Annotated in this window: 46 protein-coding genes and 1 riboswitch (1 of these 47 running past the window's edge); of the genes, 25 read left to right on the forward strand and 21 right to left on the reverse strand. The window is 72.4% G+C overall.

What is annotated here, in order from left to right; translation table 11 throughout:
* The 4 genes in view from ACFVTF_RS30335 to ACFVTF_RS30350 are tightly spaced (at most 28 nt apart) and all read right to left on the reverse strand, a layout consistent with a single transcriptional unit that may run on beyond the window.
* Window positions 1-788 carry the 5' portion of an amino acid ABC transporter permease gene (locus ACFVTF_RS30335; RefSeq protein WP_387817515.1) on the reverse strand. The gene continues 322 nt to the left of window position 1, outside the view, so 788 of the gene's 1,110 nt are visible here — the first part of the coding sequence; the start codon lies at window positions 786-788; its stop codon lies off the left edge, out of view.
* A gap of 28 nt (window positions 789-816) precedes the next feature.
* Window positions 817-1,767 carry an ABC transporter substrate-binding protein gene (locus tag ACFVTF_RS30340; RefSeq protein ID WP_387817516.1) on the reverse strand — a complete coding sequence of 317 codons (951 nt, stop codon included), beginning with the start codon at window positions 1,765-1,767 and terminating at the stop codon, window positions 817-819.
* A 10-nt stretch (window positions 1,768-1,777) separates the two neighbouring features.
* A complete protein-coding gene (locus tag ACFVTF_RS30345) occupies window positions 1,778-2,290 on the reverse strand; it encodes a GNAT family N-acetyltransferase (RefSeq protein ID WP_371517144.1) in 513 nt (170 codons plus the stop codon).
* Window positions 2,287-3,456 (reverse strand): LLM class flavin-dependent oxidoreductase, encoded by a 1,170-nt coding sequence (locus ACFVTF_RS30350; protein ID WP_387817517.1) that lies wholly within the window; start codon window positions 3,454-3,456, stop codon window positions 2,287-2,289. Before ACFVTF_RS30350 ends, ACFVTF_RS30345 begins: the two co-directional genes overlap by 4 nt.
* Before the next feature lie 660 nt (window positions 3,457-4,116).
* On the opposite strand from ACFVTF_RS30350, the gene ACFVTF_RS30355 reads away from it, so the two are divergent.
* The 3 genes from ACFVTF_RS30355 (at window position 4,117) to ACFVTF_RS30365 (ending at window position 9,622) form a co-directional block, all read left to right on the forward strand.
* The gene (locus ACFVTF_RS30355) at window positions 4,117-5,112 is read left to right on the forward strand and encodes an amino acid ABC transporter permease (RefSeq protein ID WP_387817518.1); all 996 of its coding nucleotides are present in this window, start codon (window positions 4,117-4,119) and stop codon (window positions 5,110-5,112) included.
* Window positions 5,109-7,160 (forward strand): FAD/NAD(P)-binding protein, encoded by a 2,052-nt coding sequence (locus ACFVTF_RS30360; RefSeq protein WP_387817519.1) that lies wholly within the window; start codon window positions 5,109-5,111, stop codon window positions 7,158-7,160. Before ACFVTF_RS30355 ends, ACFVTF_RS30360 begins: the two co-directional genes overlap by 4 nt.
* 176 nt (window positions 7,161-7,336) lie before the next feature.
* A complete protein-coding gene (locus tag ACFVTF_RS30365) occupies window positions 7,337-9,622 on the forward strand; it encodes an FdhF/YdeP family oxidoreductase (protein WP_387817520.1) in 2,286 nt (761 codons plus the stop codon).
* Window positions 9,623-9,675: 53 nt separating this feature from the next.
* Here ACFVTF_RS30365 and ACFVTF_RS30370 read toward each other — a convergent pair whose 3' ends face one another.
* Window positions 9,676-11,295 (reverse strand): NlpC/P60 family protein, encoded by a 1,620-nt coding sequence (locus ACFVTF_RS30370; RefSeq protein ID WP_387817521.1) that lies wholly within the window; start codon window positions 11,293-11,295, stop codon window positions 9,676-9,678.
* Between the two features lie 333 nt (window positions 11,296-11,628).
* Between ACFVTF_RS30370 and ACFVTF_RS30375 the strand changes: the two genes are divergently transcribed.
* Window positions 11,629-12,813 (forward strand): anion permease, encoded by a 1,185-nt coding sequence (locus ACFVTF_RS30375; protein WP_387817522.1) that lies wholly within the window; start codon window positions 11,629-11,631, stop codon window positions 12,811-12,813.
* 26 nt (window positions 12,814-12,839) lie between these two features.
* The gene (locus tag ACFVTF_RS30380) at window positions 12,840-13,091 is read left to right on the forward strand and encodes a hypothetical protein (RefSeq protein WP_387817523.1); all 252 of its coding nucleotides are present in this window, start codon (window positions 12,840-12,842) and stop codon (window positions 13,089-13,091) included.
* A gap of 103 nt (window positions 13,092-13,194) precedes the next feature.
* Here ACFVTF_RS30380 and ACFVTF_RS30385 read toward each other — a convergent pair whose 3' ends face one another.
* Together ACFVTF_RS30385 and ACFVTF_RS30390 are read right to left on the reverse strand one after the other, a co-directional pair.
* Window positions 13,195-14,742: an MDR family MFS transporter gene (locus ACFVTF_RS30385; protein ID WP_371517153.1), complete on the reverse strand. Its 1,548-nt coding sequence runs from the start codon at window positions 14,740-14,742 to the stop codon at window positions 13,195-13,197.
* Window positions 14,743-14,923: 181 nt separating this feature from the next.
* A complete protein-coding gene (locus ACFVTF_RS30390; RefSeq protein WP_387817524.1) occupies window positions 14,924-15,373 on the reverse strand; it encodes a MarR family winged helix-turn-helix transcriptional regulator in 450 nt (149 codons plus the stop codon).
* A 112-nt stretch (window positions 15,374-15,485) separates the two neighbouring features.
* Between ACFVTF_RS30390 and ACFVTF_RS30395 the strand changes: the two genes are divergently transcribed.
* Window positions 15,486-16,538, forward strand: coding sequence for an ABC transporter permease (locus ACFVTF_RS30395; RefSeq protein WP_371517155.1), 1,053 nt, complete (start codon window positions 15,486-15,488; stop codon window positions 16,536-16,538).
* 70 nt (window positions 16,539-16,608) lie between these two features.
* On the opposite strand, the gene ACFVTF_RS30400 is transcribed toward ACFVTF_RS30395, so the two are convergent.
* The 4 genes from ACFVTF_RS30400 to ACFVTF_RS30415 all read right to left on the reverse strand — a co-directional run bounded on the left by ACFVTF_RS30400 (window position 16,609) and on the right by ACFVTF_RS30415 (window position 21,829).
* Window positions 16,609-17,829: an ROK family protein gene (locus tag ACFVTF_RS30400; RefSeq protein WP_371517156.1), complete on the reverse strand. Its 1,221-nt coding sequence runs from the start codon at window positions 17,827-17,829 to the stop codon at window positions 16,609-16,611.
* 18 nt (window positions 17,830-17,847) lie between these two features.
* A complete protein-coding gene (locus tag ACFVTF_RS30405) occupies window positions 17,848-18,390 on the reverse strand; it encodes a GtrA family protein (RefSeq protein WP_371517157.1) in 543 nt (180 codons plus the stop codon).
* Window positions 18,391-18,469: 79 nt separating this feature from the next.
* The gene (gene lon / locus ACFVTF_RS30410; RefSeq protein ID WP_387817525.1) at window positions 18,470-20,866 is read right to left on the reverse strand and encodes an endopeptidase La; all 2,397 of its coding nucleotides are present in this window, start codon (window positions 20,864-20,866) and stop codon (window positions 18,470-18,472) included.
* A 165-nt stretch (window positions 20,867-21,031) separates the two neighbouring features.
* Window positions 21,032-21,829 carry a rhomboid-like protein gene (locus ACFVTF_RS30415; protein ID WP_387817526.1) on the reverse strand — a complete coding sequence of 266 codons (798 nt, stop codon included), beginning with the start codon at window positions 21,827-21,829 and terminating at the stop codon, window positions 21,032-21,034.
* Between the two features lie 563 nt (window positions 21,830-22,392).
* Between ACFVTF_RS30415 and ACFVTF_RS30420 the strand changes: the two genes are divergently transcribed.
* From ACFVTF_RS30420 to ACFVTF_RS30445, 6 genes are all read left to right on the forward strand, one after another.
* Window positions 22,393-23,130 (forward strand): response regulator transcription factor, encoded by a 738-nt coding sequence (locus tag ACFVTF_RS30420; RefSeq protein WP_063351140.1) that lies wholly within the window; start codon window positions 22,393-22,395, stop codon window positions 23,128-23,130.
* A gap of 92 nt (window positions 23,131-23,222) precedes the next feature.
* Window positions 23,223-24,353, forward strand: coding sequence for a cell wall metabolism sensor histidine kinase WalK (locus ACFVTF_RS30425; protein ID WP_063347842.1), 1,131 nt, complete (start codon window positions 23,223-23,225; stop codon window positions 24,351-24,353).
* Between the two features lie 282 nt (window positions 24,354-24,635).
* Window positions 24,636-28,400 (forward strand): multifunctional oxoglutarate decarboxylase/oxoglutarate dehydrogenase thiamine pyrophosphate-binding subunit/dihydrolipoyllysine-residue succinyltransferase subunit, encoded by a 3,765-nt coding sequence (locus ACFVTF_RS30430; protein WP_387817527.1) that lies wholly within the window; start codon window positions 24,636-24,638, stop codon window positions 28,398-28,400.
* Window positions 28,401-28,526: 126 nt separating this feature from the next.
* Entirely contained in the window at window positions 28,527-28,706 is a 180-nt protein-coding gene (locus ACFVTF_RS30435; RefSeq protein ID WP_063347844.1) for a DUF6104 family protein, read from the forward strand.
* A 225-nt stretch (window positions 28,707-28,931) separates the two neighbouring features.
* Window positions 28,932-29,840 carry a DUF4097 domain-containing protein gene (locus tag ACFVTF_RS30440; RefSeq protein WP_387817528.1) on the forward strand — a complete coding sequence of 303 codons (909 nt, stop codon included), beginning with the start codon at window positions 28,932-28,934 and terminating at the stop codon, window positions 29,838-29,840.
* 1 nt (window position 29,841) lies between these two features.
* The gene (locus tag ACFVTF_RS30445) at window positions 29,842-30,873 is read left to right on the forward strand and encodes a PadR family transcriptional regulator (RefSeq protein ID WP_387817529.1); all 1,032 of its coding nucleotides are present in this window, start codon (window positions 29,842-29,844) and stop codon (window positions 30,871-30,873) included.
* A gap of 153 nt (window positions 30,874-31,026) precedes the next feature.
* Here ACFVTF_RS30445 and ACFVTF_RS30450 read toward each other — a convergent pair whose 3' ends face one another.
* Both ACFVTF_RS30450 and ACFVTF_RS30455 read right to left on the reverse strand, forming a co-directional pair.
* Complete coding sequence (locus ACFVTF_RS30450) at window positions 31,027-31,989, reverse strand: zinc-binding dehydrogenase (RefSeq protein ID WP_387817530.1); 963 nt, start codon at window positions 31,987-31,989, stop codon at window positions 31,027-31,029.
* Window positions 31,990-32,112: 123 nt separating this feature from the next.
* Complete coding sequence (locus ACFVTF_RS30455) at window positions 32,113-33,306, reverse strand: NADP-dependent malic enzyme (RefSeq protein WP_363588855.1); 1,194 nt, start codon at window positions 33,304-33,306, stop codon at window positions 32,113-32,115.
* Window positions 33,307-34,315: 1,009 nt separating this feature from the next.
* On the opposite strand from ACFVTF_RS30455, the gene ACFVTF_RS30460 reads away from it, so the two are divergent.
* The 4 genes from ACFVTF_RS30460 to ACFVTF_RS30475 all read left to right on the forward strand — a co-directional run bounded on the left by ACFVTF_RS30460 (window position 34,316) and on the right by ACFVTF_RS30475 (window position 37,755).
* Window positions 34,316-35,245, forward strand: coding sequence for an ABC transporter substrate-binding protein (locus ACFVTF_RS30460; protein WP_387817531.1), 930 nt, complete (start codon window positions 34,316-34,318; stop codon window positions 35,243-35,245).
* A 37-nt stretch (window positions 35,246-35,282) separates the two neighbouring features.
* A complete protein-coding gene (locus tag ACFVTF_RS30465) occupies window positions 35,283-36,257 on the forward strand; it encodes an amino acid ABC transporter permease (protein WP_350879646.1) in 975 nt (324 codons plus the stop codon).
* On the forward strand, window positions 36,254-37,051 hold the full coding sequence (locus tag ACFVTF_RS30470) for an amino acid ABC transporter ATP-binding protein (protein ID WP_363588850.1): 798 nt from the start codon (window positions 36,254-36,256) through the stop codon (window positions 37,049-37,051). The genes ACFVTF_RS30465 and ACFVTF_RS30470 overlap by 4 nt, the downstream gene beginning before the upstream one ends.
* Before the next feature lie 113 nt (window positions 37,052-37,164).
* Window positions 37,165-37,755, forward strand: coding sequence for a CGNR zinc finger domain-containing protein (locus ACFVTF_RS30475; RefSeq protein WP_363588848.1), 591 nt, complete (start codon window positions 37,165-37,167; stop codon window positions 37,753-37,755).
* Between the two features lie 41 nt (window positions 37,756-37,796).
* On the opposite strand, the gene sodX is transcribed toward ACFVTF_RS30475, so the two are convergent.
* On the reverse strand, window positions 37,797-38,231 hold the full coding sequence (sodX, locus tag ACFVTF_RS30480) for a nickel-type superoxide dismutase maturation protease (RefSeq protein WP_363588859.1): 435 nt from the start codon (window positions 38,229-38,231) through the stop codon (window positions 37,797-37,799).
* A gap of 223 nt (window positions 38,232-38,454) precedes the next feature.
* Between sodX and sodN the strand changes: the two genes are divergently transcribed.
* The 7 genes from sodN to ACFVTF_RS30515 all read left to right on the forward strand — a co-directional run bounded on the left by sodN (window position 38,455) and on the right by ACFVTF_RS30515 (window position 44,425).
* The gene (sodN, locus tag ACFVTF_RS30485) at window positions 38,455-38,850 is read left to right on the forward strand and encodes a superoxide dismutase, Ni (protein ID WP_063347853.1); all 396 of its coding nucleotides are present in this window, start codon (window positions 38,455-38,457) and stop codon (window positions 38,848-38,850) included.
* An 88-nt stretch (window positions 38,851-38,938) separates the two neighbouring features.
* Window positions 38,939-39,078, forward strand: a riboswitch (cobalamin riboswitch).
* 89 nt (window positions 39,079-39,167) lie between these two features.
* Complete coding sequence (locus ACFVTF_RS30490) at window positions 39,168-40,250, forward strand: FecCD family ABC transporter permease (protein ID WP_387817532.1); 1,083 nt, start codon at window positions 39,168-39,170, stop codon at window positions 40,248-40,250.
* Window positions 40,250-41,026, forward strand: coding sequence for an ABC transporter ATP-binding protein (locus tag ACFVTF_RS30495; RefSeq protein ID WP_387817533.1), 777 nt, complete (start codon window positions 40,250-40,252; stop codon window positions 41,024-41,026). Before ACFVTF_RS30490 ends, ACFVTF_RS30495 begins: the two co-directional genes overlap by 1 nt.
* Window positions 41,027-41,048: 22 nt before the next feature.
* Window positions 41,049-42,044 carry an ABC transporter substrate-binding protein gene (locus tag ACFVTF_RS30500; RefSeq protein ID WP_387817534.1) on the forward strand — a complete coding sequence of 332 codons (996 nt, stop codon included), beginning with the start codon at window positions 41,049-41,051 and terminating at the stop codon, window positions 42,042-42,044.
* 77 nt (window positions 42,045-42,121) lie between these two features.
* Window positions 42,122-42,601, forward strand: a complete 480-nt coding sequence (locus tag ACFVTF_RS30505) for a GNAT family N-acetyltransferase (protein ID WP_387817535.1) — start codon at window positions 42,122-42,124, stop codon at window positions 42,599-42,601.
* A 249-nt stretch (window positions 42,602-42,850) separates the two neighbouring features.
* A complete protein-coding gene (locus tag ACFVTF_RS30510; RefSeq protein ID WP_350879653.1) occupies window positions 42,851-43,261 on the forward strand; it encodes an anti-sigma regulatory factor in 411 nt (136 codons plus the stop codon).
* 159 nt (window positions 43,262-43,420) lie between these two features.
* A complete protein-coding gene (locus ACFVTF_RS30515; RefSeq protein ID WP_350879654.1) occupies window positions 43,421-44,425 on the forward strand; it encodes an RNA polymerase sigma factor SigF in 1,005 nt (334 codons plus the stop codon).
* A 48-nt stretch (window positions 44,426-44,473) separates the two neighbouring features.
* Here the strand turns inward: ACFVTF_RS30515 and ACFVTF_RS30520 are convergent, their stop codons facing one another.
* Window positions 44,474-44,902 (reverse strand): hypothetical protein, encoded by a 429-nt coding sequence (locus tag ACFVTF_RS30520; protein ID WP_371517171.1) that lies wholly within the window; start codon window positions 44,900-44,902, stop codon window positions 44,474-44,476.
* 50 nt (window positions 44,903-44,952) lie between these two features.
* Here ACFVTF_RS30520 and ACFVTF_RS30525 point away from each other — a divergent pair, with 50 nt between their 5' ends.
* Entirely contained in the window at window positions 44,953-45,924 is a 972-nt protein-coding gene (locus tag ACFVTF_RS30525) for a diacylglycerol kinase family protein (protein WP_363588834.1), read from the forward strand.
* 383 nt (window positions 45,925-46,307) lie between these two features.
* The gene (locus ACFVTF_RS30530) at window positions 46,308-46,559 is read left to right on the forward strand and encodes a WhiB family transcriptional regulator (RefSeq protein ID WP_014138019.1); all 252 of its coding nucleotides are present in this window, start codon (window positions 46,308-46,310) and stop codon (window positions 46,557-46,559) included.
* A 548-nt stretch (window positions 46,560-47,107) separates the two neighbouring features.
* On the opposite strand, the gene ACFVTF_RS30535 is transcribed toward ACFVTF_RS30530, so the two are convergent.
* The 6 genes from ACFVTF_RS30535 to ACFVTF_RS30560 all read right to left on the reverse strand — a co-directional run bounded on the left by ACFVTF_RS30535 (window position 47,108) and on the right by ACFVTF_RS30560 (window position 55,487).
* Complete coding sequence (locus ACFVTF_RS30535; protein ID WP_350879656.1) at window positions 47,108-48,628, reverse strand: PAS domain-containing sensor histidine kinase; 1,521 nt, start codon at window positions 48,626-48,628, stop codon at window positions 47,108-47,110.
* Window positions 48,629-49,097: 469 nt separating this feature from the next.
* Complete coding sequence (locus tag ACFVTF_RS30540; protein ID WP_387817536.1) at window positions 49,098-50,156, reverse strand: SIS domain-containing protein; 1,059 nt, start codon at window positions 50,154-50,156, stop codon at window positions 49,098-49,100.
* A gap of 191 nt (window positions 50,157-50,347) precedes the next feature.
* A complete protein-coding gene (locus tag ACFVTF_RS30545; RefSeq protein WP_387817537.1) occupies window positions 50,348-51,643 on the reverse strand; it encodes an extracellular solute-binding protein in 1,296 nt (431 codons plus the stop codon).
* Window positions 51,644-52,075: 432 nt separating this feature from the next.
* Complete coding sequence (locus ACFVTF_RS30550; RefSeq protein WP_387817538.1) at window positions 52,076-53,629, reverse strand: glycoside hydrolase family 3 protein; 1,554 nt, start codon at window positions 53,627-53,629, stop codon at window positions 52,076-52,078.
* Between the two features lie 5 nt (window positions 53,630-53,634).
* A complete protein-coding gene (locus tag ACFVTF_RS30555) occupies window positions 53,635-54,462 on the reverse strand; it encodes a carbohydrate ABC transporter permease (protein ID WP_363619338.1) in 828 nt (275 codons plus the stop codon).
* Complete coding sequence (locus ACFVTF_RS30560) at window positions 54,459-55,487, reverse strand: carbohydrate ABC transporter permease (protein WP_371517174.1); 1,029 nt, start codon at window positions 55,485-55,487, stop codon at window positions 54,459-54,461. Before ACFVTF_RS30560 ends, ACFVTF_RS30555 begins: the two co-directional genes overlap by 4 nt.
* Window positions 55,488-55,557 lie beyond the last annotated feature (70 nt).

Below are 55,557 nucleotides of genomic sequence, written 5' to 3' on the forward strand. Positions count from 1 at the left end.
GAGATCACCTCGTTGGCGGCGGACGGCAGGATGCCGCGCATCGCCTGCGGCAGCACGATCCGCCAGCTCTGGCGCCAGCGCGGGATGCCGAGCGCGGTGGCGGCCTCCCGCTGGCCGGCGTCCACCGCGATGACGCCGCCGCGGATGATCTCGGCGGCGAACGCGGCCTGGTGCAGCCCGAGGCCGAGCACGGCGGCACCGAGCGCGCTCAGCACGCCGACCGTCTCGAAGTCCCCGAAGGTCGGGCCGAACGGGATGCCGATCCCGAACCGCTTGTAGAGGTACGACAGGTTGAACCAGAACACCAGCTGGACGATCAGCGGGATCGAGCGGAACACCCACACGTACGCCCAGGCGACGGACTGGAGGATCGCGCTGCGGGACAGCCGCATCGCGGCCACCACGGCGCCCAGCAGGAAGCCCAGCCCGGTGCCGTAGACGGTGAGTTCGAGGGTGCGGCCGACCGCCTGGACGATCGTGTCGGCGGTGAAGTAGAGCCGGAAGGTGGCCCAGTCCCAGCCGGGGTTGGTGGCCAGGCCGTGGGCGAACTGGGCGAGCACGACGAGGGCGGCGACCCCGATCCCCCAGCGCCAGGGGTGCCGGGCGGGGACGGCCCGCAGGCCGGCCAGTTCGTCGAGGTCCAAGCCGGGGCCGGGGCCGGGGCCGGTGCCCGGACCGGGATCGGGTCCGGACGCCGGTGCCCGCTCGGCCCGGGCCTTGGCCGAGGCCTGGGCTTGGGCCTGGGCCTGGGCCTGGGCCTGGGAGGTCGCGGTGGTGCTGGCGGTCATCGGGGGGCTCCTTCGGCAGACCCGGGGATCACTGGTGTTCGGGCGGGCTGATCAGGGACTCCTTGATCGCCGATTCGGCGACCCCCCACTTCCTGAGGATCCGCTCGTACGTCCCGTCCTTGATCAGCTGGTTGACCGCCGCCTGGAACGCCGGGGTGAGCTTCGAGCCCTTCTTGAACGCGAAGCCGACGTCCAGCCGGTGGAACTCGCCGAGGAAGCGCGTCCCGGAGGCCTCCTGCGCGGCCTGGTAGCGCAGGCCGTTGATGGTGGACATCAGGACGTCGACCCGGCCCTGCTGGAGGCCGGTGAGCACGGCCCCGGGGTCGCTGAACGCCCTGACCTCGTACGGCTTCTTCCCGGCGTCGGTGCAGGCGGTGCGCTTCGCGTTCAGCGTGGTCTCGAAGGTGGTGCCGGCGCCGGTGCCGATGGTCAGCCCGCAGAGCTGGAGCAGGTCGGTGACCGGCTGGACGGCCTGGTTGTCCTTGCGGACGGCGAAGCCCTGGCCGTCGTCGATGTAGGTGACGAAGTCGATGGTCTTCAACCGGGCCGTGGTGACCCCGAAGTTGCCGGTGCCGACGTCGAACTTGCCGCTGTCCAGGGCGGGCAGGATGGTCTCGAAGGCGGCCTCCTGGCGCTGCACGGTCAGCCCGAGCAGCCTGGCCACCGCGTCGGTGAAGTCCACGTCGATCCCGGCCGGCTTCTTGGTGGCCTGGTCGGCGTAGAAGGCGGTGGGCGGCGAGCCGAAGGACGCGCCGAAGGTCAGCGTGCCGGCCTTGCGGACCTCCTCGGGCAGCAGCGCGGCGGCGGCGTCCGACTTCACGAGGCCGGAGACGACGTCCTGGGAGACGGCGGTGGCGGCGGGCCCGCTCGCCCCCGCCGGGCCCGCGATCTTCGGGTCCGAGCCGCACGCGGCCAGCGCCAGCACCGGCAGCAGGGCGGTGGCCGCGAGCAGGCGGCGGCGGACGGTGGTGCTTCTCACGGGGGGCCTTTCAGGGGGTCGGAGCCAGCACCGGCAGGTGCTTCTCGAAGGGGAGCGGGCCGATCGTCAGGGGATCGGCGGCGACGTCGAACAACGGGGTGTAGCCGGACGCCAGGTAGAGGCCCCTGGCCTCGGGCTGGCGCGGGCCGGTGGTGAGGTAGACCCGGGTGTAACCGGCGGCGGCCGCCGTCCGCTCCAGTTCGGCCAGCACCCGGCGGGCCAGGCCGCGGCGGCGGTGCGCGGAGTGCGTCCACATCCGCTTCAGCTCGGCGGTGCGCTCGTCGTACCGCTTGTACGCGCCGCCGGCGACCGGCTCGCCGTCCTCCAGCAGGAGCAGCAGGACGCCGTGCGGCTCGGCGAAGGCGTCCCGGGGGTAGCGGGTCATCTCCTGGTGCGCCTCGGGGCCGTAGCGGCTGACGTACTCGTGGGTGAGCTCGCGCAGCAGCGGCTCGACCAGCGGGTCGTCGATGGTGACCCGGCGGAACCCGGCCGCCGGGCCGGCCCACCGGTCCGGAGCGCTCACGCCTGCACCGCGATCAGCTGGTGCCGGTCCCGCTCGGTCCGCTCGGCGTGCTCGGCCGCCGCCGCGGCCTTGGCGGCGTCCCGCTTGGCGACCTCCTCGCGGACGATCGGGATGACGTGGCGGCCGAAGTCGATCGCGTCGTCGAGCAGGTGGTAGCCGCGGGCGGAGAGGATGTCCACGCCGAGGTCGTAGTAGTCGAGCAGCGCCTCGGCGACCGTCTCCGGGGTGCCGACCAGGGCGTTGGAGTTGCCGGCCCCGCCGGTGGCCGCGGCGGTCGGGGTCCACAGCGCGCGGTCGTAGCGCTCGCCGGCCTCGGCGATCTCGATCAGCCGCTGGGAGCCGGTGTTCTCGGGTGTCACCGCCCCGAGCGGGCGGCCCCGGCGGACGAGCTCCCCGGACTCCCGGCGGGCCCTGATCGCGGCCACCGTCCGGTGCGCCTTTTCCCACGCCAGCTCCTCGGTCGGCGCGATGATCGGCCGGAACGCCACCTGGATCCGCGGCACGTCGGTGCGCCCGGCGGCCCGGGCCGCCTCCTTCACCCGCTCGATCTGCTCGGCGGTGCGGGCCAGCGGCTCGCCCCACAGGCAGTAGACGTCCGCCTCGGCGCCGCCGGCCGCGTAGGCGGCGTCCGAGGAGCCGCCGAAGGAGACCCCGGGGCGCGGCTGCTGGACGGGGAAGACGTCGGAGACGAAGTCGTTGAAGCGGTAGTGGGCGCCCTCGTGGTCGAAGGGCTCCCGGCTGGTCCACGCCTTCTTGACGATGCCGATGTACTCGCGGGTGCGCTCGTAGCGCTCGTCCTTGGACAGGAAGTCGCCCTCGCGCTGCTGCTCGTGGTCGCTGCCGCCGGTGATGAAGTGGACGGTCAGCCGCCCGTCGCTGATCTGGTCCAGGGTCGCGAAGGTCTTGGCGGCGAAGGTCGGGTAGGAGACGTTCGGCCGGTGCGCCAGCAGGATCTGCAGCCGGTCCAGGTGCGAGGCGAGGAAGGCCGCCGCGGCCGCGGGTTCCGGGGAGCCGGCGCCGTACGCGAAGAGCACCCGGTCCCAGCCGTGGTCCTCGTGGGCCCGGGCCAGCCGCAGGGTGTAGTCGCGGTCGAAGGCTGCGGTGGAGCGGGGGGTGGTCTCCGAGCCGTCGCCGGTGGCGGCGATACCGAGGAATTCGACGGGCATGGCGGAACCTTTCGGGGTGAGCGGAGTCCGGTGGACTGCGGGTGGGCAGGCCGGAGCCGGCCGGGGCGGGGCGGCCGTGGACACGGGTGCGCGGCGGGCGCCGACGGTGGGGTCGGCGCGCGCACGGCGGGAGGAGGTGGGAGGCAGGCGTGGACGAGGGAGTACTGCCGGAGTTCAGTGCGCGGTCGTCGGACGGCAGCGTGCGCCTGGGACGCCGTCAGCTACGGACGGCTGGTCCCGGCCCGCGGCGGGGCAGACCGAGGGAGGGCTCCCCGCGGGAGATCAGGGCCGGACGGGCGGCCCGCTGCCGGGTCAGCCGCGACACGCCGCGGACCACACCCGACCGAAGTCGATGTGGTCGCGGGTGACCAGGGGCTGCTCGGCGTACATGGCCTCAAGTTGAACAGCCTGCCAAGTGGTCCGTCAACCACCCATCATTGCCGCTCTGTTGCGATCTCCTGTCGCCCTGCGACCGGTCCGCGCCGGGCCCCGGTCGGGGCCCGGACCACCCTTGACAGCCGTCGATCGCGCATGCGTACGATCACGGCGGAGTGCAGTGCACAGCGCCGGCCGTGTTGAGGGACACGGGCCGGTGCGACGGCCGTACGTGACCACACCCGTACCTCCCGCCCGCCCGCACCTCCGCCAGGAGCCGCCGCCATGGCCAGCCCGCAGGACCTCCTCCCCGCCCGCTCCACAGCAGCCCCCGCCGGCGCCCCCACGGGCGCCGGCGCCACCGACCGCCCCGGCCCGCCGCCCGACCCCGGCGCCCGGATCGTCGCCCGCCGCCGGCCCGGGCAGTGGGTCTGCGCCGGGATCGCGCTGCTGCTGGCCGCGATGGCCGTCAACTCCGTGGTGCGCAACAAGGCCTTCCAGTGGGACGTGGTCGCCGACTGGTTCACCGCCGGGTCGGTGCTCAACGGCCTCACCCTGACCCTCTGGCTCACCGCCGTCACCCTCGCCCTCGGCTTCGTCCTCGGCACCGGCCTCGCCGTCATGCGGATGTCCGGCAACCCGGTGCTGCGCACGCTGGGTTGGGGCTACATCTGGATCTTCCGCTCCACCCCGCCGCTGGTGCAGCTGCTGTTCTTCTTCAACATCGGCGCGCTCTACCCGACCCTCGGCCTGGGCATCCCGTTCGGCCCCGAGTTCGTCACCGTCAAGACCGTCAACCTGATCGGCCCCACCCTGACCGCCGTGATCGGCCTCACCCTGCTGGAGACCGCGTACGCCGCCGAGGTGATCCGCGGCGGCATCCTGTCCGTCGACCGCGGCCAGCTGGAGGCCGCCTCGGCGCTCGGCCTCGGCCGGTGGCGGGTGCTGCGCCGGATCGTCGTCCCGCAGGCGATGCGCTCGATCGTGCCGACCGCCGGGAACATGCTGATCAGCGCGCTCAAGGGCACCAGCATCGTCAGCGTGCTGGCCGTCTCCGACCTGCTCTACTCGGTGCAGCTGGTCTACCTGCAGTCGTACCGGGTCATCCCGATGCTGGTGGTCGCCACCATCTGGTACCTGGTGGTCACCACCCTGCTGTCCGTCGGCCAGTACTACGTCGAGCGCCACTACGCCAAGGGCGCCACCCGGGACGGCCTGCCGCCCACCCCGCTCCAGCGGGCCCGGGCCGCCCTGCGGCGGCTGCGCGAGGTGGCGGCATGAACACCCTCGTGATCGTCGGCGCGGGCCCGCGGGGCACCGGGCTGCTGGAGCGGATCGCCGCCAACGCGGCCGAACTCCTTCCCGCCGAAAGGCCGTTGCACGTCCACCTGGTCGACCCGCACCCGCCCGGCGCGGGCCGGATCTGGCGCCACGAACAGTCCCCGCTGCTGCGGATGAACTCGATGGCCGAGGACGTCACCATGTTCACCGACGAGCGCTCGACCATCGACGGGCCGGTCCGCCCGGGCCCCTCGCTGGCCGAATGGGCGCTCCGGCGGCGGGAGTTCGCGCCCTACCGGGAGGTCGCCGACCCGGCCGTCCGGGCCGAACTGGACACCCTCGCGCCCACCGACTTCCCCACCCGCCGGGCCCAGAGCGCCTACCTGGACTGGGCGTTCCGCCGCGCCGTCGCCGACCTGCCCCCGCACGTCACGGTCACCGTGCACCGGGACACCGTCCGGCGGATCGACGGCCCGCCCGACGGCCCGCAGACCGTCCACCTCACCGGCCGGACGCTCACCGCCGACCACGTCGCCCTCACCCTCGGCCACCTCGACTCCGCCCCGCACCCCCGGTACTCCGCCGACGCCGACTTCGCCGCCCGGCACGGCCGCTTCCACCTCCCGCCCGCCTACTCCGCCGACGCCGACCTGGACGGCATCGCCCCCGGCGAGCACGTCGTGCTGCGCGGCCTCGGCCTGGCCTCCGTCGACCTGGTCGCCCTGCTCACCGAAGGGCGCGGCGGCCGCTTCGAGCCCACCGGGGGCGGGCTGCGCTACCGCCCGTCCGGCCGCGAACCGGTGCTGTACCTCGGCTCCCGGCGCGGCGTCCCGTACCACTCCAAGACCGGCTACCGCCTCCAGGGGCCGCCCGCCCCGCTCCCCCGGTACTTCGACGCGGCCGCCGTGGACGCCGTCCTCGCCACCGGCGGTCCGCTCGAACTCCGGCGCGACTTCTGGCCGTTGATGGCCAAGGAGACCGCCTTCGGGCACTACCACGAGCTGTTCCACGCCCACCCCGGACGCACCGCGCTGCCCTGGCCGGAGTTCCTGGCCCGGTTCGACCGGCACGACTGGCACTCCCCCGACCTGGCCGCCCTGGTCGCCGAGGCCGTACCCGACCCGGCCGACCGGATCGACTTCGAACGGCTCGACCACCCGCTGGCCGGCCTCGAACTCGGCTCCGCCGAGGAGCTCCAGCAGTACCTGCGCGCCTACGTCACCGCCGACGCCGACCGCCGCGCCGACCCCGCGCACAGCGCCGACCTCGGCGCCTTCCTCGCCCTGCTCTCGCTGTTCGGCCAGCTCCCGCGCATCCTCGCGACCGGCCGGCTCACCGCCCGCTCGGTCGCCGAGGAGGTGGACGGGTGGTTCTTCGGCTACTTCAGCTACCTCGCCTCCGGCCCGCCCGGCTTCCGGCTGCGCCAACTGCTCGCCCTCTCCGAGGCCGGGATCGTGCACTTCCTGGGCGCGGGCGTCCGGGTCGAACGGGACGAGGCCACCGGCACCTGGCGGGCCGGCGGCGACACCGTGCCGGGCCACACCGTCACCGCCACCGCCCTGGTCGAGGCGTACCTGCCCAAGCACCAGCTGACCCGCACCCTCGACCCGGTGCTGCGCGAACTGCACCGCGCCGGGCGGCTGGTGGAGGAGGTGGTCACCGACGAGGAGTACACCCACCGCTCCGGCCTGGTCACCATCGCCCCCGGCGACAGCCGGCTGCTCGACCCGGCCCTGGGCGGCGCCCCGCACCCCCGGCGCACCGCACTCGGCCCGCACACCAGCCTGCGCGCCGCCGCCGCCTTCGCCCGGCCCCGCACCGACTCCCCGGGATTCCGGCAGAACGACGCCGCCGCCCGCGCGCTGCTGCGGGCGCTGGCCGCGCTCCCGGCCGCCGCCCCGGGGCCCGTCGACGATCCCCCGCCCGCCCGCCGCCGCCAGGGCACCCGTCTCGCCGCGCTGTCGGCGGTCGCCGCCCCTGCTCCGCCGTGCGGGCAGCGCACCCCGCCACCGCCGCGCCCGCCCTCCGGCCGGACGAGGGGGGCCTGAAGGCGGGCCCCGGGGTGGCCCGGCAGCGGGTTCGGGGCCCGAAGATCCGTTCGACCCCCCTCCCCCCGTCCGCACCCGGGTGGAAGGATGGGGCCCCGAGCCCCCGTGCCGAAGCGGCGGGCCCGGCGGCCCCGGTGTCGCGGCCGCCGGACGAGCAGAGCCGAGGAGAAGCGGTCATGGCCAAGCAGGCCCCGCAGAGCGACCCGGCGCAGGACGCCCCCGAGGTGTCCGCGCCCCAGCACGCGGCGGCCGGGCTGCCCGCGGTCGGCCACAGCCTGCGGATGGCCGCCGAGCAGATGGGCACCCTCCGCACCCTCGCCACGCTGCGCAAGGTCAACCAGCCGGACGGCTTCGACTGCCCCGGCTGCGCCTGGCCGGAGCCGGGCAGGACGCACACCGCGGAGTTCTGCGAGAACGGCGCCAAGGCCGTCGCCGAGGAGGCCACCGAGCGCCGGATCCGCGCCGAGTTCTTCGCCGCCCACCCGGTCGCCGAGCTGGCCGGGCGCTCCGGCTACTGGCTGGGCCAGCAGGGCCGCCTCACCCAGCCGATGCTGCTCGACGAGGGCGCCACCCACTACACGCCGGTCTCCTGGGACGACGCCTTCGCGCTGATCGCCGAGGAACTGCGCGCCCTGGACACCCCGGACGGCGCCGCCTTCTACACCTCCGGGCGGACCAGCAACGAGGCCGCCTTCGCGTACCAGCTGTTCGCCCGCCGGCTGGGCACCAACAACCTGCCGGACTGCTCCAACATGTGCCACGAGTCGTCCGGTTCGGCGCTCACCGAGACGCTCGGCGTCGGCAAGGGCAGCGTCAGCCTCAAGGACCTCTACCAGGCCGACCTGATCATCGTGGCCGGCCAGAACCCGGGCACCAACCACCCCCGGATGCTCTCCGCGCTGGAGCGCGCCAAGCGGGCCGGCGCCACCATCGTCAGCGTGAACCCGCTGCCGGAGGCCGGCCTGGAGCGCTTCAAGAACCCGCAGCACGCGCGCGGCCTGGTCGGCCACGGCACCAAGCTGACCGACCTGTTCCTGCAGATCCGCCTCGGCGGGGACCTGGCGCTGTTCCGCGCGCTCAACCGGATGATCCTGGAGCAGGACGGCGTCGACCGCGCCTTCGTCGCCGAACACTGCCACGGCTTCGAGGAGTTCGAGGCCCAGGCGGGCGCGACCGACCGCGCCGAGGTGCTCGCCGCGACCGGCCTGCCGTGGGAGCAGATCGAGGAGCTCGGCCGACTGGTGCTGGGCTCCCGGAAGATCATCGTCTGCTGGGCGATGGGCCTCACCCAGCACAAGCACGCCGTCCCGACCATCCGCGAGGTGGTCAACTTCCTGCTGCTGCGCGGCAACGTCGGCCGCCCGGGCGCCGGGGTCTGCCCGGTGCGCGGGCACAGCAACGTCCAGGGCGACCGGACGATGGGCATCTTCGAGCGGCCCTCGACGGCCTTCCTGGACGCGCTCGGCCAGGAGTTCGGCTTCGAGCCGCCGCGCGCGCACGGCCTCGACTCGGTGGACACCATCCGGGCGATGCGCGACGGCCGGGTCGGGGTGTTCTTCGCGATGGGCGGCAACTTCGTCGCGGCCACCCCGGACACCGACGTCACCGAGGCGGCGATGCGCCGCTGCCGGCTGACCGTGCACGTCTCCACCAAGCTCAACCGCTCGCACGTGGTCACCGGCGCCCGCGCGCTGATCCTGCCCACCCTGGGCCGCACCGACCGGGACGTCACCGGCGCCGGCGCCCAGTTCGTCAGCGTCGAGGACTCGATGGGCCAGGTGCACTCCTCGCGCGGCGGCCTGCGCCCGCCCGCCCCCGGCCTGCTCTCCGAGACCGCGATCGTCTGCCGGCTGGCCCGCGCCGTCCTCGGCCTCGGGGACACCGTGCCGTGGGAGGACTTCGCCACCGACTACGACACCCTGCGGGACCGGATCGCCCGGGTCGTCCCCGGCTTCGAGGACTACAACGAGAAGGTCCGCCGCCCCGGCGGCTTCACCCTGCCGCACGGCCCGCGCGACTCCCGGACCTTCCCCACCGCGACCGGGAAGGCCAACTTCACCGTCAACCCGCTCACCGCCCCCGAGGTCCCGCCGGGCCGCCTGCTGTTGCAGACGCTGCGCTCGCACGACCAGTACAACACCACCGTCTACGGCCTGGACGACCGCTACCGGGGCATCAAGGGCGGCCGCCGGGTGGTCCTGGTCAACCCGGCCGACGCCGCCGAACTCGGCCTGGCCGAGGGCGACTTCGTCGACCTGGTGAGCGAGTGGCGGGACGGCGTCGAGCGGCGCGCCCCGCACTTCCGGGTGGTCCACTACCCGGCGGCCCGCGGCGGCGCGGCGGCCTACTACCCGGAGACCAACGTGCTCGTCCCGCTGGACTCCACCGCCGACATCAGCAACACGCCGACCTCCAAGGCCGTGGTCGTCCGCTTCGAGCCGGACACCGGCGCCCCGGCGTGACGCACGCGAAGGCCGCCCGGTGTCCGTGGACGCCGGGCGGCCTTCGCCATGGCTCAGTTGCTGCCGAGCGGCAGTGTCGCGGTGGCGCTGCCCGGGGCCCCGGCGCTCGCCGAGCCGCTGGCGGCGGCGGTGCCGGTGCTGGTGCTGGTGCTGGTGGAACCCGGGGTCCCGGTGCCGGTCGGGGCGGGCGTCGCCGGGCCCGTGCCGGTCGGGGTGGGCGTCGCCGGGGTGCCCGTCCCGGTCGGGGTCGGCGTCGGGGTCGGGGTCGGCGTGGGCGTGCCGGGAGCGGTGGTGCCGGTGCCGGACGGCGTGCCCGGGTCGGCGGGCGTTCCGGTGCCGGACGGCGTGCCGGTGCCGGTGTCCGCGGGCGTGCCCGGGGTGGTGGCCGGCGTGCCCGGGGTGGTGGCCGGCGGGTTGGCGGGCGTGCCGGGGGCCGGGGCGGTCGGGACCTGGTTGGCCGGGCTGGGCGCGATCGGGGTGACGGCGTCCCAGCCGGCGGGCAGGTCGGGCACCTTCCAGCTGCCGCCGGCCTCGTCCGCCGCGCCGGACGGGTCGGGCCGCACCGCACCGAGGATCGGCATCGAGCCGATCGGCGACACCTTGATGACGGCGCCCGGCCTGGGGGCCTGGACGACCAGCCCGCCGCCGATGTACATCGCGACGTGCGTGGCGCCCTCGAAGTAGATGACCAGGTCGCCGGGGCGCAGCTGGTTCAGCGCGATGTGCGGGAGCTGGGCCCACTGCTCCTGGCTGGTGCGCGGGATCGGCAGCCCGGCGTGCAGCCAGGCCTGCGAGGTGAGGCCCGAGCAGTCGTAGGAGTCCGGCCCCGTGCCGCCCCACAGGTACGGCTTGTTGAGCTGGGCGAGCGCGAAGGCGACGGCGGTGCGGCCGGCCGCCGACGGGGTGCGCTCGCCCTTGCCGAGGACGCCGGAGGCGAGGAAGAGGAGCTGGGCCTCGTCGGCCTTGGCCTTCTCCAGCTTCTCCAGCTCGGTGCGCTGGGCGCCGGTGAGCGAGGAGACCAGCTGCTCGACGGAGGCGAGGTCGGTGGCGACCTTGGCCTTGGCGGCGTCCTGCTGGGTGACCAGCGTCTGGGAGGTCTTGAGCGCGTCCTCGGTCTGCTTCGTCAGGCCGGCGAGGGCCTCGCGGTCGGTCTTCAGCCGGTCCAGGAACTCGGACTGCGAGCGACTGGCGGCGGTGAGCAGTTCCGCGATGGTGACGGCCTCGTACGGGTCCTTGGAGAGCAGCAGTTCGGCGTAGGCGGAGGCGGCGCCGTTGCGGTACTGGGCGGCGGCGAGCTGGGAGGCGATGTCGGTGCCGGCGTCGACCTGCTTCTGCTGGCGGTCCAGCCGGCCCTGGAGGTCGGTGAGCGCGGCCTGCTGCTCGGCGACCTTGGCGACGGCGCCGTTGTACTGCTCGGTGGCGGTCTCGGCGCTCTGGTAGAGCGTGTGCAGCTGGTCGAGCAGGGGGCCGAGGGTGGCCTTGGCGGCGGCGAGCGGGTCGTCGCCCGGGCTGGCCGCGGTGATCGAGGCGCCCGGATCGGGGGCGGCGTACGCGGCCTGGGCGGCGAGCGGGAGGGCGAGCGCGGCGGCCGCGAGGGCGGCTCCGCAGCGCAGTGCCGCCCGCAGCCAGGGCCGTACGACCGCCGATTCAGTGCGCTGTGCAGCCCCACCCATGGGTTGGTCCTCCCCGCCCCAGCCGGTCACCGGCGTCCCCGGATCCCGCAGATCCTCCCACGGGTTACTCACCGGAAACAGGGCGCATCCGGACTGGGAGGTTAATTCTCGGTTGATCTGTGAGACAGCTCTCAGCAAACCGGAGCGAACCGGGGCGAACTTCGCTAATGTCCAGCTCAGCGCGACCGCCGACACCCCTCCGAAAGCTTCCGGACACCACCGGGACACCAGCGGAACCACGATTCCCGGCTCAGTTCACCTTCCGTTTACCAAACAGACCTACGGTCGCGACGACACCAACGTCCGTGCGACAACTACGACGATTGTTTGGGTATGGAACACATCTCGTTCCTGGTAGCCGTTGTGATCATCACGGCGCTCGCCTTCGACTTCACCAACGGGTTCCACGACACCGCCAATGCGATGGCCACCTCCATCGCGACGGGAGCCCTCAGGCCGAAGGTCGCGGTCACCATCGCGGCCGTCCTCAACTTCGCGGGCGCGTTCCTGTCCGTGAAGGTCGCCACCACCATCTCCGGCGGCATCGTCAACGAGAAGAGCGGCATCCACCCCGAGATCATCTTCGCCGCACTGGCGGGCGCGATCCTCTGGAACCTGCTGACCTGGCTGCGCGGCCTCCCGTCCAGCTCGTCGCACGCGCTGTACGGCGGCCTGATCGGCGCCACCGTGGTCGGCGTCGGCATGAACGGCGTCAACTTCGACACCGTCGTCTCCAAGATCCTGATCCCGGCGATCGCCTCCCCGCTGGTCGCCGGCCTGGCCTCCTGGGGCGCCACCAAGCTGGCCTACGCGATCACCCGCAAGGGCAACGAGGCCACCGCCACCAAGGGCTTCAAGACCGGCCAGATCTTCTCGTCCTCGCTGATCTCGCTCGCGCACGGCACCAACGACGCCCAGAAGACGATGGGCATCATCACGCTGACCCTGGTGTCGGTCGGCGCCCTGCCGCACGGCGCGCTGCCGCCCACCTGGGTGATCATCTCCGCGGGCGCCGCGATCGCGCTCGGCACCTACATGGGCGGCTGGCGGATCATCCGCTCGATGGGCAAGGGCCTCGCCGACATCAAGGCGCCGCAGGGCTTCGCCTCCGAGTCGGCCGCCGCGACCGTCATCCTGACCTCCTCGCACATGGGCTTCGGCCTCTCCACCACCCAGGTCTGCTCCGGCGGCATCATGGGCGCCGGCCTCGGCGGCCCGAAGGCCGAGCTGCGCTGGAGCCTGGTGCGCCGCATGGTCTACACCTGGGCGCTGACCCTGCCGGCCGCCGCGCTGGTCTCGGGCGGTGCCGCGCTGCTGGTCCGCCAGGGCACCTGGGGCATCGTCCTGGTGGGCGCCGTGCTGGTGGCCGGCTCCGGCGCAATGTGGCTGATCTCCCGCCGCCAGCCGGTCGGCGCGGACAACGTCAACGACGTCAACGACGTCACCCCGGTGGAGGTCCCCGCCACCGCCGCCCCCGCGAACGCCCCCACCCCCGCCTCGACCACGGTCGCGGCCTGAGCGCCGCAGGCTGAGGAGCACCCGCCATGCACATCAAGTGGAACGCCCTGGCCCAGACCGCCGGCGCCAGCTTCGGCATCACCGTCGCCGTGGTCTCCGTCTTCGCACTCGGCATCCTGGCCCTGTCCCGCCGCGAGGCCGCGCTGAGCGCCCGCGAGGGCGAGGCCGCCGCCCAGGAACCGGGGGGCGGCCGGCTGGCCCTGGCCGGCGCCTACGCCTGCTTCGGCCTCTGCGCCGCGGCCGTCGTCTACGGCCTGGTCCTGATCGCCGCGCCGTAGGGCGCGGTCCGACGGTTCCCGCCGTCCCGCGCGCGGGACGAACCGAACGGGCCGGGGAGTGTGATCCACACTCCCCGGCCCGTTCGCGCGTCCCCGCCCGGAGTCAGCCCTGCTGGCTGGTCTTCAGCGCGGTCTCCCGGATGAACAGCACCGTGACGAAGGCCAGCGCCGCGAACGGCGCGGCCCACAGGAAGACGGTGCCGACGCCGTGCCCGAACGCGTCCGTCACCAGCGGGACGATCGGGGCGGGCAGCTTGTGCAGGTCCGGGATGCCCCCGCCGCCGGCCGCGCTCGCGGCCGGGATGTGCGCGGCGGCCAGGTTCTCCGCGAGGTAGTGGGTCACCTTGCTGTTCATCAGCGCGCCGAGCGCGGAGACGCCCATCGCGCCGCCCATGGTGCGGAAGAAGGTCACCACGGAGCTGGCCGCGCCGAGCTCGTGGCGCGGCACCGTATTCTGCACCGCGAGCACCAGGTTCTGGCTGGTCAGGCCGAGGCCGATGCCGGTGATCGCCATGTAGACGCAGAGCAGCTTGTAGTCGGTGTCGACACGGGCGGTGGCGAGCAGGCCGAAGCCGATCGCGAGCAGCGCCGTGCCGGCGACCAGGTAGGCCTTCCACTTGCCGTACTTGGTGATCAGCCGGCCGGCGACGGTGGAGGCGAGCGCCAGGCCGAGGATCATCGGCAGGGTCATCAGGCCGGCCATGGTCGGGGACTTGGCGCGGGCCAGCTGGAAGTACTGGCTGAGGAAGGTGGTCGCGCCGTACATCCCGACGCCGACCAGCACGCTGGCCACCGCGGCCAGGGTGACGGTGCGGTACTTGAAGAGGTCCGGCGGGATGATCGGCTCGGCGGCGCGGCGCTCGATCACCACGGCCAGCGCGCCCAGCAGCAGGCCGCCGCCGACCATCGCGGCGGTCTGCCAGGACAGCCAGTCGTAGTTCGTGCCGGCCAGCGTGATCCAGATCATCAGCAGGCTGACGGCGCCGGTGATGACCAGCGCGCCCAGGTAGTCGATCTTCGCCTTGCGCTTGACCACCGGCAGCTTGAGGGTGCGCTGCACCACCAGGATCGCGGCCAGCGCGAACGGGATGCCGACGTAGAAGCACCAGCGCCAGCCCAGCCACGAGGTGTCCACGATGACGCCGCCGATCAGCGGTCCGCCGATGGTGGCCAGCGCGAAGACCGCGCCGAAGTAGCCGCTGTAACGGCCGCGCTCGCGCGGCGGGACCATCGCGGCCAGGCAGATCTGGCCCAGCGCGACCACACCGCCGGCACCGATGCCCTGGAGGGCGCGGCAGGCGATCAGCTCGGCGGTGTTCTGGGAGAGGCCGGCCAGGGCGGAGGTGGCGATGTAGATCAGCAGGGCTATCTGGAGCAGCAGCTTCTTGCTGACGAGGTCGGAGAGCTTGCCCCAGATCGGGGTGGAGGCGGTCAGGGTCAGCAGGGCCGCGGTGATCACCCAGGTGTAGGCGGACTGGCCGCCGTGCAGGTCGGTGAGGATGTGCGGCAGGGCGTTGGAGACGACGGTCGAGGAGAGCACGGCCACGAAGAGGCCGAGCAGCAGGCCGGACAGCGCCTCCATCACCTGCCGGTGGGTCATCGGTTGATCGTCGACGGCGGCTCCGACGGTCGCCTCGGCTGTGACGGTCATCTGGGTCCTTCGGCGGGAGGAGTGGGCGGGGGCGGGGGGTGCGCGGGCAGGAAAAAATCGTTGCCTTACGCAACCATAGGCCCGATGGTTGACTAAGGCAACTTTCTTCAAGCCCAAGTAAAGTCCGCATCCGAGCCACCGCCCCGCCCCCGGCCGCAGCCACCGCGGGCCCGGCCCCCGGTCACTCCGCCGGAGGCTCCCCGATCACGTCGTTGAAGCGGTGCAGCAGCACCGCGAAGCGGTCCACGTCCTCCGGCGACCAGCTGCCCAGCAGCTCCCGCACCCGCCGCATCCGGACGTCCCGGGCCGCCAGGTAGCGCCGCCGCCCGTCCTCGGTCAGCGAGACCAGCGCGGCCCGACGGTCCAGCGGATCCGCCTCCCGGGCCACCAGGCCCAGCTCCTCCAGCGCCCGGATCTGCCGGCTCACCGTGGCCTTGCCGACCGCGAAGTGCACGCCGACGTCCGTCACCCGCACCCGCCCGGCCTGCTCGATGTAGCCGAGCATGCTGTAGGCCATCCCCTCCAGCTCGGGGTGCACCCGGCGTGAGAGCTCCGCCACTCTGGCCCGGCCCCGCCGGAACATCAACGCGACCTCGCGCTCCACCGCCAGCAGGGATTCCTCGTCACTCACCGCGCCAGTATCCCGCAGCCGCACTGGCCGGAACGCGGCGCGCGGGGTGCGACAAGCCAACTAGTTCATGGTATGAAGTATCCGTTTTCCCCCAATACACAAGGAGATGTGGATGGCCGCCCCGGGGCAGGGTTTCGTCGCTGAACTGAAGGGCGCGGTCACACCGCGTGCGGCACTGCTCGTGATCGGCGTGCTGCTGCTGCAGCTCGGCTTCATCACCTCGTACGTCGGGGCGCTGCACCACCCGGCCCCGCACGAGCTGTCGATCGCGGTGGTCGCCCCGCCGCAGGTCACCCCCAAGCTGGTCCAGGGGCTGGAATCCGTGCCGGACGACGCCGTCAAGGCCGTCACCGCCCCGGACGCCGAGACGGCCACCCAGCAGATCAAGGACCAGAAGATCTACGCCGCGCTGGTCGTGAACCCGACCGGCACCGAAGACACCCTGCTGGTCGGCGGCGCCCGCGGCACCTCCGCCGCCAAGGCCGCCGAGTCCATCACCACCGCGCTGGACAAGTCCCAGGGCCGCACCGTCAAGGTCGAGGACGTCGTGCCGCTCGCCAAGGGCGACACCAACGGCCTCTCCGCGTTCTACCTGGTCATCGGCTGGTGCGTCGGCGGCTACCTGGTCGCCTCGATCCTCGGCATCAGCGCCGGCTCCAAGCCCGCCAACGTCCACCGTCTGCTGATCCGCCTCGGCGTGCTGGCGCTGTACTCGGTCGGCGCCGGCCTCGGCGGCACGATCATCGCCGGACCGGTGCTGGACGCGCTGCCCGGCTCGATCCTGGCCCTGACCGGCATCGGCGCCCTGGTGGTGTTCACGGTCGGCGCGTTCACCATGGCGCTGCAGTGCCTGTTCGACGTCATCGGCATCGGCGTCGCGGTGCTGATCTTCGTGGTGCTGGGCAACCCGAGCGCCGGCGGCGTCTACCCGGCACCGATGATGCCGCCGTTCTGGCGGGCCATCGGCTCGCTGATCCCGAACGGCGCCGGGACCAGTGCCACCAAGTCGATCGCCTACTTCGGCTCCACCAACCTGGCCATGCCGATCGTGGTCCTGGTGGTCTGGGCGCTGGTCGGCATCGGCGTCGCCTACCTGGCCGTGCTGCGCGGCCCGCGCTCCGGCGGCCGCGAGATCGTCGCCGCCGAGGCGTCCTCCGAGGCCTGATCCCCCGCGTTGCCCACCCCGAGCCCCCGGCCGCCCGGCCGGGGGCTCGGGTGCGTCCGGGGCCGGGAGGTCAGCCGCAGGCGAGCCGGCCCGGGTCCGCGACGACCGCCCGCACCACGCCCACCGCGGCGCCCAGCAGCGGCCCGCGCCGGCCCAGCCGGGACACCGTCAGCCGCTCGTCCGACCAGGGCCGCACCGTCACCCGGGCGGCCAGCTCGGCCCGCATCGCCGGCAGCAGCCAGGGCGCCAGCCGGGCGTAGCCGCCGCCCAGCACCACCTCGGCCGGGTCCAGCAGGTTGACCGCCCCGGCGGCCGCGATGCCCAGCGCCGAACCGGCCCCGGCCAGCACCGCGAGGGCCGGCCCGTCCCCGGCCCCGGCCCGCCCGGCGAGCAGCGTCACCCAGTCGCCCCGCGCGCCCGCCGGCCCGGCCGCCCGCAGCACGGCCGCCTCCCCCGCGTACTGCTCCAGGCAGCCGTGCGCGCCGCAGGCGCAGCGGTGGCCGTCCGGGTGGACCGGTACGTGGCCGAACTCGCCCGCGTAGCCGCGTGCCCCGCGCAGCAGCCGCCCGCCGACCACGATCGCCGCGCCGACGCCGGCCTCGGCCGAGACGTACAGGAAGTCCTCCGGGCCGCCGCCCAGCCACCGTTCGGCCAGCCCGCCCAGGTTGGCCTCGTTGTCCGCCTCGACCGGCAGCTCGGCCAGTTCGGCCGCGCCGGCCGCGCGCAGCGCCGGGCGCAGCTCGGCCGCCAGCGGGACGTCCCGCCAGCCCAGGTTGGCGGCCCGCTGGAGCACCCCGCCGGAGGTGCCGACCAGCCCGGGGACGGCCAGGGTCAGCCCGGCCGGGCGCAGGCCCGACTCGGCGACGGCCGCGTGCAGCAGTTCGGCGAGGTCGGCCATGACCGCGGCGGGCCGGCGGCCCCGGTTGCGGACCTCGCGGCGGCGCCAGGTCCGGACCTCGCCGCTCAGGTCGACCACGCAGGCGCCGAGGTGCTCCACCCCGATCTCGGCGCCGAGGCCGCCGGGCCCGAGCGGGTTGAGCCCGAGCGCGGTGCCGGGGCGGCCGACCTTGCCGCTGGGCGTGGCCGGGCCCTCCTCGACGACCAGGCCGCCGGCGATCAGCTGCTCGGCGAGCGAGGAGACGGCGGCCCTGGTCAGCCCGGTCTCGGCGGCCACCTCGGCCCGGGAGCGCGGGGCGCGCGCGATCACCCCGAGCACCAGGGCCAGGTTGGCCCGGCGCATCCCCTGCTGGCTGGCGGGCCCGCTCCGAACCGCGTCCGGTTCCCCGCGCATAACCCTCACCTCACGGCCTTATGGCGCATCCCGTGGCATCTCGGGTGCAGCGTAACCGGGTTCGTACCTCGGGTGCGCCCGTTCGGCGGGCCGGGTGAAGACCCACCGCTGCATCGCCCAGAAGCGGAACAGCATCGCGGCGAAGGTGCCGACGACCATCCCGCTGAGGAAGTCCGCGGTCTCCTGGACGAACGGGCCGACGTACGGCTCGCGCAGGTCCAGGGCGTAGCGGGAGAGTGCCAGCGGCAGGTCGTTGACGGCGATCGCCATGGCGCTGACCAGGAAGAACAGCAGTGCCTCGCGCGGGTGCCCGGCCGTCCGGAAGGCCCAGCGGCGGTTGAGCACGTAGGAGACGACGGTCGAGATCACCGTCGCGACCGTCAGCGCGACCACCGGCTTGTGCTCCAGCACGGTGAACTTCAGCTCGAAGTCGATCACCAGGGTGAGGGTGAAGCAGGCGCCGCCGACCAGCAGGAACTTCACCAGCCTGCGGTGCCGCACCAGGAACGGACGCAGCCGGGCCGGCACCCGGGCCAGGGCGCGCTGCGTGGGGGACGGCATCTCCGCAGTGTGGCACGCGCAGACGCCGTCCTCCCACCGATCCTCCCGCCGGTCCTCCCGTCGACCCGGCGCGGCCCGGTCAGGCCGCCGCGGCCAGGACCTTGGCCGGCTCCAGGGCCAGCTCCAGCACCTCCCGCACGTCCGCCACCGGGTGGACGGTGAGCCGCTCCAGCACCTCGGCCGGGACGTCGTCCAGGTCGGCCTCGTTGCGCTTGGGGATGATCACCGTGGTGACGCCGGCCCGGTCGGCGGCGAGCAGCTTCTGCTTCACCCCGCCGATCGGCAGCACCCGCCCGGTCAGCGACACCTCGCCGGTCATCGCCAGGTCGGTGCGCACCTTGCGGCCGGACAGCAGCGAGGCGAGCGCCGTGGTCATGGTGATGCCGGCGCTCGGCCCGTCCTTGGGGACGGCCCCGGCGGGGACGTGCAGGTGCACGCCGCGGTCGCGCAGCGAGGTGACCGGCAGCTCCAGTTCGGCGCCTCGCGAGCGCAGGTAGGAGAGCGCGATGTGCGCGGACTCCTTCATCACGTCGCCCAGTTGCCCGGTGAGGGTGAGTCCGGTGCCGCCGGTCTCGGCGTCGGCGAGCGAGGCCTCGATGTAGAGGACGTCGCCGCCGGCGCCGGTCACGGCGAGGCCGGTGGCCACGCCGGGGACGGCGGTGCGCCGCTCGGCCGGCGCCTGGGCGGCCTCCGGCACGTGGTGGGGCCGGCCGATCAGGGCGCGCAGGTCGTCCGGGCCGATCGCGGCGGGCAGTTCGCGCTCGCCGAGTTCGGCCTGGGCGGCGATCCTGCGCAGCACCCGGGCGATCGAGCGCTCCAGGTTCCGCACGCCGGCCTCCCGGGTGTACTCCCCGGCCAGTCGGCGCAGCGCCGCCTCGTCGACGCTCACCTGGTCGCCGCCCAGTCCGGCCTTCTCGCGCTGGCGCGGGAGCAGGTGGTCGCGGGCGATGACGACCTTCTCGTCCTCGGTGTAGCCGTCGAGGCGGACGAGCTCCATCCGGTCGAGCAGCGGCTCGGGGATGGCCTCCAGCACGTTGGCGGTGGCGAGGAAGACGACGTCCGAGAGGTCGAGCTCGACCTCCAGGTAGTGGTCCCGGAAGGTGTGGTTCTGCGCCGGGTCCAGCACCTCCAGCAGGGCGGCGGCCGGGTCGCCCCGGTAGTCGGAGCCGACCTTGTCGATCTCGTCGAGCAGGACGACCGGGTTCATCGAGCCGGCCTCCTTGATCGCCCGCACGAGCCGGCCGGGCTGCGCGCCGACGTAGGTGCGCCGGTGGCCGCGGATCTCGGCCTCGTCCCGGACGCCGCCGAGCGCGACCCGCACGAAGGTGCGGCCCATGGCGCGGGCCACCGACTCGCCGAGCGAGGTCTTGCCGACGCCGGGCGGGCCGACCAGCGCCAGCACCGCGCCGCCGCGCCGGCCGCCGACCAGCCCGAGCCCCTGGTCGGCCCGGCGCTTGCGCACCGCGAGGTACTCGACGATGCGGTCCTTCACGTCGGCCAGGCCGGCGTGGTCGGCGTCCAGCACCGCGCGGGCGCCGGCGATGTCGTACGCGTCCTCGGTGCGCTCGCTCCAGGGCAGCTCCAGGACGGTGTCCAGCCAGGTGCGGATCCACGGGCCCTCGGGGGACTGCTCGGAGGCCCGCTCCAGCTTGTCGACCTCCTTGAGGGCCGCGTCGCGGACCTTCTCGGGCAGGTCGGCGGCCTCGACCCGGGCGCGGTAGTCGCCCTCCTCGTCGGCCGGGTCGCCGTTGAGCTCGGCCAGTTCCTTGCGGACGGCCTCCAACTGACGGCGGAGCAGGAACTCCTTCTGCTGCTTGGCCACGCCCTCCTCGACGTCCTTGCGGATGGTGTCGTTGACCTCCTCCTCGGCGAGGTGGTCGCGCAGCAGGGTCAGCGCGTACTCCAGGCGGGCGACCTGGTCGGCCTCCAGCAGCACCTTGAGCTTCTGCTCGGCGGTGGCGAAGGGCGCGTAGCCGATGTTGTCGGCGAGCTCGCCGACGCCCTCGATCTGGGCCACCCGGTCGACGATCTGCCAGGCGCCGCGCCTGCGCAGCCACTGGGTGGACAGCGCCTTGTACTCCTTGACCAGCTCGGCGGCCCGGCCGGCCACCGGGGTGTCCACCGCGGACTCCCGGAAGGGCGTGGTCTCCACCCAGAGGGCGGCGCCGGGGCCGGTGGTGCCGGCCCCGATGCGGACCCGGCGCACGGCGCGCACCAGCGCGGCCGGCTCCCCGTCGGCCAGCCGGCCGACCTGCTCGACGGTGGCCAGGGTGCCGACCGCCGCGTACGAGCCGTCCACCCGCGGGACCAGGAGGACCTGCGGCTTGCCGGTGCCGGTGGCCGCCGCGCGGGCGGCCTCGACCGCGGCGCGCACCTCGGTGTCCTTGAGGTCCAGCGGGACGACCATGCCCGGCAGGACGACCTCGTCGTCGAGCGGCAGCACGGGCAGGGTGAGCGGTGTGGACGTCGATGCCATGATCTCTCCCCAGTCAGTGAAGTTGAGTCGACCTGACTAAGGCCTGGCGCGCGCCGGATGTTCCCGGGGCGGTGTTCGCCGTGAGCGAACAGGAGGGGGTGTGGAGCAAGCGGGGGAGGGCGCGGGAAGTGCCGTCAAAAGCGTCCGGGGCGGCACCCGGAAGGGTCAGCGCACGTCCAGGACCGGAGCGCCGCCCGGCGCGGGCGAGGAGCCCGCGGCCGGCGCCTCGGCCCGGCGCGTCCGCGGCTTCGGCCGCGGCCGGCGGGCCTGGGCCCGGCGCAGCCAGCGCCACAGCGCCACCCCGGTGAGCACCGCGGCCGGGTGCCCCACGGCGGTGACCAGGTCCCGCTCGGTGAGGATCTGCTCGGCGATCAGCAGCCCGGCGCCGCCGAGCGCGACCAGCCGCCCGCGCCACGGCAGCAGCCCGGCCACCGCGCCCAGGCAGGTGAGCACGCCGTAGCTGACGCCGATGTCCAGGTAGTCCAGCGCCCCGGCCTCCATCCGCCCGGTCTCCACCGCGGTGATCACCACGCCCTGGGACAGCAGCGTGGCCGTGACGTGCCCGATCGCGAAGACCGCCGCCGCCCGGGCGGGGCCGATCCGGCGCTCCAGCGGCGCGAGGGTGACGGCGAATCCCCACAGGTACGGCATCCACACCTCGCCGGCCACCCAGAAGCCGCTGAGCACCAGCGCGCGCAGGGGGTGCTGCAGGAGGTTGTGGCCGTCGGAACTGGAGGCCTCCTGCAGCCGCTGCACGAGTTCCGGATCGGCGAGTTTGGCAAAGGTCGTGGTGGCGCCCACCACGGCGAGGTAGCCGAGGGTGAAGGGGTTCCGCCGGGGTGTCGGCACCCGCGCCAGCAGCCACTCGACGACGCCGGTGCGCAGACCGTGCCGGAGCATCCCGTACGGCGGGCCGGCGGTCGACGCCCCGACCCGTCCGACACCTCGCCGCAGTCCAGCCATGCCGCCCTCCGCTCCACGCCGGCAGCCACCGGCCCCTCACCCAGGTGCCCAACGTACCGGCGCGCGCCGCGGATCCCGCCCTGCGGGGCGTTGTCGTGGCCACGTTACGTCGAGGTTCTGAGAGGCATCTGAGAAAAGCCGGTGAAGACCGTCGGGAAACCGGTCGACCGGATTCCTGATATTGGTCCAGACCTTCTTCCGGCGAGCGCACCGACAGGGGCTCTGACCGGCGACTTGGCGTCAACTCGACTGCATACGTACCGTTACGCAGAGAAAAATCGCCGGGTAAGGTATCGGCCCGTGCCCACTCGTGCAGTGGGCTCCGAGGGCGGCCCGACGGCCGGCCCACGGGCCGGAAACGTCCGGTCCACCTGCCGGGAGGCATCCGCTGTCCGTACGCTGCGAAGTGCGCGGGAGAAGTGGGCGGGCGACAATCCGCCCGCCGACCCGCACGCACGACGGGACGGCGGACCCGGCACAGTCCACGACGGAACAAGACTACGAGCGGAGCCCGCCATCCCCACAGGTGGCCGGCCCGCAGCCCTGGGGGCGGTGGCGTGACCGTGACAGAACTTCAGCAGGACAACAACCACAGCGGCGGCACGGTGAGCAGCCAACGCAGAGTGCTGGTGGTGGAGGACGAACCGACGATCGCGGAGTCGATCGCGGCCCGGCTGGGCGCGGAGGGCTTCAAGGTCGCCGTGGCCCACGACGGGCCGGGCGCGGTCGACGGCTTCCACACCTGGCAGCCGGACCTGGTGGTCCTCGACATCATGCTGCCCGGCTTCGACGGCCTTGAGGTGTGCCGCCGGATCCAGGCGCAACGCCCGGTGCCGGTGCTGATGCTGACCGCGCGCGACGACGAGACGGACCTGCTGGTCGGCCTCGGCGTGGGCGCCGACGACTACATGACCAAACCGTTCTCGATGCGCGAACTGGCCGCCCGGGTCAACGTGCTGCTGCGCCGCGTCGAGCGCGCCCAGCAGGCGGCCCGCACGCCCGCGCTCGGCTCGCTGCGCTTCGGCGAGCTGGAGATCGACCACGTGCAGCGCCGGGTCCGGCTCGCCTCGGGCGACGTCCACCTGACGCCCACCGAGTTCGACCTGCTCGCCTGCCTGGCCGCGCAGCCGCGCGCCGTGCTGACCCGCGAGCAGCTGCTGGCCGAGGTCTGGGACTGGACGGACGCGTCCGGCACCCGCACCGTGGACAGCCACGTCAAGGCGCTGCGCCGCAAGATCGGCGCGAGCTGGATCCGTACCGTCCACGGCGTCGGGTACGCGCTGGAGGCCCCGCTCTCCTAGCGGCGAGCCTCGGGCGACGGGCCTCCGGGGGGCCCGTGTCCCGAACTGCCGCGCACCACGCGGGAGACGTACGCGGGGATCACAGGGGACCAATGACCTTTCCACAGCAACGCAACGGGGACACCGGCGGCACGCGGTCGCAGACGCTGGCCGCCCGCGCCGCCCGCCGGGTCTGGGCCGACATCCGGCCGCTCGACCCGGTCCGCTCGATCAAGGGCAAGCTCGCCCTGCTGGTGATCGTCTCCGTCTTCCTGGCCACCGGCATGGTGGTCGTGGCGATCCGGTCCGAGACCCAGATCCGGATCATCATGGTCTTCTCCATGATCGCCTCGCTGCTCTTCATGCAGTTCCTCGCGCACGGGCTGACCGCCCCCCTGCGCGAGATGACGGCCGCCGCCCGCGCGATGGCCTCCGGCGACTACAGCCGCCGGGTCGAGGTGAACTCGCGCGACGAGATCGGCGAACTGGCGACCACCTTCAACCAGATGGCCGCCGACCTGGGGGCCGCCGACCGGCACCGCCGCGAGCTGGTCGCCAACGTCTCGCACGAGCTGCGCACGCCCATCGCCGCGCTGCGCGCCGTGCTGGAGAACGTGGTGGACGGCGTCGTCCAGCCCAATCCGGCGACCCTGGGGGCCGCCCTGGAGCAGACCGAGCGGCTCGGCCGCCTGGTCACCCACCTGCTGGACCTCTCCAAGATCGACGACGGCGTGGTCGACCTGGACGCCCGCCCCTTCGAGGTGCGCGAGTTCCTGGACGGCGTGCTGCGCGGGGTCACCGTGGACGGCGCGACGGCCGGCGGGGCGTTCTCCCGACGCGGCGACGTCCGGCTGGCGCTGGAGGTCAGCCCGACCGGCCTGACCGGCGTGGCGGACCCGGAACGGCTCCACCAGGTGGTCGCCAACCTGGTCGACAACGCCTGCAAGCACTCCCCGCCCGGCGGCACCGTGACGGTGCGCGCGCGGCCCGACGGCGGGCCCGGCGGCCTGCTGCTGGAGGTCGAGGACGAGGGCCCGGGCATCCCGCCGGCCGACCGCGGCCGGGTGTTCGAGCGGTTCAGCCGCAGCGGCACCGCGACCGCCCAGGGGCCCGGCTCGGACGGCGGCACCGGCCTCGGCCTGGCCATCGCCCGCTGGGCGGTGGACCTGCACGGCGGTCGGATCGCGGTCGCCGAGTCGCCCCGCGGCTGCCGGATCGAGGTCCGGCTGCCGGGGCAGCGCTGAGGGTCGGATGTGTCACAGAAGCGACACAGACGTACACGAAGATCATTGGATGATCCCCATGGGGCTTTGTCCGGTTTTGTCCGGATATGCCCTATGGGTGGAGGCGGTCGGTTCCCCTCAGATACGGCTTTCTAACGCACATTTTCAGCCAAACTGCAGGTCAGGACTGTGATCTGGGCGACGCCTGGGGCCCGGGGACTGCGCGATCACTGGTCAGGGGCGTAGCCTTAATCCCCGCTGTCCAAACATCCCAAAAGGAAGCGGAAGAGGGCGGTTGCCGCCGTGTCGCCACAGTCCCCTGAAACCCCCAATAGCTCGGCTAGCTCCACTGGCTTCGGTCCCAATGAGTGGCTCGTCGATGAGATCTACCAGCAGTACCTCCAGGACCCGAACTCGGTCGACCGAGCCTGGTGGGACTTTTTCGCCGACTACAAGCCCGGTACCGAGGTGACCCCAGTGACCCAGGCCGCGACCCAGGCCGGCCCCACGCCGACCCCTGCCGCTGCCCCCGCGCCCGCTGCTGCTCCGGCCGCGACCGCCCCCGCCGCACCGGCCGCACCGGCCGCTCCGGCGCCGGCCCCCGCGCCGCTCGCCGCAGCTCCCGTCGCGCCCCCGGCCCCGGCCCCCAAGGCCGCCGCCCCGGCCCCGGCCGCTCCGGCCGCCGCCGCGGCGGACGCGCCCGCCGGCCCCGAGCTGATCCAGCTGCGCGGCCCGGCCAAGGCCGTCGCCACCAACATGGACGCCTCGCTGGAGGTGCCGACCGCGACCTCGGTCCGCGCGGTGCCCGCGAAGCTGTTGATCGACAACCGCATCGTCATCAACAACCACCTGCAGCGCGCCCGCGGCGGCAAGGTCTCCTTCACCCACCTGATCGGCTACGCCCTGGTCCAGGCCATCAAGGCCGCCCCGGGCATGAACTACAGCTACAAGGTGGAGAACGGCAAGGCCTTCCTGGTCAAGCCCGAGCACGTCAACCTCGGCCTGGCCATCGACCTGGTCAAGCCGAACGGCGACCGCCAGCTCGTCGTCGCGGCCATCAAGAAGGCCGAGACCCTCGACTTCTTCGGCTTCTGGCAGGCCTACGAGGACATCGTCCGCCGGGCCCGCGCCAACAAGCTGACCATGGACGACTTCACCGGCGTCACGGTCTCGCTGACCAACCCCGGCGGCATCGGCACCGTGCACTCCGTGCCGCGCCTGATGCAGAACCAGGGCACCATCGTCGGCGTCGGCGCCATGGAGTACCCGGCCGAGTTCCAGGGCTCCGCCCCGGAGACCCTGTCCCGCCTGGGCGTCTCCAAGATCATGACGCTGACCTCGACCTACGACCACCGCGTCATCCAGGGCGCGGCGTCCGGCGAGTTCCTGCGCGAGATCCACCGCCTCCTCCTCGGCGAGAAGGGGTTCTACGACGAGATCTTCGAGTCGCTGCGGATCCCGTACGAGCCGGTCCGCTGGGCCACCGACGTCGCCACCACCCACGACGACGAGGTCAACAAGACCGCCCGCGTCATGGAGCTGATCCACGCGTACCGCGTGCGCGGCCACCTGATGGCCGACACCGACCCGCTGGAGTACAAGCAGCGCAAGCACCCCGACCTGGACGTCACCACCCACGGCCTCACCCTGTGGGACCTGGAGCGCGAGTTCGCGGTCGGCGGTTTCGGCGGCCAGAAGATGATGAAGCTCCGCGACATCCTCGGCCTGCTGCGCAACACGTACTGCCGCACCGTCGGCGTCGAGTACATGCACATCCAGGACCCGAAGCAGCGCAAGTGGCTGCAGGAGCGCCTGGAGAAGCCGTACTCCAAGCCCGAGCGCGAGGAGCAGCTGCGCATCCTGCGCCGGCTGAACTCGGCCGAGGCCTTCGAGACGTTCCTGCAGACCAAGTACGTCGGGCAGAAGCGCTTCTCGCTGGAGGGCGGCGAGTCGCTCATCCCGCTGCTGGACGCCACCATCGACGCCGCCGCCGAGCACCGCCTCGACGAGGCCGTCATCGGCATGGCCCACCGCGGCCGCCTGAACGTGCTGGCCAACATCGTCGGCAAGCCGTACGGCAAGATCTTCGGCGAGTTCGAGGGCAACCTCGACCCGAAGTCGATGCACGGCTCCGGCGACGTGAAGTACCACCTCGGCTCCGAGGGCACCTTCACCGGCCTGGACGGCGAGACCATCAAGGTCTCGCTCGCCGCGAACCCCTCCCACCTGGAGACGGTCGACCCGGTCGTCGAGGGCATCGCCCGCGCCAAGCAGGACATCCTGGACCAGGGCGGCACCACCTTCCCGGTGCTGCCGATCCAGATCCACGGCGACGCGGCCTTCGCCGGCCAGGGCGTCGTCGCGGAGACCCTGAACATGTCGCAGCTGCGCGGCTACCGCACCGGCGGCACGATCCACCTGGTGGTCAACAACCAGGTCGGCTTCACCGCCGCCCCGGCGTCCTCGCGCTCCTCGATGTACTGCACCGACGTGGCCCGGATGATCGAGGCCCCGATCTTCCACGTCAACGGCGACGACCCGGAGGCCGTGGTCCGCGTCGCGCGGCTCGCCTTCGAGTTCCGCCAGGCGTTCCACAAGGACGTCGTGATCGACCTCATCTGCTACCGCCGCCGCGGTCACAACGAGGCCGACAACCCGTCGTTCACCCAGCCGCTGATGTACGACCTGATCGACAAGAAGCGCTCGGTGCGCAAGCTGTACACCGAGGGCCTGATCGGTCGCGGCGACATCACCATGGAAGAGGCGGAGCAGGCGCTCCAGGACTTCCAGGGCCAGCTGGAGAAGGTCTTCGCCGAGGTCCGCGACGCCGCCCAGACCCCCGCCCCGGCCACCGCCGGCAAGCCGGTCGCCGACTTCCCGGTCAACATCCAGACCGGCATCTCCCAGGAGATGGTCAAGCGGATCGCCGCCTCGCAGGTCAACCTGCCGGACTGGCTGACCGTCCACCCGCGCCTGCTGCCGCAGCTCCAGCGCCGCGCCGCCTCCGTCGAGGACAACACCATCGACTGGGCGACGGGCGAGACCCTCGCCATCGGCTCGCTGCTCATGGAGGGCCACCCGGTCCGCCTGGCCGGCCAGGACAGCCGCCGCGGCACCTTCGGCCAGCGGCACGCCGTCCTGATCGACCGCAACACCGGCGAGGACTACACCCCGCTGCAGTACCTCACCGAGGACCAGGCCCGCTACACCGTCTACGACAGCCTGCTGTCGGAGTACGCGGCGATGGGCTTCGAGTACGGCTACTCGCTGACCCGCCCGAACTCGCTGGTCATGTGGGAGGCGCAGTTCGGCGACTTCGTCAACGGCGCGCAGACCGTGGTGGACGAGTACATCGCCTCCGCCGAGCAGAAGTGGGGCCAGCACTCGGGCGTCACCCTGCTGCTGCCGCACGGCTACGAGGGCCAGGGCCCGGACCACTCGTCCGCCCGCCCGGAGCGCTTCCTGCAGCTGTGCGCGCAGAACAACATGACGGTCGCCATGCCGACCCTGCCGTCGAACTACTTCCACCTGCTGCGCTGGCAGGCGCACAACCCGCACCACAAGCCGCTGGTCGTCTTCACCCCGAAGTCGATGCTGCGTCTCAAGGCCGCGGCGAGTGCGACCGAGGAGTTCCTGTCCGGTTCCTTCCGCCCGGTCATCGGTGACAACACCGTCGACCCGGCGCAGGTGCGCAAGGTCGTCATCACCGCCGGCAAGTTCTACTACGACCTGGCGGCGGCCCGCACCGAGCGCGGCGTCACCGACACCGCGATCGTCCGGGTCGAGCGGCTCTACCCGCTGCCGGTGGCCGAGCTCCAGGAGGAGCTCGCCCGCTACGGCGACGACGTCCAGTTCGTCTGGGCGCAGGAGGAGCCGGACAACCAGGGCGCCTGGCCGTTCATCGCGATGAACCTGGTCGACCACCTCCAGGTCGTCGTCGGCCGCAGCGCCAACGGCTCGCGGCTGCGCCGCGTCGCCCGCACGACGGCCTCGTCCCCGGCGGTCGGCTCGGCCAAGCGGCACGCCGCCGAGCAGCAGGCGCTGATCGAAGAGGTCTACTCGCTCTGAGGCCCTGACGCCCCGAGGCGCTGGAGCACCGACGCCCGCGGCCCCCGTCCTCCCCTGGGAGACGGGGGCCGCGGGCGTCCCCGACTATCCTGACCAGGTCAATCCCCACCGGACCGGAGTGAACCCGTGTACTTCACCGACCGCGGCATCGAGGAGCTGCAGAACCGGCGCGGCGACGAGGAGGTCACCTTCGAGTGGCTGGCCGAGCGACTGCGCGAGTTCGTCGACCTCAACCCGGACTTCGAGATCCCGGTCGAGCGGCTGGCCACCTGGCTGGCCCGGCTCGACGACGAGGACGACGAGTGACCGGTGCGGTGCCGTCGCACTGAACCGCTGACGAGGGGCCCGGCAGGCGATCGCCTGCCGGGCCCCTCACGCATCCGCGCCCACCCGTAGGGGGCGCCTCGGGGGCGGCTCCGGGACGGCTCCGGGGCGGGATCCGGGACGGCACGCTTGACTTGCGCGTCACGCGATATATCGTCTTTAAAAGAGAACGCGATACATCGCGATCGGCAACGGGAGGCGGCAGAGATGAGCCAGTGGACGGTCGAGGGTCCCGAGAGGATCACCATCGACGAGGCGGTCCGGGCGCTGCACGTGCGGATCATCGAGGGCACGGTGAACGTGGTGGCGGCCGAGGGCCCGGCCCGCCTGGAGGTCACCGAGCTCCAGGGCGAGCCGCTGCACGTGACCCTGGTGGACGGCGTCCTGACGGTCACCTACAAGGACATCAACAGCTGGGGCGAGTTCGGCGACCGGCTCAAGTCGGTCGACGCGGTCAAGGGCTTCTTCAGTTCCTTCAAGCGCAAGCGCGTCGCCGGCGTCACCCTGACCGTCCCGGCCGACGCCGAGGTCAAGGTCGGCACCGTCTCGGCCGGCGCCACCGTCTCCGGGATCACCGGGCACGTCTCGGTGCAGAGCGCCAGCGGCGACGCCACCCTGGTCGGCCTGACCGGCCGCACCGAGGCCAACACCGTCACCGGCGACGTCGACGCCCAGTCGGTGGCCGGCCAGCTCAAGGTCAACACCGTCTCCGGCCAGCTCACCGTCGTCGCCGGCACCGCCGACCGGATCCAGGCCAACGCCGTCACCGGCGCCGTCACCCTGGACCTCGACGTCGCCAACCCGGCCGACATCAAGGTCACCACCGTCAGCGGCCCGGTCGTCATCCGGATCCCCTCGCTGGCCGATGCCAAGGTCGAGGCCGGCTCCACCAGCGGCGACATCTCCAGCACCTTCGACGGCCTCAAGCTCAGCGGCAGCTGGGGCGCCAAGCGCCTGTCCGGCCAGCTCGGCGACGGCCGGGGCAGCCTCGCCGTGACCACCGTCTCCGGCGGCGTCACCGTGCTGCGCCGCCCCGACCCCGAGGACGAGGCGCCGGTGGTCGTCAAGGAGCTCCCGGCCGGACTCGGCAAGCCCGACCTCACCAAGGAGGCGTGAGATGACGCCCGTGTTCGGCCACGGCCGGCTCCGGCTCTACCTGCTGAAGCTGCTCGACGAGGCCCCGCGGCACGGCTACGAGGTGATCCGCCTGCTGGAGGAGCGCTTCCAGGGCCTGTACGCGCCCTCCGCCGGGACGGTCTACCCCCGGCTCGCCAAGCTGGAGCAGGAGGGCCTGGTCACCCACAGCACCGAGGGCGGCCGCAAGGTCTACCGGCTGACCGACGCCGGGCGCGCCGAACTGGAAGCCCGACAGGGCGAGTTGGACGACCTGGAAGTGGAGATCCACGACTCCGTGGCGCAGCTCGCCGGGGCGATCCGCGAGGACGTCCGGGACAGCGCCAAGGACCTGCGCGAGGAGCTGTGGCAGGCCGCCCGGCAGGCCCCCCGGCCGGACCGCGCCGAGGGCGGGGACCCGTGGTCCGGCCCGTGGGGCGACAACGAGTCCTGGCAGCGCGCCAAGGAGGAGTTCGCCCAGTTCAAGCGGCAGGCCAAGGACCAGGCCAAGCGCGCCCGGGAGCAGGAGAAGGCCGCCAAGGCCAAGGCGAAGGCCGCCGAGGAGGAGGCCCACCGGCTGCGCGAGCAGGCCAAGGCCTCGCGGACGGCCGCGCAGCAGGAGGCGCTGCGGATCAAGCGCCGGGTCGAGCAGCAGGTGCGCGAGCACGCCGCGAAGGGCGACTGGCCGACCGGCCTGGCCGAGGGCCTGGCCGAGCTGACCAAGGGCCTGTCCGGGCTGGCCGACGCGGCCCGCTGGGGCCAGCCGGCCGACGGGCCGGCCGAGGAGGTCACCGTCACCCGGATCGACCTGGACAAGGACGAGCCGACCACGCCGACCGCCCCGGCCGACCTGCCGCCGTGGGCGCGGACCGACCCGGACGGCGACCCGGCCCGCGAACTGGAGCGGCTGCTCGACCGCTTCCGCGACCAGGTCCGCGACGCGGCCCGGGACGGCGGCGTGAGCGGCGACAAGCTGGCCGAGGCCCGCTCGGTGCTGGGCTCGGCGGGCGAGCGGCTGAAGCGCCTGCTCGGCTGACCGGCAGGCCGCCGGACCACCACCGGCCCGGCACGCTCCGCGGAGCGTGCCGGGCCGGTCCGCGTCAGGGCCGCACCGGCGTCGGGGCCGGACGACGCCAGGGCCACAAGGCGTCACGGCGTCACGGCGTCACGGCGTCACGGCGTCACGGCGTCACGGCGTCAGCACGATCTTGCCGAAGACGTCGCCCTTGGCGAGCCGCGCGAAGCCGTCCCGGGCCTCGGCCAGCGGCAGCACCGAGTCGATCACCGGCCGGACGCCGCTGGTCGCGCACAGCGAGAGCAGCCCGGCCAGTTCCTCCTTGGTCCCCATCGTCGAGCCGACCACCTTGAGCTCCAGGAAGAAGATCCGGTTCAGCTCGGTGGCGCTCGGATTGGGGCCGGAGGTGGCACCGGAGATAACGATGGTGCCGCCCGGGCGCAGCGCCTTCACCGAGTGCGCCCAGGTCGCGGCGCCGACCGTCTCCATCACCGCGTCCACCCGGGCGGGCAGCCGGGCGCCGCTCTCGAAGGCGGCGTCGGCGCCGAGCTCGACCGCCCGGCGGCGCTTGGCCTCGTCCCGGCCGGTGACCCAGACCCGCAGCCCGGCGGCCTTGCCGAGGACGATCAGCGCGGTCGCCACGCCGCCGCCCGCGCCCTGCACCAGGACGGTGTCACCGGGCTTGACCCCGGCGTTGGTGAACAGCATCCGGTAGGCCGTCAGCCAGGCCGTGGGCAGGCAGGCGGCCTCTTCGAAGCTGAGTTCGGCGGGCTTGGGCAGCAGGTTCCAGGTCGGCACGGCCACCTGCTGGGCGAAGGTCCCCTGGTAGCGCTCGGTCAGGATGGACCGGGGTTCGTCCGGGCCCACCCCGTGGCCGCTCTGGCCGATCACCGAGTGGAGGACGACCTCGTTGCCGTGCTCGTCGACACCGGCGGCGTCGCAGCCGAGGATCATCGGCAGCCGTCCGGCGGGCAGGCCGACCCCGCGCAGCGACCACAGGTCGTGGTGGTTGAGGCTGGCGGCCCTGACCGTGACCACGCTCCATCCGGGGCGGGCCTGCGGCTCGGGGAGTTCACCCAACTCCAGTCCGCCGAGCGGGTCATCGGCGTCGATACGTGCGGCGTAGGCAGCAAACATGCTGCGGACGATAGCCGCGCCGGCCGGGGCCGGGAACCACGCGCGGGTGTGACGCGTGTCCCGGCCCCGGCCGTGTCGGCGGCGCCGCTGCTCCGGTCCTGCCCGGCAGCGGCGCCCGGATCGTCAGATCCGGGCCACGCCCTCGGCCCGGGCGGCCTCGGCGACGGCCTTGGTGACCGCCGGGGCGACCCGCTCGTCGAACGGCGAGGGGATGACCTTCTGCGGCGTCAGCTCGTCGGCGACGACACCGGCCAGCGCCTTGGCGGCGGCCAGCTTCATGCCCTCGGTGATCCGGCTGGCCCGCACCTGGAGGGCGCCGGCGAAGATGCCGGGGAAGGCCAGCACGTTGTTGATCTGGTTCGGGAAGTCGCTGCGCCCGGTGGCGACGACCGCCGCGTACTTGTGCGCGACCTCGGGGTGGATCTCCGGGGTGGGGTTGGCCATCGCGAAGATGAACGCGCCCGCGGCCATGGTCGCGACGACCTCCTCCGGCACGGTGCCGCCGGAGACGCCGATGAACACGTCGGCGCCGGCCAGCGCGTCGGCCAGGGTGCCCCTGAGGCCGGTGCGGTTGGTCAGTTCGGCGATCTCGGCCTTGACGTCGGTGAGGTCGCCGCGGCCGTCGTACACCACGCCCTTGCGGTCGCAGACCGCGACGTCGCCGATGCCCGCCGCCACCAGCATCTTGGCGATGGCGATGCCGGCCGCGCCGGCGCCGGAGATGACGGCCCGCAGCGAGCCGATCTCACGGCCGGTCACCTTGGCCGCGTTCCACAGGGCGGCGGTGGTGACGATCGCGGTGCCGTGCTGGTCGTCGTGGAAGACCGGGATGTCCACGGCCTCCTGGAGCCGGCGCTCGATCTCGAAGCAGCGGGGGGCGGAGATGTCCTCCAGGTTGACGCCGCCGAAGGAGGGCGCCAGCCGCACCACGGTCTCGACGATCTCGTCGACCTCGGTGCAGGCGAGCGCGATCGGCACCGCGTCCACGCCGCCGAACTGCTTGAACAGGATGGCCTTGCCCTCCATCACGGGCAGGGAGGCCTCCGGACCGATGTCCCCGAGGCCCAGCACGGCGGTGCCGTCGGTGACCACGGCGACGGTGTTGGACTTCCAGGTGTAGTCGTTGACCAGCTCCGGCTGCTCGGCGATGGCCGTGCAGACGCGGGCGACACCGGGCGTGTAGGCGAGGGACAGGTCGTCCGCGTCGCGCACCGGGACGGTCGCCCGGATCTCCATCTTGCCGCCGCGGTGGAGCGCGAAAACGGCGTCGACCGGATCGACGGTGTCCTGGGTGCTGCTGATGATCTCCGCTGCCACGATGACCTCTTCGTCATTGATCTGGCGAGGGTGCGCGACCGACGGACAGGACGACCCGTCCGGAAACCGGAAACCGGGTACGCCGAAGCGGACCCGGGGGGCTGGGTCGGGGCGCTGCCGTCGGGCGGCGCCCTCGGATGAGGGTTTTATGGGTCTTGTTGGTCCGCGTAGTGCTTCCGGGCCGAGCGTAGGACGGACCAAGGCATCGCACCTATGCCTTTTCGTCCTCGTCACGTGCAGTTCATCGCCGAGCTGTCGCCTCATTGGGGCCCGGCGTCGGAAGCGCCGGGCTCCGGCGGCGGCAACGGTGATGGCGGCACGCGCACCCGCAGGAGTGAACGCAGACGCGCTGGGGAGTCGGCGTCCCGGATACGGAGCCACGTGATGACTTCCGTTCCCGGACACCCCGAGCCTGTCGGGGCTCGGCGGTCTGGTTCGAGCGTTCGGGGGTCACCCGGTACCGAATTCTGACACACCCGCCGCCGGGCCCGGCAGGGCGGGATGGCCGGATCGCGTGTCCGCCATTCCGCGTACACCCGCGCGTCACCGTGGCGGCCGCACGCCCCCGCGCCGTGGCCGACGGCGGCATCCGCGCCGGGGCGGCGGGCCTCCGGGCACCGGGCGGAGGGATCTGCATACTTATGCACGGGGTGACAGGAACACGGAATAAGTCCGAATAGCGGACAGCCCGGGCCCTCGTTATCCGATTTTGATCTGGATGAGGGCCATCTGACCGTCCACAGATGGCAGGATTCCCCCCATCTCGGATCGAGCCGGCCACTGGTCGAGGCGGTTCGCTCGACGTCCACCTCGGCGGAGGGTGGCGGAAGCAGTACCCCGTAGCAACCTGTGCGGCCCTGCCGCGCAGGCATCGCACCACCCGGCCCTGCACGTACGACGACGTACAGCGAAATACACCCGTACAGCGCCGCACGGCCCTGCCAGCCCGGTGTGCCGCCCCCCGCGGCGCGCTCCGCCCGCCCCTCTCCCTCAGGAGGAGATCCCCCTCATGACCCCGCGTACCCAGCGCACCCGGCTTCTCGCGGCCGGCGCGGTCGCCGCCTCCGTCACCCTCGTCCTGACCGGCTGCAGCAGCAGCAAGAGCGACGGTGGCAGCGGCGCGCCCAACGCCTCCACGACCGTCAACGCGGTCAAGGCCGACGACAAGCTCGCCGCCCTCGTCCCCGCCGACGTCAAGTCCTCCGGCAAGCTCGTGGTCGGCGCGGACGCCTCGTACGCGCCGGACGAGTTCAAGGACGACAGCGGCAAGGTCATCGGCATGGACGTGGACCTGGCCAACGCCATCGCGGCCAAGCTCGGGCTGAAGGCCGACGTCCAGGACTCCGGCTTCACCGCGATCATCCCCGGCATCCAGTCGAACAAGTTCCAGCTCGGCATGTCGTCCTTCACGGACAACAAGGAGCGCGAGCAGATCGTCGACATGGTGACCTACTTCAACTCCGGCAGCGCCATCGCGGTCAAGAAGGGCAACCCCGACAAGGTCGACCCCGCCGACCTGTGCGGCAAGAAGGTCGCCGTCCAGACCGGCACCACCCAGGCCGACGAGATCAAGGACACCCGCAACCCGGACTGCGCCAAGGCCGGGAAGCCGGGCATCCAGAACGACGGCGACAAGTTCGACCTCCAGACGGACGTCACCAACGCCGTCGTCTCCGGCCGCGACCAGGCGATGATGGCCGACTCCCAGGTCGTCGACTACGCGATCAAGCAGGCCGGCGGCCAACTGGAGAAGCTCGGCTCCACCTACGGCGTGGCCCCCTACGGCGTCGCCGTCGCCAAGGGCTCCAAGCTCACCCCCGCGATCCAGGGCGCCGTCCAGTCGCTGATCGACGACGGCACCTACAAGCAGATCCTCACCAAGTGGGGCGTCGAGTCCGGCGCCCTCGACAAGTCGACCGTCAACGGCGCCGTGAACTGACCGTCCGCCTGCTCCATCTCTCCCCCGAGGCCACACCGTGAACTCTCTGGACAAGGGGAAGGCGGAGGAGGGACGGCCTGAGACCATCAAGGCCGTCCCGGTCCGCCACCCCGGACGCTGGGTGGGCGCCGTCGTCATCGCCCTGCTCGCGGCGATGCTGCTGAGCGCCCTCTTCACCAACCCCGCTTTCAAGTGGGACATCGTCGGGCAGTACCTGTTCCACGACAGCATCGTGCACGGCATGGTCGTCACGCTGGAACTGACCGTCCTCTCCATGCTGATGGGCGTGATCGGCGGCATCGTCCTCGCCGTGATGCGCCTGTCCCCGAACCCGCTGCTCTCCGGCACCGCCTGGATGTACATCTGGGTCTTCCGCGGCACCCCGGTGCTGGTGCAGCTGGTGTTCTGGAACTTCCTCGGCCTGATCTGGGCCAAGCTGTCGATCGGCGTCCCGTGGGGGCCGGAGTTCTGGTCCGCGGACACCAACGTCCTGATCCCGACCTTCGTCGCCGCCCTGCTGGGCCTCGGCCTCAACGAGGCCGCCTACATGGCGGAGATCGTCCGCGGCGGCATCCAGTCGGTGGACGAGGGCCAGACCGAGGCCGCCCACGCGCTCGGCATGAGCCGGTTCCAGACCATGCGCCGGATCGTCCTGCCCCAGGCCATGCGGGTGATCATCCCACCGACCGGCAACGAGACCATCTCGATGCTCAAGACCACCTCGCTGGTCAGCGTGATCTCCCTGGAGGAGATCTTCCGGGCCGGTCAGGTCATCTACTCCCGGAACTACCAGAACATCCCGCTGCTGATCGTGGTCAGCCTCTGGTACCTGTTCTTCACCTCGCTGCTGACCATCGGCCAGTACTACATCGAGCGCTACTACGCCCGCGGCTCCAACCGGACCCTCCCGCCCACCCCGTTGCAGCGGCTGCGGGGCCTGTTCGCCGGGAAGCCCGCCCCGAAGACCGGCGCCGACGTCGTCCCGGGGCTCGAGGGAGGTGGTCACGTATGACCGACCTGAGCAAGACCCCGGCCGCCGCCACCGGACAGCCGATGGTCCGCGCCGAGGGCGTCCACAAGTCCTACGGCTCCGTGCACGTGCTCAAGGGCATCGACCTGGAGGTCAAGCAGGGCGAGGTGTTCTGCCTGATCGGCCCCTCCGGCTCCGGCAAGTCGACCTTCCTGCGGTGCATCAACCACCTGGAGAAGATCAACGGCGGACGCCTCTGGGTGGACGGCGAACTGGTCGGCTACCAGCAGAAGGGCGACAAGCTCTACGAGCTCAAGGACCGCGAGGTCGCCGTCAAGCGGCGCGACATCGGCATGGTCTTCCAGCGCTTCAACCTGTTCCCGCACATGACGGCCGTCGAGAACGTCATGGAGGCGCCGGTCCAGGTCAAGGGCGAGAGCAAGGCCGCCGCCCGGGAGCGGGCGATGGTCCTGCTGGAGCGGGTCGGCCTCGCCGACAAGGCGAAGAACTACCCCTCCCAGCTCTCCGGCGGCCAGCAGCAGCGCGTCGCGATCGCCCGCGCGCTGGCCATGAAGCCCAAGCTGATGCTGTTCGACGAGCCCACCTCGGCGCTCGACCCCGAACTGGTCGGCGACGTCCTCGACGTCATGCGCGGCCTCGCCGAGGAGGGCATGACCATGGTGGTCGTCACCCACGAGATGGGCTTCGCCCGCGAGGTCGGCGACGCGCTGGTGTTCATGGACGGCGGCGTGGTGGTCGAGTCCGGCAACCCCCGCGAGGTGCTCACGGACCCCCGGCACGAGCGCACCCGCGCCTTCCTCTCCAAGGTGCTGTAGAACCGTACCGACCGGCGCCCGGCAGGCTGCTCCTGCCGGGCGCCGACGTTTTCCCCACCCAGGTAATAGGCTGGACGCAATCAGCCCGTTACCGACCTTCTGGAAGGACCTCCGTGGAGCTCGCCTCTTACGCCGATCTCGCCGTTCGGCTGGTGAACACCGAGGAGCCCGGGCGCGGCACCGACACCCTGACGTCCGTGGACGCGGTGCGCGGCCTGTTCTCCGACTCCTCGCGGGCCGCCGCACAGGCCGACGAGTCCGACCTGCCCCGGCTGCGGGCGGTGCGGACCAGGCTGCGCGGGGTCTTCGAGGCCGCCGCCGAGGGCGACGAGATCCGGGGCGTCGACCTGCTGAACAGCCTGCTGATGGAGTACCCGGTCAGCCCGCTGGTCTCCGGGCACGACTACCTGGACGACGCCGGCCGGCCGCGCTGGCACCTGCACCTGGCCGACAACTCGCCCACCGCCACCGCGCACTTCAGCGCGGTCGCCTGCATGGGCCTGGCCGTCCACCTGACCGAGCTGGGCGCCGACCGGCTCGGCATCTGCCAGGCCGCGCCCTGCCGCAACGCCTACCTGGACACCTCGACCAACCGCTCCCGCCGCTACTGCTCGGACCGCTGCGCGACCCGCGCCAACGTCGCCGCGTACCGGGCCCGCAAGCGCCAGGAGGCCGAGGCCGCGGCACTCGGCGCCGCCGGCTAGGCACTGGCCGGGCCGGGCAGGGCAGGGCAGGGCTCAGAGGGTCAGAGCTCGTCCGCCCAGACGCCCAGGCGGCGGGCCAGGCCCGGCACCCGGGCCAGCCGGGTGCCCAGCAGCAGCCGCTCCAGCCGCCGCCCCGGCGCCAGCCAGGCCGGGCGCGGGCGCAGCCGCAGCAGCACCCGGCCGAGCACCAGCTCGTCCGGGACCGGGCCGTAGCTGCGGCTGTCGCTGTCCACCGGCCGGTTGTCGGACAGCAGCCACCAGCCCCTCGGACGCCGCTCGGCGGCCCGCTTCACCACCAGCAGGTCCTGCTGGAAGGGGTGCCGGAAGAGCACCACCGCGCCGGGCCGGATCGGCGCGCCGTAGCGCACCAGCAGCTGGTCGCCCTCGCGCAGGGTCGGGACCATCGACGGGCCCGCCACGTCGACCAGCCCGAACGGCACCGCGCCGCCGCCCCGCCCCCGGGGTTCCGTGCCCATCGGTTCCGCGCCCGCCGGTTCCGTGCTCCGCGCCACGACTCCTCCTCCCGGACCGCCCGGTCCCAGTCTGCCGTACGGACCGTCACCCCGTTCGATCCGTTCGATGTCCGGATTACCCCGGTTCCGGGTCCGCCTTTTGCCCTAGGCCCACCGCCCGATCGCGAAACCCCGGGTGCGGAAGGGTAATCTCGGGCGCGGGAAGACGATCTAAGGAAGGACTCCCATGTTCTCTCGTCTGTTTGCACCGCGCGCCACCGCCCACGCCCACTGTGACCTGCCCTGCGGCGTGTACGACCCGGCGCAGGCCCGGATCGAGGCCGAGTCGGTCAAGGGCACCCAGGAGAAGTACCAGGCCAACGAGGACCCGGCTTTCCGCACCCGCGCCCTGATCATCAAGGAGCAGCGTGCCGAGGCCGTCAAGCACCACATCTCGGTGCTGTGGAGCGACTACTTCAAGGCCCCGCACTTCGAGAAGTACCCGCAGCTGCACCAGCTGATCAACGACACCCTGAAGGCCGCCTCGGCCGCCAAGGCGTCCACCGACCCCGCCACCGGCCAGGCCCTGCTGGACCTGATCGCCGAGGTCGACAAGATCTTCTGGGAGACCAAGCAGGCCTGAGCCTGACGCGTCGCCACCCGACCGCCCCCGTCCGCGAGCCCGGACGGGGGCGGTCGTGCGTCCACGCCCCATCCGGGCCCGGTAAGGGTTGCCTAGCCTTTGTGGCTGTTATGCTGCCAGGGCGTCCGAGGGGGAAGTCCGGTGCGAATCCGGCGCTGACCCGCAACGGTGAGCGCGGCCCTGGTGGCCGCGCCAGCCCGATCGCCCCCGGCCGCTGAACTCCCGACAACTCGCCGTGGACTGCGAGGGGATGGCGCCCGGACCCGCCCCCGACCGGTGCCTCCCCCGCGCACCCGCGGCCCGAGGCAAGGCGCACCGTGAGCAGCACCGCAGCCGCGGGCAGTGGCGCAACGAGCCCGCCCGCCCGCCGAATACCCGCCCTCCCGCTCGCCGTCGGCCTGGCCGCCGCCCTGCTGCTCTCGCTGCTCTGCGGCGTGGCGCTGGGCGCCTCCGGGATCGGCCTGCCCCGCGCCCTGCGGCTGCTGGCCGCCGGGCTGACGGGCGGACGGCTGGAGGCGGAGGAGGCCGCCGCCTACGCGATCGTCTGGGAGATCCGGCTGCCGCGCGCCGTACTGGCCGCCGTGGTCGGCGCCGGGCTGGCCGCCACCGGGGTCGCCGTCCAGGCCCTGGTGCGCAACGCGCTGGCCGACCCGTTCGTGCTCGGCATCTCCTCCGGCGCGGCCGTCGGCGCCAACGCCGTGCTGCTGCTCGGCGCCTTCGCCTCGCTCGGGGTGTGGGCGATCTCGGCCTCCGCGTTCGGCTCCGCGCTGGTCGCCATGGTGCTGGTCTACCTCGCGGCGCGCACGGCCTACGGGCTCACCCCGCTGCGGCTGGTGCTCACCGGCACCGCGCTCTCCTACGGCTTCTCCGCCGTCACCGCGCTGATGGTCTTCGCGGCCGCCCGCGGCGAGGCCGCCCGGGACGCCATGATGTGGCTGCTCGGCAGCCTCGGCGGCGCCACCTGGGGCTCGGTGCCGATCGCCGCCGCCACCGTGCTGGCCGGCCTGGCGTACCTGGCCTGCGCCGCCGGCCGGCTGGACGCGCTCGCGATGGGCGACGAGACGGCCGCCTCGCTGGGCGTGGACCCGGACCGGCTGCGCCGCGAGCTGTTCGTGGTGACCGCCGCCGTCACCGGCACGGTGGTGGCCGTCAGCGGGGCGATCGGCTTCGTCGGGCTGATGGTGCCGCACCTGGCCCGGATGCTGGTCGGCGCCGGGCACCGCCGGGTGCTGCTGGTCGCGCCGCTCGCCGGGGCGCTGCTGCTGGTCTGGGTGGACATCGTCTCGCGCACCCTGCTGGCGCCCGCCGAACTGCCGGTCGGGGTGGTCACCGCGGTGCTCGGGGTGCCCAGTTTCCTGCTGCTGATGCGCCGTCGCGGCTATTCCTTCGGAGGCCGCTGATGGATCTCGCCCTGGACTCCGTCTCGGTCGAGCTGGCCGGCGCCCGGCTGGTCCACGACGTCACCCTGGACGCCGCCGCCGGGCAGGTGGTCGGGCTGGTCGGGCCGAACGGCAGCGGCAAGTCGACGCTGCTGCGCTGCGTCTACCGGGCGCTGCGGCCGGCCGCCGGGGCCGTCCGGCTGGACGGCGCGGACCTGCACGCGCTGACCACGCGCGAGGCCGCCCGGCGGGTGGCCGCACTCCCCCAGGAGCACTCCGCCGAGTTCGACTTCACGGTGGCCGAGGTGGTCGCCATGGGCCGGCTGCCGCACCGGCGCGGTCTGGGTCCTGTCCTGGGCGGCCCGGGCGCGGACGACCACGCGCGCTGCACCGAGGCGCTGCGCAGGGTCGGCGCCGAGCAGTTGGCCGAGCGGGGCTTCCTGAGCCTGTCCGGCGGCGAGAAGCAGCGGGTGCTGATCGCCCGCGCGCTGGTCCAGGAGCCCCGGCTGCTGGTGCTGGACGAGCCCACCAACCACCTGGACATCGCCCACCAGTTGGACGTGCTGGCGCTGGTCCGGGAGGCCGGCCCGACGGTGCTCACCGCGCTGCACGACCTCAACCTGGCGGCCGGCCACTGCGACCTGCTGTACGTGCTGCGGGCCGGCCGGATCGTCGCCTCGGGGCCGCCCGCCGAGGTGCTCCGACCCGCCCTGCTGGCCGAGGTGTTCGGCGTCCGGGCCACTCCCGTCCGGCACCCGGTGACCGGCGCCGTCCAACTGCTCTTCGACCGGATCTGACCCACCCCCCGAAGGAACCCCCGTGCGCACCAAGGCCGTTGCCATCACCGCCCTGCTCACCCTCGGGCTCACCGCCTGCGGCGCCGAGATCGCCCCGAGCGGCGACGCCACCGCCGCCTCCGCCCACTACCCGGTGACCGTGGAGAACTGCGGCACCAAGCTCACCTTCCCGCAGAAGCCCGCCCGGACGGTGACCAACGACGTCGGCATCACCGAGCTGATGCTCGCCCTCGGCCTGGCCGACCGGATGGCCGGCTACGTGATGCCCGACGACAAGGGCCGGGTCGACCAGGTCGCCTGGAAGGACGGCTACCAGCAGACCACGTGGCTCTCCAAGAAGGAGATCACCAAGGAGATCGTGCTGGGTGCCAAGGCCGACCTGGTCTTCGCCGGCTGGCACTACGGCTTCGACGAGGGCCGCGGCTTCACCCCGCAGGCGCTGGGGGACCTCGGCATCCCCTCGTACGTGCTCAGCGAGTCCTGCCGCAGCGGCAAGGGCACCGAGCGCGGCGTGATGTCCCCGCTGGACGCGCTCTACACCGACCTGGCCAACCTCGGCGAGATCTTCGACGTCCGCGACCGGGCGGACAAGCTGGTCGCCGGCTTCAAGGCGCAGGTCGCCGCCGCCCCGCAGCCCGAGCGCCGACCGTCCGTGTTCCTGTACGACAGCGGGCAGGACAAGCCGTACACCGCCGGGAAGTTCGCTGCGGCCGACGAGATCATCGCCAAGGCCGGCGGGACCAACGTGATGGGCGACCTCGCGGACACCTGGGTCACCGCCGGCTGGGAGAGCGTGGTCCAGCGCGACCCCGAGGTGATCCTGATCAACAACTACGGCGAGACCGGCGCCGACGCCAAGCGCGCCTTCCTGAAGTCCTTCCCGCCGCTGGCCGGCGTCTCGGCGGTCAGGAACGACCGGATCTTCGTCCTGGACTACGTCGACCTGGTGGAGAGCCCGCGCAACCCGGCCGCGATCACCGCGCTGGCCGACTATCTGCGCACCGTCCCCGCCCGCTGACCCGCCTGCCCCCGCCTCCCGCCCGGGCCCCGATCCGGGCCTGGGCCGGAGGCGGGGGCGCGCAGTAGGCTCGCGGCATGATCCGCACCGCCGTCGTGACCGACGTTCCCGTCATCCTCGCCCTGATCCGCGAGCTCGCGGAGTACGAGAAGGCCCCGCAGGAGGCCGTGGCCACCGAGGAGCAGCTGCGCGACGCCCTGTTCGGCGCCGACCCGGCGCTGTTCGGCCTGATCGCCGAGGACGACGCCACCGGCGAGCCGGTCGGCTTCGCGGTCTGGTTCCTCAACTTCTCGACCTGGCGCGGCACCCACGGGATCTACCTGGAGGACCTCTACGTCCGCCCGCAGTCCCGCGGCGGCGGCCACGGCAAGGCGCTGCTGCTGGAACTGGCGCGGATCGCCGTCGAACGCGGCTACGCGCGGGTGGAGTGGTCGGTGCTCGACTGGAACACTCCCTCGATCGACTTCTACAAGTCCCTCGGCGCGGTGCCGATGGACGGCTGGACCGTCTACCGGCTCACCGGCGAGGCGCTCGCCGCCGCCGGCGGCGGACACTGAACGGACCGTCCGAACCCCTGCCACCCTGCGTCGCGATGGCTTACCATGAGTGACTCCCGAGCCCCGGCCGGCGTGCGGAAGGCGGTAAGGTCTCAGGCGGATACGCGGCGTCCGGTCGCCCCGCGAAGGGTATGACCGGTACGTACCGCACCACCCCTCTGGACAGTTGGGGCGAAGCAGTTGAGCCAAGCAACAGACAGTGCCGCGGCCACCGGCCCGGAAGCACAGCGCGTCACCCAGGAGGTGAGGGTGTCCCAGATCGACGGCGAGCCCGGAGTGCAGGACTTCGTGGAGGTCCGGCTGCCCGCGGCGGGTGCCTACCTCTCGGTCCTGCGAACAGCGACGGCCGGCCTGGCGGCACGGCTCGACTTCACCCTCGACGAGATCGAGGACCTGCGGATCGCGGTCGACGAGGCCTGCGCCATCCTGCTCCAGCAGGCGGTGCCCGGCTCCGTCCTGACCTGCGAGTTCCGGCTGGTCGGCGACTCGCTGAAGGTGACCGTCGCCGCCCCCACCACCGACGGGAAGGCGCCCGAACGGGACACCTTCGCCTGGACGGTGCTCTCCGCCCTGGCCGGCGAGGTCGACTCCTCGGTCGGCGAGGACAAGACCGTGTCGATCAGCCTGCACAAGAAGCGCGGCGGCCCCGTCGCCCACTAGCCGGGGCGTCGACCAGCACCGCACAAGGGCCGTCCGCCAGGTCCCCGATCAGGGGCCGGGCGGGCGGCGCCCGGTACCGCCCCCCACGCGGTACGACCAACGAGACGATGCCGGGGCCCGAGGGCCCCGGTGCTCCCGGAACGGAACGGGGGAATGGCCGTGAGTGATCTGGACCGTACCGGCCTCGCGACGGCGGGACCTGCCGTACCGACCCAGGCGAGCGTTCCTGGCCTCGCCGCCAACGACGATGCGCACCCGAAGGACGCCCACCGGATGAGCCACCCGACCGAGCCGACGTCTGAACCGTCGCCCGCATCCCCGCCCCCGTCCGATCCGGCGGACGAGGCCGCGGACCTGCGCACCGCGGTGCCCGTCCAGGCGCCGGCCCCGGCCCCGCACCGCTCGGGCGCACCGGACCGGGAGGCGGCCCGCGCGCTGTTCGTCCGGCTGTCCGCGCTGCCCGACGGCTCCCCGGAGCGCGTCGAGCTGCGCAACCAGCTGGTGCGGATGCACATCCCGCTGGTCGAGCACCTGGCCCGGCGGTTCCGCAACCGGGGCGAGCCGCTGGACGACCTGACCCAGGTCGCCACCATCGGCCTGATCAAGTCGGTGGACCGCTTCGACCACGAGCGCGGGGTCGAGTTCTCCACCTACGCCACGCCGACCATCGTCGGCGAGATCAAACGGCACTTCCGCGACAAGGGCTGGGCGGTCCGGGTGCCGCGCCGCCTCCAGGAGCTGCGGCTGTCGCTCACCACGGCGACCAGCGAGCTCTCCCAGCGGCACGGGCGCTCCCCCACGGTGCACGAGCTCGCCGAGCACCTGGGGATCTCCGAGGAGGACGTCCTGGAGGGCCTGGAGTCCGCCAACGCGTACTCCACGCTGTCCCTGGACGTCCCGGACAGCGACGACGAGTCGCCGGCCGTGGCGGACACCCTCGGCGCCACCGACGAGGCGCTGGAGGGCGTCGAGTACCGCGAGTCGCTCAAGCCGCTGCTGGCCCAACTGCCGCCCCGGGAGCAGAAGATCCTGGTGCTGCGGTTCTTCCGGAACATGACCCAGTCGCAGATCGCCGCCGAGGTGGGGATCTCCCAGATGCACGTGTCCCGCCTGCTGGCCCGGACCTTGGCCCAGCTGCGGGAGAAGCTCCTGGTCGAGGAGTAGGACCGACGGCCGCTCAGCCGGCGGCCGGCCCCCGACGGCCCTGTGCGCTCAGCCCTCGTGCGACGCGTACAGGGCCGCCGTCGACTTCGGGTTCAGCAGCGCGCCGATGCCGACCAGCCCGAGCAGGGCGACCAGCACGCCGACGCCGATCATCGCGCCGCCGCTCTCCAGCATGTAGTACCCGATCGGCAGGCAGATCGAGTTGGTGAGCACGGCCGGGCTGCGGCCCCAGCGGCGCTCCTTGAGCAGCGCGCGGGCGGCCAGCACCGGCAGCACGCCGAGCAGCACGATGACCAGGCCGCCGAACTCGTTCAGGGCGAGCTGCTTGGACTGCCCGGACAGCGCGGACACCATGTCCCAGACGCCGACGACGGCCAGCGCGGCGCCCTCCAGGGCGGTGATGGCGGCGCCCACGGTCAGCGGCAGGGGGCGGGCGGGGCCCGCCGTGGGTACGGGTGCGGAGGATTCTGCGGTCACTCCAGCAGGGTAGCCGCCGGTTGGTCCGTACCGACCCGTAGGCTTTCCCCATGCGCGCTCTCCTGGTCGTGAACCACAAGGCCACCACCACCAGTGGCCGCACCAGGGACGTACTGATCCACGCGCTGCGCAGCGACCTCAAGCTGGAGGTGGCCGAGACGCAGTACCGGGGCCACGCCCGCGACCTGGCCCGCGAGGCCTCGGAGGACGGCACGGTCGACCTGGTGGTGGCGCTCGGCGGCGACGGCACCGTGAACGAGGTGGTGAACGGGCTGCTCGCGCACGGCCCGGGCGAGAAGGTCCCGCGACTGGCCGTGGTGCCGGGCGGTTCGACCAATGTGTTCGCCCGCGCGCTGGGCCTGCCCAACGACCCGGTGGAGGCCACCGGCGCCCTGCTGTACGCGCTGGAGCACGGGAGCGAGCGGCCGGTCGGCCTGGGCAAGGCGATGACCGACGGGCTCCCGGACCGCTGGTTCACCTTCACCGCCGGCCTGGGCTTCGACGCCGGGGTGGTCGGCCGGGTCGAGGAGCAGCGCCGGTTGGGGCGCAAGTCCACCCACGCGCTCTACGTGGGGCAGGCGCTGCGGCACTACGTCACCCAGCGTGAGCAGCGTCGTTCCGGCCCCGTGGCCCTGGAACTACCGGGCCGCGAGGGCGTGCCGGGCCTGGCCCTGGCCATAGTCAGCAACACCTCGCCGTGGACGTTCCTCGGCAACCGCCCGGTGTACCCCTCACCGCTCGCCTCCTTCGACACCGATCTCGACGTCTTCGGGATCACCCGGATGACGGCGTTCGGCACCGTCCGAACGATCCGTCAGATCCTGCGGTCGTACGCCTCTTCGAGCGAAGGCGCCCCGCCGGCCGGCCCGTCCGGCAAGCACGTCGTCTCCTATCACGACGTCAGACACTTCACCTTGGTTTCAGAGGAACCGGCCCCGTTCCAGGTTGACGGGGACCACCTTGGAGACAGGAGTCGCGTCAGTTTCACAGGCGTACGGCGGGCACTGCGTGTGATTGTGTGACCGGAAGGGGGTTTCACCCTTCTTCTCGAACGCACAAGCCCCCTTCACTCCATAGAAGTACTGGCTGTGAGCTAGGCGACACCGAAGAATCAAAAATTCCTCCCTGAAGGGGGTTGTATCCGGGCCCGAGGTTTGCGAACCTCTACATGGCGATCGGGACGCATCGCAGCGACGGCAACCTCAGAACCTGACGGGTGTCGACCGCGGAGCGTCCCTCGAATCGCCGAATCCCTCCCTAGCACAGACCACCCGGGCCCCGGCGGGCCTTTGGTCTCTTTTGCTATTGCGGGATTCGTGAAAGCGTTCACATTCACAAGCCACATTCACAAGCCATCGATTATGCCGACCGGGTGACCCCCGCCGGCAGGAGGAGTTGGACGACCATGGACTGGCGCCACCGCGCTGTCTGCCGCGAAGAGGACCCGGAGCTGTTCTTCCCGATCGGGAACACCGGTCCTGCTCTGCTGCAGATCGAGGAAGCCAAGGCCGTGTGCCGCCGCTGTCCGGTCATGGAGCAGTGCCTGCAGTGGGCTCTTGAGACCGGCCAGGACGCCGGCGTCTGGGGCGGTATGAGCGAGGACGAGCGTCGCGCGATGAAGCGCCGTGCCGCCCGCAACCGCGCCCGCACCGCCTGATCACACGCCGTAACACCAGCAGTAACCGAAACACCGATCAACACATGATCAAAGGCTTCCCTGCACCTCCTGGTGAAGCCTTCCGCACAAAGGGCCTTGCCTGGCGAGGTCCCGCGACACCGGACCGTCCAGCCACTTGATACTGTTCACTTAGAGCAATATCGTGGAGCTGTGGCGCTCACCGTGTGCAACGCACGGGCGAGGTGTCGCACCACCCAGAGCCCCCGTTCCGGCCGACTCCCCCCGACGGCCGGAACGGGTTGAGAGGCCCTGTCGACCCACCCCCCCCGGTCGACAGGGCCTCGTTTCTGTTTTCGCACCCCGGTCCGTGTGCGCGCCCCGGCGCGCCCGCACCCTGGCACGCCCCCGCGCGGGCCGACCCGTGCCGGGCTCGTGGAGTGGGCACCCGGCGCTTTCGCCGAGTGCACGCCCCCACCGCGCGCCTCGATGCACCTTTTCGCGGACCGCACCGCAGGCCGCGCGCGGACCGTACGCAGACCACACCGCGGGCCCGCACCGCGGACCGGTACCGCGGACCGGCCGGCGGATCAGCGGACCGGGATCTCCAGGACCACCTTGGTGCCGCCGTCCGGACCGGCCACCATGTCGAAGGTGCCGCCCAACTCGCCGGTGGCCAGCGTGCGGACGATCTGCAGGCCGAGGTTGCCGGCCGTCTGCGGGTCGAACCCCTCGGGCATGCCGCGACCGTCGTCCTGCACCGTGATCAGCAGGAACTCCTCCGGCCGGGCGCCGCCGTTCCAGCTGTCCGACCAGCCCGCCCCGGTCGCCGGGGCCCGCCCGCGCAGCGCGCTGACCTCCAGGTTCCCGGAGGCGGACGGGCCGAAGGCGTGCTCCAGCGCGTTCTGCAGCAGTTCGGTCAGCACCATCGACAGCGGGGTGGCCACCTCGGCGGACAGGATGCCGAAGCTGCCGCTGCGGCGGGTCGCCACCCGGCCGTCCTGGGACAGCTCCATCACCATCGCCAGCACCCGGTCGGCGATCTCGTCGAAGGCCACCTGCTCGTCCAGCGCCTGGGACAGCGTCTCGTGCACGATCGCGATCGAGCCGACCCGGCGCACCGCCTCGTCCAGCGCGGCCCGGCCGGCCTCCGACTCCATCCGGCGGGACTGCAGCCGCAGCAGGGCGGCGACGGTCTGCAGGTTGTTCTTCACCCGGTGGTGGATCTCCCGGATGGTGGCGTCCTTGGTCATCAGCTCGCGGTCGCGGCGGCGCAGTTCGGTGACGTCCCGGCAGAGCACCAGCGAACCGGTCAGCGTGCCCTTGGGCTTGAGCGGGATGGCCCGCAGGGTCACCACCCCGCCCTGCACCTCGACCTCGGTCTGCCGCGGCGCCCAGCCGCTCGCCAGCTTCACCAGCGCCTCGTGCACGGCCGCCCGGGAGGGCGGGACCAGTTCGGCGGTGGCCCGGCCCAGGTGGCTGCCGACCAGGTCGGTGGTGAGGCCGAGGCGGTGGTAGGCGGACAGGGCGTTGGGGCTGGCGTAGGTGACGATGCCGTCCGCGTCGAGCCGGATCAGGCCGTCGCCGACCCGGGGGGCGGCGTCCATGTCGATCTGCTCGACGCCGTGGAACGGGAAGCTGCCGGCAGCGATCATCTGGGCCAGGTCGGAGGCGCTCTGCAGGTAGGTGAGCTCCAGCCGGCTGGGGGTGCGGACGGTCAGCAGGTTGGTGTTGCGGGCGATCACCCCGAGCACCTTGCCCTCGCGCCGGACCGGGATGGACTCGACCCGGACCGGCACCTCCTCGCGCCACTCCGGGTCGCCCTCGCGCACGATGCGGCCCTCGTCGAAGGCGGCGTCCAGCAGCGGGCGGCGCCCGCGCGGGACGAGGTGGCCGACCATGTCGTCCTGGTAGGAGGTGGGGCCGGTGTTGGGCCGCATCTGCGCCACCGAGACGTAGCGGATGCCGTCCCAGGTGGGGATCCACAGGACCAGGTCGGCGAAGGAGAGGTCGGAGAGGAGCTGCCACTCCGAGACCAGCATGTGGAGCCATTCCACATCGGCCCCGGTCAGGGTGGTGTGGCGGCGGACGAGTTCGTTCAGCGAGGGCACATGGCGAGGGTAGCGCCGCCGGTCGGGGCGGGGCGCGGCGGACCGGGGAACGGGATCATGCGCCGGGCCTGCGGCGGAGCCCGCTGCCCGAAGTTGTCCAGACCAATTTCGGGAGCGGCCTGGACAACCCAGATTGGTCTAGTCCACAATGAAAGGGCACCAAGGAGAGGCCCACCGCGCAACTGCCCTGACCGCGCGAGGCCTTTCCTCGGTCGGACGCCGCCGAACGAGGACCCCGCACAGTTCTCGATCGACTCCGGCGACCGACGACAGCTCCGGGCTGCGGTGCCGCATGGGTTGAGGGTCCCGTGTCGGCGCCGTGGCCCGTAGTGCTTTCCGGGTGCGCCGGGCTCCGGGGGTGCGACGCGCTCCCCGGGCACTCCCCCGCCGAAGCCATGTTCCGCCGCTCAACGAGTCGGGCCCCCGTCCACAGCCTGTGGACGGGGGCCCGATCGCGTGGCGCCGTGCCTCAGTGCGTCTCGGTGACCTTGGCCAGGGCGCGCGGGGCGTCCGGGTCCTGGCCGCGGGCGATGGTGACCTCGTAGGCCAGCAGCTGCAGCGGGAGGATCTCCAGGATCGGCTGGACCTCCTCCGGCACGCCGGCCGGCAGGGCGAAGCCGGCCGAGGCGGCGTCCACCTGCGCCTGCTGGCCGACCACGACCAGGTCCGCGCCGCGACCGCGCAGGCGGTCCAGCACCGGCTGCAGGGCCTCGCCGCCCTTGCCGTCCGGGACGATCGCGATGACCGGCGAGACGTTGTCCACCATGGCCAGCGGGCCGTGCAGCAGGTCGGCGCCGGAGAACGGGGAGGCCGGGATGTAGGTGGTCTCCATCAGCTTCAGCGCCGCCTCGCGGGCGGTCGGGTAGCCGTAGCCGCGCGAGGTGATCACCAGGCGCTGGGCGAAGCGGTACCGCTCGGCCAGCGCCTTCACCTCGGCGTGGCGGGACAGGACGCCGGCGGCCAGGCCGGGCAGCTCCTTGGCCGCCGCACCGTCGCCGCCGCGCAGGCCCTCGACCAGCAGGTAGAGCGCCAGCAGTTCGGCGGTGTAGGTCTTGGTGGCGGGCAGCGCCTTCTCCGGGCCGGCCAGCACGTCGATGTGGAACTCGGAGACCTCGGCCAGCGGCGAGGACGCGTTGTTGGTGACGGCGAGGGTGATCGCGCCGGCCTCGCGGGCGGCCTTGGTGGAGGCCACCAGGTCGGGCGAGCCGCCGGACTGGCTGACGGTGACGACCAGGACGTCGGTGAGGTCCGGCTTGGCGCCGTAGGCGGTGGTGGTGGACATCGAGGTCAGGCCGGCCGGCTTGCCGAGCAGGATCTCGATCAGGTACTTGGCGTACAGCGCCGCGTTGTCGGACGTGCCGCGCGCGGTCAGCAGGACGAAGCGAGGGTTGCGGGCGGCGATCTCGGCCGCGATCTGGCGGATCTTCGGGGCACCCTCGTCGAGGATGCGCTGGAGGACGGCCGGCTGCTCGGCCATCTCCGCCGCCATGATCCGGCCGGGAACGGAAACAGTCTGCGGGTCGGACATCAGGATGTGCCTCCGATGAGATGGTTCGACCCCTCCGGGCAGGTTGCCCGGCGGGGACCTCTACGGCGGCGAGTCCGCACACTCGCTGCGGTGGTTTCCTGCCGCAATCCTACGGGGGGCGCCCCGGGCGGGCACACCCGAAAGCCCGCCCCGGACGGGACGGGCCCTCGGGCCTGGACGGCGGCGCGGGGTCAGGACGCCTTGTTGATCAGCTGGTCGATCGCGGCGTCGGCGTCCTTGGTGGCCTGGTCCACCGACTTGCCCTTGAGGATGCCGGTCAGCATGTCGGGCAGGATCTTCTGCTTCTCGATCGCGCCCCAGCCGGGGGCCAGCGGGGTGAACCAGGCGTCCGGCACCGCGTTGGCCGCCGCGGCGGTGGTCGGCTTGTTCTTCAGCGGGTTCAGCTGGGTGAGGTTGTTCGGCAGGATGTCCTTGTCGGCCAGCGTCTGCTGGGACTTGGTGCTGGTGAACATCCGCACCCAGTCACTGGCCAGCTCGACCTGCGTGGACTTGGCGGTGACCGCGAGGTCGGAGCCGCCGATGAAGGTGGGCAGCGGCTTGCCGTCCGGGCCGGGCATGGTGGCCATCTTGACGGTGTCCTTGAGGCTCGGGTCGCCGGTGCCCGGCGCGACGACGCTGGCCGCCTCGTAGCCGTTGCCGTAGAAGGACCCGGCGCGCCCGCGGGCCATCGACTCGAACTGGTTCTGCTCGTTCACCGTCAGGTCGCCCTTGGTGTACTTGCGGACCAGGTCGACGAAGTGGCTGATGCCCTGCTGGGACTTGGCGTCGTGCAGGGTGCCGTGCCAGTTGCCGGAGCTGTCGAACTTGGCGATGCTGCCGCCGTACGCGGCCACGTAGCTCATCGCGGCGTACCAGTACGGGCCGGGCAGGTAGAGCGAGGAGTAGCTCTTGTCGGCCTTGTTCTTGTCGGCGACCTTGTCCAGGGCCGCCGTCAGGTCGGCCTCGGTCTTGGGGAACTCGGCGCTGCCGGTGGCCTGCTGGAAGGTGGCGGCGTTGTAGATGGCGACCCGGGCGCCGGCGTAGTAGGGCACGCACCAGAGCTTGTCCTGGTACGTACAGGTGTTGGCGAGCGCCTTGATCCAGCTGTCGGAGTTGTCGAAGGTGGTCCGGTCGACCGGGGCCAGCGCGCCGGAGAGCACGTACTTCATGGTCTCGGTGTTGCCGAGCTCGACCACGTCGGGCGCGGAGCCGTCGGCGATCGCCTTGTCGAGCTTGGTCACCTTGTCGGCCCAACCCTGGTAGGCGAGCTTGAGGGTGACGTTCGGGTACTTCGCCGCGAACTGGTCGTTGACCTGCTGCACCAGGTCGGGCCAGTTCTTCTGGGCGTCGTCCATCAGCCAGACGGTGACGGTGCCGCTCGCGGCCTTCGGGTCGGCGCCGGGGCTCTTGCCGTCCTTCGACGCCGTACCGGCCGATGAACAGGCCGTCAGCCCGATCGCCAGCGCAGTGATTCCGAACGTCGACATGAGCTGACGCTTCTTCACGCCATCCTCCGAGGGTGCTAGAGCCGTGTTGCCCGCCGGCAGCGTGATGGCGCCCGCAACGGAGGGTCCGGGCAGGGGCGAAGAGCTTCGGGGAGGGCCGATACCACATCCGGTGAGGTTGAATTTCGAACCGGATGACTGGACTCTGGCCTAGACCATAGGTGGTGTCAACGGCCAAATGGCCCCGTCGCCACGGCCGTTGCAGAGCCGTTGTACCCCGTGGCGATCAGTCGCCGTACCGTCACCCTAAGTGGGACTTAAGGTGGATTTAAGGCCCACTTGAGGGAGCACGGTCACCTGACGAATCCGCAGGTCGAACGGCGGGAAAACGGAACGGGCCCGCCATGCGACATGCGCATGACGGGCCCGTCGGCCGACGCCTCCCGGACACTCCCGGTGACGCCCCCCTCGGTCTCAGCCGATGGCTCCCGGCTGCCCGGTGAGCACCTCCACGGCCGCCAGCCCGCAGACCCGGGCGGCACCGTGGGTGGCGATGTAGAGCGCGCCGACCGGCTCGGACTGCGGCAGCCCCATCTCGACCACCGCGGCGTCCGGCCGGGCCGCCACCAGGCGGCCCAGCGCGGCGGACATCCAGGCGTGCCGGTGCGCGTCCCGGACCACCAGCACCAGGCGGCGGCCCTCGGCGCCGGCCACCAGCTCGGCGACCAGGGCGTCCAGCAGCTCGGGAGCGGCCTCGGGCGCCGAGAGCGCGCGGGTGCGGGTGCCGGGGAAGCGGTCGGCCAGCATGCCGGCCACGCCCCACGGGGTGACGTCGCCGACGGCGATGTTCGGCTCGTCCGAGAACGAGGCCACGAACGGGCGCTCGGACACCGGCTGCGGCTCGTGGCCCGGCGCCCGGACCACCTTCAGCGCCCGGCGGGCGGCCCGCAGGCCGACCGCGAGGTCCGGCTCCGGCCGCTCGCCCTGGGCCGAGATCCGGCCCCAGCTGCCGAGCGAGCGGACCCGGTCGGCGGCGTCCGCCAGCCGCTCCTCGGAGAGCACGCCGGCCCGCACGCCCGCCACGATGGCGTCGCGCAGCATCAGCACGGTCTCCTCGTCGGCCAGCCCGCCGCCGACGCAGATCGCGTCCGCGCCGGCCGCCAGGGCCAGCACGGTGCCCCGGCCCATCCCGAAGGTGTCGGCGATGGCGCCCATCTCGATCGCGTCGCTGACGATCAGGCCCTGGTAGCCGAGGCCGCCGTCGGCCGGGGCCGCGCGCAGCAGGTCGCGCAGCACGAGCGGGCTGAGGGTGGCCGGCAGCTTCGGGTCGAGCGCCGGGATCATGATGTGGGCGGTCATCACGGCCTTGGTGCCGGCCGCGATCGCCGCCTGGAACGGGATCAGGTCGCGCGAGCGCAGCACGTCCAGGTCGACGTCGATGACCGGCAGCCCGTGGTGCGAGTCGACGGCGGTGTCGCCGTGGCCCGGGAAGTGCTTGGAGCAGGCGGCCACGCCGGCCGACTGGAGGCCCTCCACCCAGGCGGCGGTGTGCCGGGCGCACAGCTCCGGGTCGGCGCCGAAGGAGCGGACGCCGATGACCGGGTTGCGCGGGTTGGAGTTGACGTCCGCGGTGGGCGCCCAGTTGTAGTTGACGCCGGCCGCGGCCAGCGCCCGGCCCAGCTCGCGGGCGACGTCCCGGGTCAGCGCCGGGTCGTCGATCGCGCCGAGCGCGAGGTTGCCGGGCCAGGACGAGCCGGAGCCCGCCTCCAGCCGGGTGACGTCGCCGCTCTCCTCGTCGATGGCGATCAGGAGGTCGGGGTTCTCCTCGCGCAGCGCCTTGGTGAGCTTGGCGAGCTGGTCGAGGTCGACCACGTTGCGGTCGAACAGCGCGACCGAGCCGAGCCCGGCGGCGAGGTGGCGGCGCAGCCACTGCGGCGGCTCGGTGCCGACGAAGCCGGGCTGCAGGACGGTCAGCGCGTCGCGGTGCAGCTGGTCGCTGACCGGGGCGGTGGGGACGAGGATGCTCACGTTTCTCAGCCCTTCACGGCGCCGTCGGTCAGTCCACCGACCGCCTTGCGCTGCAGGAAGACGAACAGGATCAGCACGGGGATGGCGAACATCGTGGACGCCGCCATGGTGGCGCCCCAGTCGTTGCCGAAGGCGGTCTTGAAGGACGACAGCCACAGCGGGAGGGTCTTGCCCTCCTCCTTGTTGAGGATCAGGACGAGCGGGAACTCGTTCCACGCGGTGATGAAGCCGAACAGCGAGGTCGACATCAGGCCGGGGGCCAGCAGCGGGAAGATCACCTTCACGAAGGCCTGGGAGCGGGTGCAGCCGTCCACCATGGCCGACTCCTCCAGCTCCTTCGGCACCGCCGCGATGAAGCTGCGCAGCGTCCAGATGGTGAAGGGCAGCACCATCATCATGTAGAAGAAGGTCAGCGGCACGAGGCTGTTCAGCATCTCGTTGTCGCGCGAGATCATGTAGACCGCGATGGTCATGACCTCCCACGGCGCCATCTGCGCGACCATGACGACCAGGACGAAGGCCTTGCGGCCGCGGAACTTCATCCGGGCGATGGCGAAGGCCGCGAGGGTCGCGATCACCAGCGAGATCAGCACCGCGCCGATGGTGGCGACGAGGCTGTTGGTGACGTACGTCCAGAAGTTGGGCGCGTTGATCGCGGTGGTGAAGTGGTCGAGGGTCCCGTTGAACGGGATGAAGACCGGCGTCTTGCTGATGATGTCGTTGTCCTGCTTGAAGGCAGTCGCGATCATCCAGTAGACGGGGAAGATGAAGAAGACGAAGAGGACGACCGCGATCACGTTCGGCCAGGTACGTCCGATGAGCGAGCGCCTCACAGCTCGTCCTCCTGCTTGATCATGATGCGGAAGTAGTACGCCATCATCGCGCCCAGCATCAGGATGGTGAGCACCGCGATCGCGGAGCCGATGCCGTAGTGCTGCCCGGACGAACCCTCCAGGAAGGCGTGCACGGGCAGGGTGCGGGTCAGGTTCTCGGGGCCGCCGCCGTTGATCGCGTACACCTGGGTGAAGGCCTTGAAGACCCAGATGATCTCCAGGAACGTCGTGGCCAAAAAGAACGGCTTCAGGTTCGGGAAGATCACCGAACCGAAGATCTTGGACGCGCCGGCGCCGTCCATCCGGGCGGCCTCGTAGAGCTCCTTGGGGATGGTGGTCAGTCCGGCGTACATGTTGAACGCCACGAAGGGGACCGACTGCCAGACGATCAGCAGGATCACCACGAAGAAGGTCGAGTACTGGTCGCTCATCCAGTTGTAGTCGGCCATCGCGTGCCAACCCAGCTTGTCCAGGAACCAGTTGACGACGCCCCACTGCTGGTCGAACAGCCAGGTGTAGACGGTGGTCGCGGCGACCACGGGCATCGCCCAGGCCATCAGCAGGCCGACCGAGAGGAGCAGCCGCATCCGCTTGCCGAGGCGGTTGAGCAGCAGGCCGATCAGGGTGCCGCCGACCATGATCAGCACGACGTTGACCAGGGTGAAGACGACCGTGCGCCCGGTGACCGCCCAGAAGTCCGGGTCGGTCAGCTGCTCCTTGTAGTTGTCGAAGCCGTTCCACTCGGTCAGGTGCTGGACGAACTGGCGCTTGTTGAGGTTCTGGAACGACAGCAGGACCGTCTTCACCAGCGGCCAGCCGAGCAGGGCGAGGGTCGCCACGGTGGCGGGCAGCAGCAGCAGGTACGGTGCCAGGCGTGCGCCGAGGCTCGGCCCGCCCGCGGGTCTGGCGCCCTTGCGGGGGGTGCCGTCGGCGCCACCACCGGCGGCACTCGTCTCAATTCCGGCCACGGCAGCCTTCCCTGAATCCGGGGACTGCGTCTGCACCCGCTCCGAATGCACAGCCATCGTTCTCACTTCCTCACAACCCGAACCACGACGGACAGGCGTCGCTCACCGACCCCCCGCCGGGGGTCGG

Origin of the sequence: Kitasatospora sp. NPDC057940 (assembly GCF_042887425.1) — a bacterium.
Classification (GTDB): domain Bacteria; phylum Actinomycetota; class Actinomycetes; order Streptomycetales; family Streptomycetaceae; genus Kitasatospora.

Bases quoted from the DNA above. Each gene is read 5' to 3' on its own strand.
- ACFVTF_RS30440 (WP_387817528.1), top strand. From the start codon at position 28,932: ATGAGCCAGTGGACGGTCGAGGGTCCCGAGAGGATCACCATCGACGAG.
- ACFVTF_RS30360 (WP_387817519.1), top strand. From the start codon at position 5,109: ATGAACACCCTCGTGATCGTCGGCGCGGGCCCGCGGGGCACCGGGCTG.
- ACFVTF_RS30395 (WP_371517155.1), top strand. From the start codon at position 15,486: ATGGCCGCCCCGGGGCAGGGTTTCGTCGCTGAACTGAAGGGCGCGGTC.
- ACFVTF_RS30405 (WP_371517157.1), bottom strand. From the start codon at position 18,390: ATGCCGTCCCCCACGCAGCGCGCCCTGGCCCGGGTGCCGGCCCGGCTG.
- ACFVTF_RS30560 (WP_371517174.1), bottom strand. From the start codon at position 55,487: ATGGCTGTGCATTCGGAGCGGGTGCAGACGCAGTCCCCGGATTCAGGG.
- ACFVTF_RS30380 (WP_387817523.1), top strand. From the start codon at position 12,840: ATGCACATCAAGTGGAACGCCCTGGCCCAGACCGCCGGCGCCAGCTTC.
- ACFVTF_RS30495 (WP_387817533.1), top strand. From the start codon at position 40,250: ATGGATCTCGCCCTGGACTCCGTCTCGGTCGAGCTGGCCGGCGCCCGG.
- ACFVTF_RS30470 (WP_363588850.1), top strand. From the start codon at position 36,254: ATGACCGACCTGAGCAAGACCCCGGCCGCCGCCACCGGACAGCCGATG.
- ACFVTF_RS30415 (WP_387817526.1), bottom strand. From the start codon at position 21,829: ATGGCTGGACTGCGGCGAGGTGTCGGACGGGTCGGGGCGTCGACCGCC.
- ACFVTF_RS30525 (WP_363588834.1), top strand. From the start codon at position 44,953: ATGCGCGCTCTCCTGGTCGTGAACCACAAGGCCACCACCACCAGTGGC.
- sodN (WP_063347853.1), top strand. From the start codon at position 38,455: ATGTTCTCTCGTCTGTTTGCACCGCGCGCCACCGCCCACGCCCACTGT.
- ACFVTF_RS30450 (WP_387817530.1), bottom strand. From the start codon at position 31,989: ATGTTTGCTGCCTACGCCGCACGTATCGACGCCGATGACCCGCTCGGC.
- ACFVTF_RS30385 (WP_371517153.1), bottom strand. From the start codon at position 14,742: ATGACCGTCACAGCCGAGGCGACCGTCGGAGCCGCCGTCGACGATCAA.
- ACFVTF_RS30545 (WP_387817537.1), bottom strand. From the start codon at position 51,643: ATGTCGACGTTCGGAATCACTGCGCTGGCGATCGGGCTGACGGCCTGT.
- ACFVTF_RS30540 (WP_387817536.1), bottom strand. From the start codon at position 50,156: ATGTCCGACCCGCAGACTGTTTCCGTTCCCGGCCGGATCATGGCGGCG.
- ACFVTF_RS30365 (WP_387817520.1), top strand. From the start codon at position 7,337: ATGGCCAAGCAGGCCCCGCAGAGCGACCCGGCGCAGGACGCCCCCGAG.
- ACFVTF_RS30530 (WP_014138019.1), top strand. From the start codon at position 46,308: ATGGACTGGCGCCACCGCGCTGTCTGCCGCGAAGAGGACCCGGAGCTG.
- lon (WP_387817525.1), bottom strand. From the start codon at position 20,866: ATGGCATCGACGTCCACACCGCTCACCCTGCCCGTGCTGCCGCTCGAC.
- ACFVTF_RS30425 (WP_063347842.1), top strand. From the start codon at position 23,223: ATGACCTTTCCACAGCAACGCAACGGGGACACCGGCGGCACGCGGTCG.
- ACFVTF_RS30505 (WP_387817535.1), top strand. From the start codon at position 42,122: ATGATCCGCACCGCCGTCGTGACCGACGTTCCCGTCATCCTCGCCCTG.
- ACFVTF_RS30350 (WP_387817517.1), bottom strand. From the start codon at position 3,456: ATGCCCGTCGAATTCCTCGGTATCGCCGCCACCGGCGACGGCTCGGAG.
- ACFVTF_RS30445 (WP_387817529.1), top strand. From the start codon at position 29,842: ATGACGCCCGTGTTCGGCCACGGCCGGCTCCGGCTCTACCTGCTGAAG.
- ACFVTF_RS30370 (WP_387817521.1), bottom strand. From the start codon at position 11,295: ATGGGTGGGGCTGCACAGCGCACTGAATCGGCGGTCGTACGGCCCTGG.
- ACFVTF_RS30375 (WP_387817522.1), top strand. From the start codon at position 11,629: ATGGAACACATCTCGTTCCTGGTAGCCGTTGTGATCATCACGGCGCTC.
- ACFVTF_RS30400 (WP_371517156.1), bottom strand. From the start codon at position 17,829: ATGCGCGGGGAACCGGACGCGGTTCGGAGCGGGCCCGCCAGCCAGCAG.
- sodX (WP_363588859.1), bottom strand. From the start codon at position 38,231: ATGGGCACGGAACCCCGGGGGCGGGGCGGCGGCGCGGTGCCGTTCGGG.
- ACFVTF_RS30460 (WP_387817531.1), top strand. From the start codon at position 34,316: ATGACCCCGCGTACCCAGCGCACCCGGCTTCTCGCGGCCGGCGCGGTC.
- ACFVTF_RS30355 (WP_387817518.1), top strand. From the start codon at position 4,117: ATGGCCAGCCCGCAGGACCTCCTCCCCGCCCGCTCCACAGCAGCCCCC.